Raw genomic sequence first — 57,509 nt, forward strand, 5'->3', positions numbered from 1 at the left:
CCCGCTCGGTCACCAGCTTTACTGCCTCGATCTTGAACTCGCGGCTGAACTTTCGTCTCGTCATATCCAATCTCCAATTCCATGGTCACGATCTTATCTTCGTGTCCACGAAACCGGCAGCAGGCCACAAAACCGCATCGTCGCTAAGGTCGACGCCCTCATGGCCCTATGCGACCGACTGGAGGCCGCCCTGACCGCCGCCGACACAACGCGCACCCGACTCCTTGAAGCCCTCCTCCACGAGGCGCTGGCGCCAGAGGCCAGAGTTCTGGAAGCGGCTGAATGAGCGAGGTTGTCGACTGGACGCAGGTCGCCGCCTTGCTTGACGATCTCTACACGGCTGCCGACGGTCTCGAACGGCTTTTCCCGGGGCGGAAGTTCACGCTCGACGGACATCTCGTCGGCAGTATTGGCGAGGTCACCGCCGCATACATGTTCGATCTCGACCTCAACCCCGCCTCGACCCTAAAGCATGATGCCCGAGCGCGGGATGGGCGGAACGTGGAGATCAAGCTGACCCAAGGAAGAGGCGTCGCGATCCGTCACGAGCCAGATCATCTGATCGTCCTGCATCGCCCCATGGGCGGCCCTATGAGGGTAGTTTTCAATGGACCGGGCGCAATCCCGTGGGCAGCATCAGGCAAAATGCAGAAAAACGGTCAGAGGCCGATCTCGCTATCGCGGCTCCGGCTTCTCGCAAACGACGTCCCCGAACACGATCGCTTGCCGATGTTGAGGGAGCCGCCGGTTTGAAATTGGACCGCACCTGCGTATTCCGGAACATGCGGCCACCTGTTCCGACGCATTCGGCCACCTGCGACGCGTTGCCGTGAGGCAGCGTTTTTTGGGTATCAGGTTTGAGGCATTTCGTCATCCATTTTGGCGATTGTCTTGCGCATGGACGCCCCTTCCAGCTCGATGCGATATGCGTTGTGGACGATGCAGTCGAGGATGGCGTCGGCGATCCGTGTTGACGCCACTTTCAGCGATTTCGCGCGGCATCGGGCGGCAGAAGACAGTGTAAGTTCGGCTCTCGTTCACGGGGTCGAGGCCAAGCGAGGAGACACAATTGATCTCGACGGACTCCGCTGAAATGAAGTTCGCACCGGACCAGTAAACGCCAGTGCCACGGCTACCTGCCGTCGGCCTCAGGATTTGAGAGCGCGCTCACACGATCAACGAGACGTTGCACCGCAGCTGGATCACGAGGTCGGTCTCTTCCGCTTGTCCGCACCAAATGGCGAACCCACCAGAAACCGACACAAGCGGCAACTATGGCGCACCACGGTAGAAAGACTAAAGGTAGCGTTTCTATGAACTTACGTCATCGGCCGTAGCTGGCACCAAGTCCAATTCAGCCATCATATGCGCCTGCTCGGCATACCGTCCGGCGATCTTGTCAGCCCGCTCATTGTATTGATCGCCCGCATGGCCTTTGACCCACTGCACGCGCACGCTTCGCTTCGAAACCTCGACCTCGAATAGCTTCCACAGGTCACTATTCCGTTTAATTGTCTTTCCCTTGTTCACCGCGTCATGGACGTATTGACTGTCGGTCCTCACTATCACCGACGCACCGACAGCCGTGTGGCGTAGGGCCTCGATAACAGCTTGCAGTTCCATGCGATTGTTGGTCGTAGAACGCTCATATCCTCCAAACTCTTCGTTCGTCTCATGGATGATGAATGCCCAGCCACCCGGGTGACGCTCTTTTTTGCGCTGCCGTCGTCCCGCATAAAGAGCCCCGTCCGTCGAGATGGTAGTGGTGGCTTTAGACGCCCGGAACAAGCCGGCAGGACCAAGCCGAAATGGCACGTCATCGAGCGCACGCCGCTCAATGTCGGTCAGCAGGCCGACGCCGCCCATACGGCGCCTCGACTTACGATCGGCCGTCTCCATCCGTCGAGCAAACCATGAACGAAAATGCTCGAGTTTCTCATCGACCTTGATGTCGAGACCGTCCATGGTCTCAACACTTGTCGTGTATGAGAACGACTCGCCCCACCCACGCAGAACTCGGTCGACTAAGGCGAGGCTCTGAGCGTAGCACTGGCGAGCTGCAAAACTATTTTCGGCCTTCCGCACCTCCTCGATTGCCCTCCTACCAGCAGACAGATGGCCGTCCACGGTCTCCAGAATTCCTTTTCGCGCTCGACGCGACGGCTGCCAGAGCCCGGGCCGGCAATTGTAGCCGAGGAAATCGAACCCATCTGCGACTCGGCCATACTGCGCTTTTTCGGCGGAGACTGACGCCGCGAAAGGGTCATGACATCGCATTCCATGCTCGGCGAGAAATTTCCGGGCGCTGTCGAATGCCTTTCTGACCTTCGCTTCAGACGGCCCAAGCAAAACGAAATCATCAATGAAGCGTGCACATAGAATTCCGCGATCATTGAACTTTTCATCGAATGGCTGAAGGAGAATGTTCCCAAAGAGTGGTGACAAGGGAGACCCTTGGGCTACACCCTCGCTATCTGTTGGGAATACGGATCGATCCTCTCCCAGAACCTCCTCGTTTCCGAGCGTTACCGTTGTCGCGTCATCCAACAGGTTCAAGAAACGCTCATCGTCAACATCACGAGCGATGCGCTCAAGAACTACCTTGCGAGGGACTCCATCGAAGAACCCGGAGATGTCCGAGCGCACGAAGAATGTATGATCACTTTTGAACGCATCACTTAGAAATTTTAGAGCGTGCGGGACTGAACGATCTGGAACGCCGCCAAAGCTGCTCTGCTGACGTCCTGCTTGGCGCGCCACCTCAACCTTTTCCTGTAGGGTATCGAGCAGCGCCCGTTCAACAATCCGGTTGTGGACAGATGCCATGACGATGCCGCGCTTGCCGCCGCTGCTTTTGGACTTCAGGACACCTTTTTGCGGGTCGAATTCAAACGTTCCCTCACGAAGCCGTCTCTTAATCCGAAATATGTCCCTGTTTGCAGTGCGCTCGAAGTCCTCGATCGCACTGCGGGTTTCCTCAGCTTTTGATCGGGCTCCGTTCGCGCGAATCCTGCGCCAAGCCTTATGGAGCGACTCTTGTTTGCTGCATAGTTCGAATAATTTCCCCATGAGCGCTCGTTCTCTCTGGCGGACGCATCGGTAAGCCTCGTCCTGCCTCTGAAGTTGCCTGTCGCTTCCACGGACCGCTTCCGGCATCGCTGGGATGCTCGGTCACGGCGACCGACAAGGGCTGTCGGGGCGCGAGGCCCGTCGACCCGAGGCCGCCCCCCATCGGATCGGCGCTCAGCATGAACCCGGCGATGAGAATGACGGCGNTCAGCATGAACCCGGCGATGAGAATGACGGCGTAAAGCGTCGCCGAGGAAAACTCCGCGACGACAGAGAGCCAGCCCCAGGGACCAGCAGTGTGTAGCGTGGGCGCGCGGAAGCCCGCATTCTCGCCTTGCAACGAGCATACCGGTTTTTGGCCGGTGTCAAGGGTTGCGCGCACGCCGCGCCCAGGCAGAGCCGAAACGTAATCTCAGTGACCATCCGATACTCCTGTTTCTCAAGTCCGAGGAGGGCTATGGCCGGTTCAGAGGCAGGGCTCGCCTGTCGCTTCCACGGACCAATTCCGGCATCGCTGGGATGCTCGGTCACGGCGACCGACAAGGGCTGTCGGGGCGCGAGGCCCGTCGACCCGAGGCCGCCCCCCATCGGATCGGCGCTCAGCATGAACCCGGCGATGAGAATGACGGCGAAGCGTTTTTATCATAACGCGTAAAACTATCGTGTCAACTATATATCGAACTGCCTACTACATCTTGCGGACCGCGCAAACGGCGCATGGATTTGTGGTGGCAGCTCCGCCCCGATGGACAAGATTTGATGGTCAAATGGTCATTTGAATGGTCCTGATGGCCAAGTTTTGATGGTCGCATCAAACCCCAAAAAAAAACACATCACCCGCACTTGCTGTGGCCGCACGACCCGCAGGTCATGCACCCCTCGACCATGCGCATGTCGTATTGCCCGCAGGAGGGGCAGGCCTTGCCACGTCCACCGGGCAGGTTGACCACTTGCGCTTGCGGGTCGGATTTCAGTCCCATGCCTTCGCCCGCGAGGAACCCGATGGCGATCATGTGCTGTTCGATCACACCGCCGATGGCGGCGAGGATCGACGGGATGTATTTGCCGTTCACCCAAGCGCCACCGCGCGGATCAAACACCGCCTTGAGCTCCTCGACCACGAAGGACACATCGCCGCCGCGCCGGAACACGGCCGAGATCATGCGTGTCAGCGCCACGGTCCAGGCGAAATGCTCCATGTTCTTGGAGTTGATGAACACCTCGAACGGCCTGCGATGCCCGCCGACGATGATGTCGTTGATCGTGAGGTAAATCGCGTGTTCGCTGTCGGGCCATTTCAGCTTGTAGGTCGCGCCCTCGAGCGCCTTGGGCCGATCCAGAGGCTCGGACATGTAGATCACGTCGCCATGCGGTTGCTGCGGTGCGTCTTCCGTGGTGGCGATGACTTCGGGGGCCTCCGGCTTCTTCTCCTCCGACACGCTCAACACCGATCCGGTCACGTCGTTCGGCCGGTAGGTCGTGCAGCCTTTGCAGCCGGTCTCGTAGGCTTCCATATAGACGCTTTTGAACGCCTCGAAGGAAATGTCCTCGGGGCAGTTGATGGTCTTGGAGATCGAACTGTCCACCCATTTCTGCGCCGCCGCCTGCATCTTGACGTGCTCCAGCGGCGCAAGCGTCTGGGCGTTCACGAAGAACTCCGGCAACTCCCGGTCGCCGAATTTCTCGCGCCACATCTGCACGGCATAGTCCACCACCTCTTCCTCGGTGCGGGTGCCGTCCTTCTGCAAGACCTTGCGGGTGTAGGCATAGGCAAAGACCGGCTCGATCCCCGAGGACACGTTCCCGGCATAGAGCGAGATCGTCCCCGTTGGTGCAATCGAGGTCAGCAGCGCGTTGCGGATGCCATGTTCGCGGATCGCGTCGCGCACATCCTCGTCCATCATCTGCATGGTGCCCGACGCCAGGTATTTGTCGGCATCAAACAGCGGGAACGCACCCTTTTCCTTGGCCAATTGCACCGACGCAAGGTACGCGGCGCGGGCGATCGCGTGCAACCAGTCCTCGGTCTGTCGCGCCGCCTCGTCCGATCCATAGCGCAGGCCGAGCATCAAGAGCGCATCCGCCAGCCCGGTCACACCCAGCCCGATGCGGCGCTTGGCCTTTGCCTCTTGCCGCTGCGCCTCCAGCGGGAAGCGGGAGGCATCGACGACGTTGTCCATCATCCGTACCGCAGTCGCGACCAGCTCATTCAGCGCGTCCACATCCAGCGCTGCCGCCTCTTCGAACGGGTCGCTGACCAGCCGCGCCATGTTGATCGACCCCAACAGACACGCGCCATAGGGCGGCAAGGGCTGTTCGCCGCAGGGGTTCGTCGCCGCGATGGTTTCCACATAGCTCAGGTTGTTGGCCTTGTTGATCCGGTCGATGAAGATCACGCCCGGCTCGGCATAATCATAGGTCGCCTTCATGACGCGGTTCCACAGGTCGCGCGCCTGAACGGTGCGATAGACGGTGCCGTCAAACACCAGGTCCCACGATCTGTCCGCCTTGACCGCTTCCATGAAATCGTCGGTCACCAGCACCGACAGGTTGAACATGCGCAGCCGGGCTGCATCCGCCTTGGCGCCGATGAAATCCTCGACATCCGGGTGATCGCAGCGCATCGTCGCCATCATCGCGCCGCGGCGCGATCCCGCCGACATGATGGTGCGGCACATCGCGTCCCACACATCCATGAAGGACAGCGGGCCGGAGGCATCCGCCGCCACGCCCTTGACGCTGGCCCCCTTGGGCCGGATCGTGCTGAAGTCATAGCCGATGCCTCCGCCCTGCTGCATCGTCAGCGCGGCCTCTTTCAGCATCTCGAAGATGCCGCCCATGCTGTCGGGGATCGTGCCCATGACAAAGCAGTTGAACAGCGTCACCGACCGCGCGGTGCCCGCACCTGCCGTGATCCGCCCGGCGGGCAGGTATTTGAAGTCCGACAGCGCGTCATAGAACCGGTCTTCCCAGACCTGCGGCACTGCCTCGACCTCGGCCAGCGCCCGCGCGATCCGGCGCCACGTGTCCTCGACCGTACGGTCAATGGCCGTGCCATCCGCCTCTTTCAGACGGTATTTCATATCCCAGATTTGTTCGGCGATCGGAGCGGTAAAGCGAGACATGGCGGCGATTCCCATTTTGGCAGCAGACAGACAAGATAACGTAAAAATCAACAGTTCCACAACGCCTAGATTGCGCGAGCGTTTACTCTACCATATCCTGTTGCGTCTGTGGAGCACCCTGTGTGTAAAGCTGTCAGCCACATCCGCCTCCCCAGCTAATTTCGCCCATAACGTGAATAAACATTGTATTCTCACCCGATCTGCATCATAAGGGCCATGCAAAGATTCTTCCGACGACCTTCTGTTTCCTAACGGCCTCAGGCGATCCTACGACGACACTGAGCCGGGCCATCGCATGTTGCGGGTGGCGAATAAATACTAGGAGACAACACGATGGCAAATGGCACCGTGAAATGGTTCAACGGCCAAAAAGGCTTTGGCTTCATCGCACCCGAGCATGGTTCGAAGGACATCTTCGTTCACATCTCCGCGCTCGAGCGCGCCGGCATTCATCAGCTTGATGACGGCCAGGCCGTGACCTTCGACGTGGAAAGTGGCCGTGATGGCCGCGAAAGCGCGACAAATCTTGCTCTGGCATAAGCCAAGGCGACACTGATCGAAAAGCGGGCGCGGTCCTTGGACAGCGCCCGCTTTTGCGTTTGACGACCCCCAAAACAACCGGGTACGATCCACCGTCAAGGAGATGGAATGATGGCGAAACTCACCAAAGATACCCTCTTCAAAGCCTCCCAGCCGCGGTCTGAAACCGTGATGGACAAGACCACCCGCGTCGTCCGCGAAATGCTCGACACCGAAGCCGAGCAGCGCGAGGCGAAAACCCAGCGCCTGCGCAAGACCCGGATGGAACGCGAAGCCCGGACACCGGACGATCCCAAGCCCAAGACCCGCGCCCGCAAGAAACCCGACTGACAGCACACCGCTCGCGGCTTGAAGCCCCCCCTCCGTCCGCTATGATGATACTGCAGGGGGCTCCGAACAGCATGGCAGGCACGATCCATCTCATCAAACTTTCCGTCGGTTCCGACAGCGTCGAGCAGATCGAGGACTGGCAACAGAACCGCTCGAAACAACGGGCGAACGAGCACTATTTCCACCTCACCCGCATGTGGCCAAAACGCGAGGCCGACCTGCTCAATGGCGGCTCGATCTACTGGGTCATCAAGGGGTTGTTGCAAGCCCGGCAAAAGATCATCGGGCTGGAAGAGATCATCGGTGATGACGGCATCCGCCGCTGCGGCATCGTTCTGGAGCCCGAGCTGATCCGCACCGCCACCGTGCCAAAACGCCCGTTTCAGGGCTGGCGCTACCTCAAACCCGAAGACGCGCCGCCCGATCTGGGCAAATCGCGGCTGAATGACGACACCCTGCCGCCGGAGCTTGCCGGGGCGCTGGCCGAAATCGGCGTGCTCTGACGGTTTCGCACAGCCGGTCTGCACCTCTGCACTGGTACTTCCCGCGCAGGTCCCTAGGTTGAGGTGCGACTCGCAACCAGCAGGACGCAGAACATGACCGACAGCTATACGCCCCCCAAGGTCTGGACCTGGGACAAGGAGAACGGCGGCAAGTTCGCCAGCACCAACCGCCCCATTGCCGGCGCCACCCATGACAAGGACCTGCCGGTCGGCGCACACCCGTTCCAGCTTTACAGCCTTGCAACCCCGAATGGCCAAAAGGTCACCATCCTGTTCGAGGAACTGCTGGCCGCTGGCCATACCGGTGCCGAATACGACGCGTGGCTGATCCGCATCGGCGATGGCGACCAGTTCGGCTCTGATTTCGTGGACATCAACCCGAACTCCAAGATCCCGGCGCTGATGGACCGCTCCGGTGACACGCCTGTCCGCGTCTTCGAATCCGCCGCGATCCTGATGCATCTGGCGGAAAAGTTCGACGCCTTCCTCGGTGCGCCCGAAAACCGCGCCGAAATGCTCAGCTGGCTCTTCTGGCAGATGGGCAGCGCGCCCTATCTCGGCGGTGGCTTCGGCCATTTCTACGCCTACGCGCCGGAACCGATGGAATACCCGATCAACCGCTTCGCGATGGAAACCAAGCGCCAGCTTGATGTGCTCGACCGGCAACTGGCCGAGCACGATTTCATCGCCGGGCCGGATTACACCATCGCCGATATGGCGATCTGGCCCTGGTATGGCGGGCTGGTGCTGGGGCGGCTATACAACGCGGCCGAATTCCTCGACGTCGAAAGCTACACCAACGTGCTCCGCTGGGCCAAGGCGATCGACGCCCGCCCTGCGGTCAAGCGTGGCCGCATCGTCAACCGCGTGTCGGGTGACCCCAGCGAACAGCTGCACGAACGCCACGACGCCTCGGATTTCGACACCAAGACGCAGGACAAGATCGCGGCGGCGGAATAACCCGCCCCCGATCTGACGCAGCACACGAAAAGAAGGCCCGCCCATATTGCCGAACGCAGGGGCGGGCTTACCTGATCCCGCATGAAAGACACACCCGATCCCCGCAGCCGCGCCGTTCCCACCGGGCGCACTTCGCGCGCCATGCGGATGGGGGGGCTGGCCGGTGGTCTGCTTGGCTCTGCCGCAGCTGCCGGGGCGCGTCAGCTGTTCCAGGGACAGCGCCCCTCGGCGCGGGAGATGTTCCTGACACCCTCGAACGCGCATCGCCTGACCGACCAGCTTTCGCAGATGCGCGGGGCCGCGATGAAGATGGGTCAGCTCCTGTCTCTCGAAGCGGGCGATCTTCTGACCCCCGAACTCGCCGCCGTGCTGCGCCCCCTGCAGTCACAGGCGCATTTCATGCCTCCCGCGCAGCTCAAGCAGGTGCTGACAGCGGCGTGGGGCACGGAATTTACCAAACGGTTCAAGAAATTCGACGTCCGGCCCATCGCTGCCGCCTCCATCGGGCAGGTGCACCGCGCGCAGACCCGCGAAGGGCGCGATCTGGCGATCAAGGTCCAATACCCCGGCATCCGCGACAGCATCGACAGCGACCTGCGCAACCTCGCAAGCCTGATGCGGCTTTCGGGCATGATGCCCAAGGGGCTGGACCTCAAACCGCTGCTCGAAGATGCCCGGCAGCAATTGCACGAAGAGGCCGATTACGCGCAGGAGGCGCGCAGCTTGCGCCGTTTCGGGGAGTTGTTGCAGGACGATCCCGATTTCATCGTCCCGACAAGTCACGACGACCTCTCCAGCCGCGATATCCTCGCCATGGATTTCATCCCCTCCGATCCGATCGACACGCTTGAGGACGCGGACCAGACCACGCGCAACACCATGGCCGAACGGCTCATCACCCTGATGATGCGCGAGGTGTTCGACTTTCACCTCGTCCAGTCCGACCCGAATTTCGCGAATTTCCGCTGGCAGCCCGAGACCGGCAAACTGGTGCTTCTGGATTTCGGCGCGACCCGCACCCTGTCGCCCGATCTCGTGGCGCGGTCGCGCGGCGTGCTGCAACCGGCGCTGGACAATGACCTGCCCGCGATAGAAAGCGCCCTGACCGACCTTGGCCTGCTGTCCGAAGCGCTGCCCGACAGGACCCGCGCCGAGATCCTGAACATGGTGGAAATGGCAAACGCCCCGATGCTGCACGCCGACGGGTTCGATTTCGGCAACACGTCGCTCGTTGCCAATCTTCGGGACCGCGGGCTGGCGCTTGGGCGGGACCGGTCGATCCAGCACATCCCGCCGACCGAAGTGCTGTACCTGCAACGCAAGGCCGCCGGGCTGTTCCTGCTGGCGACGCGACTGAGGGCGCAGGTGACCCTGCGGGACCTGTTCCAACGATTCGCGTAACGCGCCAAATCCGTCGACGGATTGCTCCGCGTTACACGCCCAGCCGCTCGATCAGTGCCCGGAGCACCGTCCGATCCGCGTCCGATTTCTCGGCCAGACGACTGCGGAACAGCGTCGCCTGACTTTCGAGGATCGGCGGTTCATCGAGAATTTTCAGGTGGTTCGCGCGCAATGTCTCACCGGTCGAGGTGATGTCGGCAATCGCCTCGGCCGTGAGGTTCTTGACCGTGCCTTCCGTGGCGCCCTGACTGTCGACCAGCTGGTAATCCGCCACACCGCCCCGGCGCAGGTAGTCGCGCACCAGACGGTGATACTTGGTCGCAATCCGCATTCGAAACCCGTGCCGCGCCCGGAATGCCGCCGCAGCACCGTCCAGATCGTCCAATGTGTCCACATCGACCCAGCATTGCGGCACTGCCACGATCAGGTTGGCCTGTCCAAATCCCAAGGGCACCAGCGGTTCGACCTTCTGGTCCCATTGCACCAGCTTTTCCTGGATCAGATCGTTGCCCGTGACACCGAGGTGAATGCGCCCCGCCGCCAGTTCGCGCGGGATTTCGCCCGCCGAGAGCAGCACCAGATCGACCCCCTCGACACCCTCGACCGCGCCTGCGTATTCGCGCTCCGATCCGGTGCGGGTCAGCGTCACGCCCCGCGCGCCGAACCAGTCAAAGGTCTTTTCCATCAGCCGCCCCTTGGACGGCACCCCCAGCTTGACGGTCATGACAGCCCTCCGAGGTCCAGCACAAGATCGGGCCGGATCACACCGCCCACCGCCGGAATCTCGCGCCCCTGCCCCAACCGCCGGGTCAGCGCGTCATAGCGCCCGCCGGTGGCGACAGGGGGCAGGTCGGGCCGCTGTTCGCAATAAAAGCCAAAGACGAACCCGTCGTAATACTCCATCGACGTGCGCCCGTAAGATGCCTCGAAGGGAAGCGCGTCCACATCGATCCCGCGTTGGGCCATCGCCTCGCAGCGCGCCTCGAACCGGTCGAGCGCAGGCAAAAGGCCCGGCAGGTCCACCGCGATGTCGCGCAGATGTTCCAGCGCGTTCGGGCAGGTTTCCGACACCGCCAGCACCGCGGTGATCAGCTCAACCTCTTCGTCCCGCATCGGTGCCTCGGCCGCGTCGGCGCGCAGCGCGTCGATCCGTGCGGCGATCTCGCGCTCGCCGCGCAACCCGATCATCACGCCCGCCTCGGGCAAACCCATGTCCGACCCCAACAGTGCCGCACGCGACGGCGGCACAGGCGTCAGCCCGGCAAAGCGTTTGAGCAACGCGGTAAACCGTGCCGGTCGCCAGATATGACGCATCAGCGCGACGCGCCGGTCCTCGGTCGTTTTCAATCCCGCGACCATGGCGATCAGGATGCCGATATCCCCCGTCGCCGCGCGCAGGCCCAGCGGGGCCAGCACTTCGGAAAAGCGCCCGAACACATCGGCATCCGACGCCGCCGCGTTCGATCCGCCGAACTCCTCGTAGCCGACCTGCATGTATTCGCTCCGGCGGTCGGGATGGTCTTCCTGTTTGCGGAACACTTCGCCGAAATAGGTATAGCTGGCGGGGTCTTCGTCGCTCTCCATGTGGTACTGCACCACCGGCACGGTGAAATCGGGGCGCAGCATCATCTCGCCGCGCTCCGGATCGGTCGTCACGTAAGCACGGGCGCGGATGTCTTCGCCGTAGAGATCCAGCAGCACCTCGGCGGGCAGCAGGATATCGGTCTCGAACCGGGACGCCCCTGCGGCGACGAACCCGTCGCAGATCGACTCGGCCTCGATCCGGGCGCGCGATTTATAGGGAATGCTTTGCGCCATCAGGAATAGCTTTCGAGGATCTCGCGCACCTTGGTCACAAGCTGGTCGCGCGGCACTTCGAACTGGTTGGGCCGGTCCTGCCATTCCTCGAGGCTCGCACTTTGTGCGATCTTGGTGCCAAGGATCAGGTCCTTGATCTGCACCACGCCATTGGCCTTTTCATCGCCCCCTTCGATCACCGCAACCGGCGACTGGCGCTTGTCCGCGTATTTCAGCTGGTTGCCGAAATTCTTGGGGTTGCCCAGATAGACCTCGGCCCGGATGCCCGCATTGCGCAGTTCGGCCACCATCGCCTGGTAATCACCCATGCGGTCGCGGTCCATGACGGTGACCACCACGGGTCCCGTGCTCTGGCTGCCGATCCGGCCCTTTTCGCGCAGGGCAGCCAAAAGGCGGTCCACGCCGATGCTGACCCCGGTGGCGGGGACCGGCTGGCCGGTAAAGCGTTTGACCAGATCGTCGTAGCGCCCGCCGCCCGCGACCGACCCGAACTGCCGCTTTCGGCCCTTTTCATCAAGGATTTCAAACGTAAGCTCGGCCTCGAACACGGGGCCGGTGTAATAGCCAAGACCGCGCACCACCGATGGGTCGATGACAATGCGGTCCGGCCCATAGCCGCCAGCAGCCAGCAGATCAGCGATCTGCTCAAGCTCTGCCACACCTTCTGCCCCAATCGCGCTGTCACCAACCGCCGCCTTCAGATTCTCGATCGTCTGAGCGGCAGTCTCGCCCTTGGAGGTTAAGAACGCGATAACGGGCTCGGCCTGCGCATCGCTCAGCCCCACACCGTCGATATAAGCGCCCGAGGCATCCAGCCGCCCCTTGCCCAGCAATTCGCGCACACCTGCCCCACCGACCTTGTCGAACTTGTCGATGGTGCGCAGAACCGCGTCGCGCTGGCGGTCGTCAGACAGACCCATGGACTCCAGAACGCCGTTCAGAACCTTGCGGTTGTTCACCCGCACGATGTAGTCGCCGCGCGGGATGCCGACCACTTCGAGGCAATCGGCCAGCATCGCGCAAATCTCGGCATCCGCTGCCACCGACGCGGCACCAACCGTATCCGCATCGCATTGATAAAACTGGCGAAACCGCCCCGGCCCCGGCTTTTCGTTGCGCCAGACCGGACCCATCGCATAGCGCCGGTAAGGCAGCGGCAGGTCGTTGCGGTGCTGCGCATAGACCCGCGCCAACGGGGCGGTCAGGTCATAGCGCAGGGCGAGCCAGTCGCCTTTGCCATCGTCCTCCTGCCATGCGAACACACCCGCGTTGGGGCGGTCCACGTCCGGCAGGAACTTGCCCAGCGCCTCGACCGTTTCCACGGCCGAGCTCTCCAACGCGTCGAACCCGTAGCGATGATAGACCCCGGCGATCTGCGCCAGCATCTCGGCGCGTTCGGTCACATCGGTGCCGAAATAGTCGCGGAAGCCCTTGGGCGTCTGCGCCTTGGGCTTGGGGGCTTTTTTGTCAGTCGCCATGGTCAATTCCCGCCTGGGCTTGAGTGTCGCGCCTCCTCTAAACGCTGGAACCCGAGGGAGCAAGCAGAGGTGCGGGTGCCATGTGACAGAGGGTGATGACAAACCGGTAAAGGTTTCTGCCGCGCGCATGTCCCCCCTTGCCATCGGCGCGTGACGCGCGCATCTCTGGGGCATGGATACCACCGCCCTGGAAGAGCGCATCGCGCACCTGATACGCGTCACCGACGACCTGTCCGATACCGTGGCCAGACAGGCGCGCGAGATCGACCGCCTGACCGCGCGGGTCGAGATGCTGATGATGCGGGAAGCCGAACGCGAGTCCGAAGGATCGGGCGGCATCGTTCTGGGTGACGAACGCCCGCCGCACTACTAGGCCTATCCGGTCAGTTGCTGCGGATATCGGTCTCGACCACGGCACCGTCATGCAGCAGGATCGTTTTCCATTCCGGGTTCGACCCGAAGGTTTCATAGACGCTGACAAAGGCCGTGTTGCGCGACAGCCGTGACAGCGCCGATCCGCAGGGCTTGCTCTTGCCCACGCGGCAGATGCGCGATTTCAGGGTCTCGTAGGCGGCATCGGTGGACGAATAGGGCTGCACCTTTGACGGCAGGCCATAGCGCAGCTGTTCGTGGGTTTCGGGACTGCCGAACAGCGCCAGCGCAGCGGTGAACTGCCGCGCGCAGCCATCGTCGAAACCGGTGACGAAAAACGTATGCGGCGCGGTGGTGCCGGGCTGGGAATCGTACAGCGTGTAGGCGCTGCCATTGTCGGGATACCGCGCGACCCTCCTGCCAAGCCGGCGCGCGTTCACATCGCAGACGCGCGCCAGCACGCCGTAGGGCAACACGGTTCCCAACGCCACGACCTGGTCATCCGGCGCGCCGGGGTTCGGGCCTCTTGGCGGCGCGACCTGTGCCACCGGGCTTGCATCGCTTTGCGTGCGCGGCGGTATGGCGGCAACGCGAGTGCCGTCCTCGGCCTGTGCCGACTGCGCGGCACGGTTCAGGAATCCCAGCAGCCCGCGGCGTGGGGTCACTTCGGTGGCGGGAGGCGCGGTCTCGGGTCCGCCGACAGGCAGCTCCCCCGCATCCTCGCGCAGCGCCGCCTGCATTTCGGTGTCGGTCACCTCGGCGTCGGACAGGCGCGGCACGCTGCGCAAGGGATCACCCGCACATCCGGCCAACAGGCCAGCCGCGATCAGGATCGCAAGAAAACGGATCATGTGTCCCCCTCTTTCGCTGAGGCACCCTAGCGAGGCGTCCGGACCCCGTCCAGCACACCGCATGCAGCGGTCCGCCCTGAGCGGATCACAGCTCTTCGACCTCCAGCACCCCGGACAGCGACTTGATCGCGCCCTTGATCTCCGGAGTGATCGGAAAGTCGCGCGCCAAGGCCACATCGACCTCGCCGGGCAGACCCGGCGCGTTGAGACAACAAATGCGGATCGGCCCTTTGCCCGCCCTGGGCAACTGCTCTGCCGCGCGGGACAGCACGGAGGCCACATGCGCGACAACCTCAACCTCATCGACAAAGATGCGCAGACCAAGGCTCACCGCATCGGCCACGGCAATGTCCACCGGCGCCACCGACCGGCCCAGCAGCTTGAGCTGATCGGACTCGAGCGTCGCCTCGACCGTGACCAGCACCTTCGACCCGGTTTCGAGGTGATCGCGCGCCGCCTCGAGCGTGTCGGAAAACAGCGTGACCTCGTAGGCGCCGGTCGGATCGCTGAGCTGGGCAAAGGCAAACCGGTTGCCACGTGCCGATTTGCGCTCCTGCCGACCCGCGACAACCCCCGCCATCTTGACCACGCAGGGGCCGTTCTGGACCTTGGCCAACACGTCATCCAGCGTCATCGCACCCTTGCGTTTCAGCGCCGTCATGTAGTCGTCCAGCGGGTGACCGGACAGGTAAAATCCCACCGCCTTGAATTCCTCGGACAGGCGCTCGGCGGGCAACCAGTCGGTGACAGGCGACAGGCGCGGTTCGGGCAGGTCGTCCCCTGCTTCGCCGAACAGCGACACCTGCGCAGAGGCGCGCTGATCGTGGATCGCTGCGGAATAGCCCACCATCGCATCGAGGCTTTCGAACACGCGGCGGCGGTTGCGATCAAGCTGATCGAACGCGCCAGAGCGGGCCAGCATTTCCAGCGGCCGCTTGCCAACGCGTTTCAGATCAACCCTGCGCGCCACGTCGAAAAGGTTGACGAAAGGTTTCTCACCCCGCGCGTCGACGATGAGTTTCATCGCCTCGACGCCGACATTCTTGAGCGCGCCCAGCGCGTAAACCAACGCCCCGTCCTGCACGTCGAACATCGCCTGCGACCGGTTCACACACGGCGGCACCCAGGGTAGACCAAGCCCCTTCTTCACTTCTTCGAAGAACACGCCCAGCTTGTCTGTCAGGTGAATATCGCAGTTCATGACGCCTGCCATGAATTCGACCGGGTGGTTCGCCTTGAGCCATCCCGTCTGATAGCTGACCACCGCGTAGGCTGCGGCGTGGGATTTGTTGAAGCCGTAATTGGCGAATTTCTCCAGCAGGTCGAACACCTCGCTGGCCTTCTTCGCCTCGACGCCATTCTCGGCAGCCCCCTTTTCGAACTTGGGGCGTTCGGCGTCCATCGCCTCCTTGATCTTCTTGCCCATCGCACGGCGCAAGAGATCCGCACCGCCAAGGCTGTAGCCCGCCATGACCTGCGCGATCTGCATCACCTGTTCCTGGTAGACGATGATGCCCTGCGTTTCCTCAAGGATATGGTCGATCAGCGGATGCACGGATTCGCGCTCTTTCAGCCCGTTCTTGACCTCGCAATAGGTCGGGATGTTTTCCATCGGGCCGGGACGATACAGCGCCACCAGCGCCACGATGTCCTCGATGCAGGTGGGCTTCATGCGCTTGAGCGCGTCCATCATGCCCGAGCTTTCCACCTGGAACACCGCCACGGTCTTTGCGGCGGCGTACAGCTTGTAGGTGGCCTCGTCCTCCAGCGGGATATGCCCGATATCGTTCTCGGCCCCCGCAGCAGGCTGGTAAAGCTCGGTGCCATCTGCGGCGATGTGCAGGTCGCGCCCGGTCTTGAAGATCATGTCCAGCGCGTACTGGATCACCGTCAGCGTCTTGAGGCCCAGGAAGTCGAACTTGACCAGACCGGCCTGTTCCACCCATTTCATGTTGAACTGGGTCGCGGGCATGTCGGATCGCGGATCCTGGTAGAGCGGCACCAGTTCGTCCAGCGGACGGTCCCCGATCACCACACCCGCGGCATGGGTGGAGGCGTTGCGCAAGAGCCCTTCGACCTGCTGGCCATAGGTCAGAAGCCGGTCGACAACCTCTTCCTCGCGGGCCATCTCGCGCAGGCGCGGCTCGTCGATCAGCGCCTTCTGGATGCTGACAGGCTTTACCCCCTCGACCGGGATCATCTTGGACAGGCGGTCCACTTGCCCGTAGGGCATCTGCAACACGCGCCCCACATCGCGCACAGCGGCCTTGGACAGAAGCGCACCGAAGGTGATGATCTGGCCCACCCGGTCCTTGCCGTACTTGTCCTGCACGTAGCGGATCACCTCTTCGCGGCGGTCCATGCAGAAGTCGATGTCGAAGTCGGGCATCGACACCCGTTCGGGGTTCAGAAACCGCTCAAACAGAAGCTGATAGCGAAGCGGATCAAGGTCGGTGATGGTCAGCGCATAGGCCACGAGGCTGCCTGCACCCGACCCCCGCCCCGGCCCCACCGGGATGTCCTGATCCTTGGCCCATTTGATGAAGTCGGCCACGATCAGGAAGTATCCCGGAAACCCCATGCCCTCGATGATGCCCAACTCGAATTCGAGCCGGTCTTCGTACTCCTTGACCTCTGCCGCATGCGGGATCACCGCGAGGCGGTCCTTCAACCCCGCTCGCGCCTGCCGCTTGAGTTCCTCGACCTCGTCATCCGCGAATTTCGGCAGGATCGGATCGCGCCGGTAGGCCATGAAGGCGCAGCGACGCGCGATTTCGACCGTGTTCTGGGTGGCCTCGGGCAGGTCGGCAAACAGCGTCACCATCTCCTGCGGCGACTTGAAATAATGCTGCGGCGTCAGGCGGCGGCGCGGTTCCTGCTGATCGACATAAGCCCCGTCGGCAATGCAGATCAGCGCGTCATGCGCCTCGTACATGTCGGATTTCGGAAAATAGACATCGTTCGTCGCGACCAGAGGCAGGCCCATCGCATAGGCCATTTCGACAAAGGGCCGTTCGGTCAGGCGTTCGTTCTCCGGCAGGCCGTTCTCGCCCGGATGACGCTGCAACTCGACATAAAGCCGGTCGCCAAAGACACCCGCCAGCCGCTGCATCACCGCCTCTGCCGCCCCGCGATTGCCCTGCTGCAGGATGCGCCCGATGGCCCCGTCCGGCCCGCCGGTCAGGCAGATCACGCCGTCGCTGTGGCGCTCCAATTCGTCCAGCGTGACGTGGGGCAATTCACCGTCACGGCGCAGGTACAGGCAGGAATTGAGCTTCATCAAATGCTCGTACCCGATCTCGCTCTGCGCCAGCAGAACCACCGGCGCGGTCGGCTTTGCCCGCTCACCCGGTGCCGGGTCGGCCACCCGGAGATCGACCTGGCAGCCGATGATCGGCTGCACACCCGCATCCGCTGCACCCACCGAAAATTCGAGCGCTGCGAACAGGTTGTTCGTGTCGGTCAGCGCAACAGCGGGCATGTCCTTGGACAGGCACAGATCGGGCAGCTTCTTGAGCCGCACCGCCCCTTCCAGAAGCGAATACTCGGAATGGACGCGCAGGTGAATGAATCGGGGATCAGCCATTTCGCTACATTATGCAGGGGATGCCGGACTGAAAAGCCCAAGACTTCGTTTGGATGGCCGCTTGAGCCTTGGTTCTTCGCCTTTGAAACAGGCAAACTTCGTCGCCGGACAACGGTGACATGACGAAAGCCCTTGCCAAACCTGCATTGGCTTGCCTAGCTTTACAGGACGACAGGGAACACCCCGCGCATCTTCTACGCCGCATCGAGGGCGCGCAAACAACGGGGCATGATGGTAAGGCGGCAGGTTTTTCACATGGATATCACCTTTCTTCTGAACGGAGAGAGCGTGGAGCTGCGAAACGTGTCCCCCACGGCGACGCTGCTCGACTGGTTGCGCGACACGCGCGGCCTCACCGGCACAAAGGAAGGCTGCAACGAAGGCGACTGCGGAGCCTGCACCGTCATGGTGACGGACGCGCGCGGCGCCCGCGCCCTCAACGCCTGCATCCTTTTCCTGCCCCAGCTTGACGGCTGCGCCGTCCGCACCGTCGAGGGCATCAGCGCCCCCGATGGCACGCTTCATCCGGTGCAACAGGCGATGATCGACCATCACGGCTCGCAATGCGGCTTCTGCACACCCGGTTTCGTCGTTTCGATGGCGGTGGCGCACCTGAACGGCGACACGGGCCATGACGACGCGCTGGCGGGCAACCTTTGCCGCTGCACCGGCTACGCCCCGATCATCCGCGCAGCGCAAGCCGCCACCGATCAGCCAGTGCCCGCCTGGATCAAGGACACACCCCCTGCTTCTCTGGTTCAAAAATACCCTTCGGGGGGTCTGGGGGGCAGACAGCCCCCCAGCGGTGCCGCACCCGAAACGCTGGACGACCTCGCAACCGCCTACGCCGCGCGTCCCGACGCGACGCTGATCGCAGGGGCGACCGATGTGGGCCTCTGGGTAACCAAGTCGCTGCTCGATCTGGACGACGTGATCTTCCTCAATCGTTGCACCGAGCTGCAACAGATCGAAGAGAGCGACGACACGCTCCGCATCGGCGCGGGCGTGACGATGGACCGGGTCTTGCATGCGGTGAAGGACCTGCACCCCTCCTACGCCGAGATGATCCGCCGCTACGGCTCTGCACAGGTCCGCGCGGCGGCCACGATCGGCGGCAACATCGCCAACGGCTCGCCCATCGGAGACAACCCGCCTGCGCTCATCGCACTGGGGGCCACGCTGCACCTGCGGGCGGGCGATCACCGCCGCGACATGGCCCTCGAGGAGTTCTTCATCGCCTATGGCCGGCAGGACCGCGCCAAGGGTGAATTCGTCGAGGCGGTCACGATCCCGCGCCACGCACCGGGGCTGAAGGTCTACAAGCTGTCCAAACGCTTCGATCAGGACATCTCGGCCGTCTGCGGCGCGTTCAACATCAGCGTCGAAAACGGCACCGTCGCAAACGCCCGCATCGCCTTCGGCGGCATGGCGGCCACACCGAAACGGGCAACGGCGGTCGAGACGGCCCTGACCGGCGCGGAATGGAGCGAAAAGACCGTGCGCGGCGCGATGGCCCAGATGGCAGGGGATTTTACGCCCCTGTCGGACATGCGCGCCTCAGCCGACTACCGCCTGCGCGCGGCGCAGAACATGCTCCTGCGCTATTGGCACGAGGATCAGGGCACCCCGTCGAACGTGCTGGAGGTGTCGGCATGAGTGTCTCGAAACCGCTGCCCCATGACGCCGCCCGGCTGCATGTCACCGGACAGGCGCGCTATGTCGATGACATCCCGATGCCGCAGAACACGCTGCATCTGGCCTTCGGGCTCAGCACCATCGCCGCCGGGCGGATCAGTTCGATCAACCTCGACGATGTGCGCGCCGCCCCCGGCGTGGTGCGTGTGTGGGAGGCCAAGGACCTGCCCAGCGACTGCGATTGTTCGCCCTCGAACCATGACGAGCCGATGCTGTCGGGCGCGACGATCCAGTATCTCGGTCAGCCCGTGTTTCTTGTTGCCGCGACCAGCCATCTCGCCGCGCGCAAGGCGGCCCGACTGGCCCAGATCACCTATGGCGAACGCGATGCGATCCTGACCATCGACGATGCCATGGCCGCCAACAGCCGTTTTGAAGACGGGCCGCGCGTCTGGGAAAAGGGCGACGCAGGCGAGGCTATCGACACCGCCCCCCGCCGGATCAGCGGTGTGATCGAAATGGGCGGGCAAGAACATTTCTACCTCGAAGGCCAATCCGCGATGGCGCTGCCGCAGGAAGGCGGCGACGTGGTGGTGCATTCCTCGACCCAGCACCCGACCGAGATCCAGCACAAGGTCGCCCATGCGCTGCACCTGCCGATGCACGGCGTCCGCGTCGAGACCCGGCGCATGGGTGGCGGCTTTGGTGGCAAGGAAAGCCAGGGCAACGCGCTGGCCATCGCCTGCGCCGTGGTGGCGTCCGCCACCGGCAGGCCCGCCAAGATGCGCTATGACCGCGACGATGATTTCATGATCACCGGCAAGCGGCATGATTTCCGCATCGAATACCGTGTGGGTTTTGACGATCAGGGCGTGATTTCCGGCATCGAGTTCGAGCATTACACCCGCTGCGGCTGGGCACAGGATCTGTCGCTCCCCGTGGCCGACCGCGCGATGCTGCACGCCGACAACGCCTATCACCTGCCCCATGTGCGGATCGAAAGCCACCGGCTCAAGACCAACACCCAGAGTGCCACCGCCTTTCGCGGCTTTGGCGGCCCGCAGGGGATGCTGGGCATGGAACGGGTGATGGACCATATCGCGCATGATCTGGGCCTCGACCCGGTCGCGGTGCGGCGGGCGAATTACTATTCGGCAGAGGTCGAGGGGGGCGCTGCCCCCGTCGCCTCCGGCGACTCCCCCGGAGGTATTTCGGACAAGAAGAAGCAGGGGGAAGATCTCACCTCGCGCGGGGCGCAACAGGTAACCGCCGCGGGGGCACCGGTCGTGGCGGATGCCGAACAGACCACGCCCTACGGGCAGGTCGTCGAGGATTTCATCCTGCACGAGATGACCGATCGCGTGCTGGAAGGCGCCGATTACGAGGCGCGCCGCGCGGCGGTGGCCGACTGGAACGCGGGCAATGCCGTCATCAAGAAGGGCCTCGCCTTTACACCGGTCAAGTTCGGGATTTCCTTTACGCTGACGCATCTCAACCAGGCGGGCGCATTGGTGCATGTGTATCAGGACGGCTCGATCCACATGAACCATGGCGGCACCGAAATGGGACAGGGCCTGTTCCAGAAGGTGGCACAGGTGGCGGCCGACCGGTTTGGGGTGCCTCTGGAGAGGGTCAAGATCACCGCGACCGACACCGCCAAGGTGCCCAACACCTCGGCCACGGCTGCCTCCAGCGGTTCTGACCTCAACGGGATGGCGGTAAAAGCCGCCTGCGACACGATCCGCGACCGGATGGCCAATCATCTGGCGAGCCTGCACCAATGCAACACCCGCGACGTGGTGTTCGCCGATGGCACTGTCACCGTGCAGGGCGAGACCTACAGCTTTGCCAAGGTCGCGCAGCTGACCTACGAGGCGCGCATCAGCCTGTCGGCCACGGGGTTCTACCGCACGCCGAAACTCAGCTGGGACCGGATCAAGGGTCAGGGCCGCCCGTTCCTCTATTTCGCCTATGGCGCGGCGATCAGCGAAGTGGCGGTGGACACACTGACCGGCGAGTACCGCATCCTGCGCACCGACATCCTGCACGATGCGGGATCGTCGCTGAACCCGGCGCTCGACATCGGGCAGGTCGAAGGCGGGTTCGTGCAGGGCGCGGGCTGGCTGACAACCGAGGAACTGGTCTGGGATCAGTCAGGCCGTTTGCGCACCCACGCGCCCTCGACCTACAAGATCCCCGCCTGTTCGGACCGGCCTGATGTGTTCAACGTGGCGCTCTGGGAGGGGGCCAACCGCGAGGACACGATCTACCGCTCCAAGGCGGTGGGCGAGCCCCCCTTCATGCTGGGCATGTCGGTGTTCCTCGCGTTGTCCGACGCGGTGGCGGCTTGTGGTTCGGGCTATCCGGCGCTCGACGCGCCCGCCACGCCGGAGCGGGTGCTGGCGGCCATCGAAAGGGTGCGCGATGGCGTTTGACCTTGAAAGCCTGCGCGCGGCGGTGACAGCACATGGCCGGGTCGCCCGCGTGGTGATCGCCGAGGTGCAGGGATCTTCCCCGCGCGAGGTGGGCGCTGCGATGCTGGTCTGGGAGGGCGGGCAATCCGGCACGATCGGCGGCGGTGCGTTGGAGTATCAGGCAGCCCAGCAAGCGTTCCAGCGCGCAGGCTTCAGCAAACACCCGCTTGGCCCCGAACTGGGCCAGTGCTGCGGTGGCGCGGTCACTCTGCTGACCGAAACCTTCGACGCCGACCGCGTGCGCGAACTGGAGGGCGAGAGCATCATCGCCCGCGGTCCGGGGGACATGCCGCTGGCCGTCAAACGACTCACCGCCTGCGCGCGCAACCAGGGCGTCGATCTGCGCCCACGCAGGGTGCAGGGCTGGTTCGTCGAGCCTCTGGCCCGTTCGACGCAGGCGCTCTGGATCTGGGGCGCGGGCCATGTCGGGCGGGCCCTCGTGGATGTGCTGCACCCGATCCCCGAGCTTGGCATCACCTGGGTCGACACCGCGCCAAGCCGCTTTCCCGACACCGTTCCCGACGCGGTGAACGCCCTGCCCGCCAGTGATCCGCTGCGCGTCGTTCAACACGCCCCCAAGGATGCCGCGCATCTGATCCTGACCTATTCCCACGCGCTTGACCTGAGCCTGTGCGACGCGCTGCTGCATCACGGGTTCGGCTTTGCGGGGCTGATCGGATCGGGTACGAAATGGGCGCGCTTTGCCTCGCGTTTGCGCAAGATGGGGCACACAGACGCCCAAATATCTCGCATCTGCTGCCCGATTGGGCAAAAATCACTTGGCAAACATCCGCAAGCGATTGCCGTCGGGGTTGCCGCACAGCTATTGAGCCTTTCAACGACCAACGCAGGTGTTCAGTGTCCTCCAACACGACAGACAACCTCCTTCGCCTCTCGGGCCTGACCAAGGCCTATCCCGGTGTTGTCGCCAATGACGATGTGTCCTTCGACATCCGCGAGGGAGAGATCCACGCCTTGCTGGGTGAAAACGGCGCGGGCAAGTCCACGCTGGTCAAGATGATCTACGGGCTGGTGAAACCGGACAAGGGCAGGATGACCCTGCACGGCGCGCCCTATGCGCCGTCCGAGCCAAGTGCGGCGCGCAAGGCGGGTGTGGCGATGGTGTTCCAGCACTTCTCGCTCTTCGATGCGCTGGACGTGGCGGAAAACGTGGCGCTTGGCATGGAGAACCCACCGCCGCGCCGCGATCTGGCCCGGCAGATCCGCGAGGTGTCGGAAACCTACGGCCTGCCGCTCGATCCGTCGCGCACCGTGGGCACGCTGTCGGCGGGCGAACGGCAGCGGGTCGAGATCATCCGCTGCCTGCTTCAGGATCCGCGCCTTCTCATCATGGACGAGCCAACCTCGGTGCTGACGCCACAGGAAGTCGGGATCCTGTTCGAGACCCTGCGCAAGCTGAAGACCGAAGGCACCGCGATCCTCTATATCAGCCACAAGCTCGAAGAGATCCGCACGCTCTGCGACCACGCGACGATCCTGCGGCTGGGCAAGAAGGTGGCGACCTGTACACCCTCCGAGACCACCGCGCGGGCGATGGCGGAAATGATGATCGGGTCGAGCTTTGTCTCACCCACCGCGAAACACGCGATCCCCGGTGAGGTGCTCTTGCGGGTCGACAACCTGACGATGCCCCCCCCCGGCGCCTTCGGCACACCCCTGCGCGGCATCAGTTTCGAACTGCGCGCGGGCGAGGTGCTGGGCTTTGGCGGGGTCGCGGGCAACGGGCAGGATGAACTGCTGCTGGCGCTGTCGGGAGAACGCCTGACCGAGCGTGGCACGATCTGGATCAAGGGCGCGGATGCCAGCCGTGACGGGCCCGTGCTGCGCCGTGCCGCTGGTTGCCTGACCGCCCCCGAGGAACGACTGGGTCACGCGGCGGCGCCCAATATGAGCCTGACGGAAAACGCCGTGCTGACGGCGGGGCGTCGGCAAAGGCTGGTGCGAAACGGCTTTATCGACTGGAAACGCGCCGAAGGATTTGCCGCGGATGTGATCCAACGCTTCGACGTGCGCACTCCCGGCACCCATGTGGCGGCGCGGGCCCTGTCCGGTGGCAATTTGCAGAAATTCGTCATCGGGCGCGAGGTGGCGCAGAACCCGGACATCCTTGTGGTGAACCAGCCCACATGGGGCGTAGATGCCGCCGCCGCCGCCGCGATCCGGCAGGCCCTGCTGGATCTCGCCTCCAAGGGCGCCGCGATCCTGGTGATCAGTCAGGACCTGGACGAGCTTCTGGAAATCGCCGACCGCTTTGGGGCGTTGAACGAGGGGCGGCTGTCGCCGCTCAAGCCGGTGGCGGATCTGAGCATCGACGAGATCGGCCTGATGATGGGCGGCGCGCATGACATGGAGGTGGCCCATGTGGAGGCGTGACGCATCAGCCAACCGCTCCCTCAGATTGGTGGCGTTTCATTTGCATATTTTTGAAAAGAAGAAGCAGGGGCAGTGCGCGCCACTCCCTTGTTCTTCTTTTTCCAAATATGCACACGCCACCTGCCACCCGGCACATACGGAGGGGTTGCGGTGATCCGGCTCGAAAAGCGCCCGCAGCCGTCAAGGGCATGGACAGTGGCGACACCGATCCTGGCGGTGATCCTGACGATGATCTTCGGCGGCATCATGTTCAGCCTGATCGGCACCTCGCCGTTCGAGGCGATCCGCACGATCTTCTGGGATCCGCTGTTTCATCCGCAATTCGCGGCGTTCTCGCGCCCGCAACTGCTGGTCAAGGCGGGGCCGCTGATCCTCATCGCCATCGGCCTGTCGATCGGCTTCCGCGCGGGCATCTGGAACATCGGGGCCGAGGGGCAATACATCATCGGCGCGATCTGCGGCGCGGCGGCGGGTCTGGCGCTTTACCCGATGGAGTCGGCGCTGATCCTGCCGCTGATGATCGTGGCGGGGGCCTTGGGCGGCTGGGCCTGGGCGATGATCCCGGCACTTCTGAAGGTGCGCTTCGGCACCAACGAAATCCTCGTCTCGCTGATGCTGGTCTACGTGGCCGAGAACCTCTTGGCGTCGGTGTCGTCGGGCATCCTGCGCAATCCCGAAGGCATGGGCTTTCCCGGCTCGCGCAACCTGTCGCAATGGTCGTCGTCGCAGAACCTCGAACTGATCCCGAACACCGGCATGCACCTCGGCGTGCTGACCGCCTTCATCGCGGTGATCCTCGCCTATGTGCTGCTGACGCGGCATATCCAGGGCTACAACATCCGCCTGACCGGCGAGGCTCCGCGCGCGGCGAAATTCGCAGGCGTGTCGCCCGCACGCACGATCCTGTTCTGTCTGGGCACTGCCGGCGTGCTGGCGGGCATGGCGGGGCTGTTCGAGGTCACAGGACCGGCGGGGCAAGTCAGCATCGACTTCGGGTCGGGCTATGGCTTTACCGCGATCATCGTGGCCTTCCTGGGTCGGTTGCACCCGGTGGGCATCCTGCTGGCGGGGCTGCTCATGGCGCTGACCTACATTGGTGGCGAGTTGGCGCAGCTGATGCTGGGCGTGCCCGGCGCGTCGATCCAGCTTTTTCAGGGCATGCTGCTGTTCTTCCTGTTGGGGGTGGATGTATTGACAAATTACCGCGTCCGCTTCGGCGCAAGCGAGGTGGCGTGATGGATCTCGGCAACATCAACCCGGTCCTGCTGGTCGCATCGCTCATGATCTCGGCCACACCGATCCTGCTGGCCGCCATCGGCGAGATGGTGGTCGAGAAATCGGGCGTTCTCAACCTCGGGGTCGAGGGCATGATGATCACCGGGGCCGTCATCGGCTTTATCGTGGCCATCAACACCGGATCGCCGCTTCTGGGCTTTGTCATCGCCGCCGTTGCGGGCGCGGCCCTGTCGCTCTCCTTCGGCGTGCTCACGCAGATTTTCCTGTCGAACCAGGTGGCGACCGGGCTGGGCCTCACGCTGGTCGGGCTGGGCCTGTCCTCGCTTCTGGGCAAACCCTACGAGGGTCAGAAGACCGCAACGCTGCCCAAGCTCGACATCCCCATCCTCGGCGACCTGCCGGTGGTGGGTCGGATGCTCTTTTCCCACGACATCATGGTCTATGTCAGCCTCTGCCTCATTCTCGCGGTCTGGGCGTTCCTCAAGTTCACCCGCGCCGGGCTGATCCTGCGCGCGGTCGGCGAAAGCCATGACAGCGCCCATGCTTTGGGATACAAGGTGGTGCGCGTGCGCCTGCTTGCCATCATGTTCGGTGGCGCCTGTGCGGGCCTCGGCGGTGCCTATCTGAGCCTTGTCCGTGTACCGCAATGGACCGAGGGCATGACGGCGGGCGCGGGCTGGATCGCGCTGGCCATCGTGGTCTTCGCCAGCTGGCGCGCGGGCCGGGTGCTGATCGGTGCCTATCTTTTCGGCGGCATCAGCGTTCTGCAACTCAATCTGCAGGCTGCCGGGATGACGTGGGGGGTGCAATACTTGTCGATGTCACCATATCTGATAACCATCCTCGTGCTTGTTTTCATCTCGTCCAACCGCAGCCGCAGCAGCCATGATGCGCCCGCGAACCTTGGACAGACCTTTCATGCGACCCGCTGACAAACAGGGGCGCTGCAACACCAACGGGGCGCCAACCGCCCCACCAACCGGGAGTACCCACATGATCCGCAGAACACTACTCGCGACAGCCGCCGCCGGCCTGACGCTGGCCTTCGGCGCACCCGCCATTGCGCAAGACACCACCAAGGCGTGTTTCGTCTATGTCGGCCCCATCGGCGACGGTGGCTGGACCTACCAGCACCACCAGGGCGCGCTGGCGCTCAAGGAAGAATACGGCGACAAGGTCGAGATCGCGTATCAGGAAAGCGTGCCCGAAGGTGCCGATGCCGAGCGTGTCATCACCCAGATGGCGCTGTCGGGCTGCAACATCATCTTCACCACCTCGTTCGGCTACATGGACCCGACCAATAACGTCGCGGCCAAGTTCCCGGACGTGAAGTTCGAGCACGCCACCGGCTACAAGCGCGAGCATCCGAACGTGTCCACCTACAACGCGCGCTTCTACGAAGGCCGTGCCGTTGTGGGCCACATCGCGGGCAAGATGACCCAGACCAACAAGATCGGCTATATCGGGTCCTTCCCGATCCCCGAAGTGATCATGGGCATCAACAGCTACTATCACCACGCCAAGCTGGCGAACCCGGAAGTCGAACTCGTCGTGACATGGGCCTATACATGGTTCGACCCGGCGAAAGAGGCCGACGCCGCCCGCGCGATGCTCGATCAGGGCGTCGACGTGATCACCGCGCATACCGACTCGACTGCACCACTGGCCGAGATCGCCAAGGAAGGCGGCTCTGCATGGGGCTTTGGTCAGGCGTCCGACATGGCAGCCTTCACCACCAATGATGACGGTACCCCCGGACCGCGCATCGCGTCGATCATCGACGAATGGTCGCCCTATTACATCAAGCGCGTGGGCGCGCTGATGGACGGCACCTACGAGCAGATCGACAGCTGGGCGGGCATGCCCGAGGGCGAAGTCGTCATCGGCACGATGAACGACGCCATCCCCGACGACGTGAAGGCCGAAGCACAGGCGATGATCGACGCCATCACGGCGGGCGAGTACCACCCGTTCACCGGCCCGATGAACAAGCAGGACGGAAGCGCATGGCTGGCCGAGGGCGAGACCGCCGACGACGGCACCCTTCTGGGCATGGACTTCTACGTCGAAGGCATCACCGGCGACATCCCGAACTGATCGGGGTCCGGCGTCTGCCGGAGAGTTGCGATAGACAGGAAACGCCCGGGGGAGACTTCGGGCGTTTTTTATATGGTCGCTGGCGCAGAGCATGCCTTTTCGATCCCGCGCTTTGTTCCAAATGACAAAGCTGCGGCATCTTCATAACCTGCAGCCATGACGCCACAGATTCTCACAACACTTCCCGGATACACCCGTGCGCTGTTCCTGCGTGACGTCGTTGCGGGGGTAACCGTGGCGATGGTTGCACTTCCCCTGAGCCTTGCCATCGCGATTGCGTCGGGTGCTGACCCGGCCAAGGGTCTGATAACGGCGATCGTTGCGGGGTTCCTGATTTCGCTTCTGGGCGGAAGCCGGGTTCAGATCGGTGGACCAACAGGCGCTTTCATCGTCGTGGTGTTCGGCGTGATTGCCGATCATGGCTATGACGGGTTGCTGATCGCCACCTTGATGGCAGGTCTGATCCTGTTGATCGCGGGATATTTCCGCGCCGGAAACCTGATCCGCCTGATCCCCGAGCCGGTGATCAATGGATTTACCATCGGCATCGCCATCATCATTGCGACCAGCCAGTTGAAGGATCTGTTCGGGCTGAGTGTCACGGACGTGCCAGCGGAATTCCTGGCCAAGATCGAGGTCCTCTGGGACGCGCGCCCCAGCTTTTCGACCGTTTCGGCCCTTGTGGGACTGGGCACGATGGTGCTGATCACGGTGTTTCGTCGCGCCGCACCCGCCTTGCCCGGACTGATCGTTGCGGTCGCCATCACCTCTGCCATCGTGGCAGTTCTCGACCTGCCGGTGGACACGATCGGGTCGCGCTTCGGGGCGCTTCCCAGCACCCTTCCCTGGCCCTCGCTTCCCGACATCACCGTTGGACGATTGGTCGAGCTGCTGCCCTCTGCCCTCATCATCGCCTTTCTGGCCGGGGTTGAATCTCTGCTGTCGGCCATGGTGGCGGACCGCATGATCGCAGGTCAGCATCGCCCGAATGCGGAATTGCTGGCGCAGGGGGCCGCGAACATCGGCGCGGCGCTGTTTGGTGGCCTGCCGGCGACCGGCGCAATCGCGCGGACGGCCACCAATATCCGCGCCGGGGGGCAGACACCCGTGGCGGGGCTTGTGCACGCGGTGACGATCCTTCTTGTCATGCTGGTGGCGTCGGGACTTGTCGGCTACATGGCGATGCCCGCCTTGGCGGGGCTGTTGATCCTGACTGCCTGGAACATGAGCGAGCCGCACAAATGGCGGGATCACCTGGTCCAGCGCAAGGCCGATGTTTTGCTGCTTGGGCTGACGATGGTTCTCACGGTCCTTGCTGACCTGACCGTGGCCATCGGGGTTGGGGTCGCCCTGGGGCTGGCGCTGCGACTGCAACGCCGCAACGCCCCTGACTCGGACTGGTCCGAACCGGACCGCTGATCGGGGATCGCATGTCTTGCCCTTGGTCGAGCGGCATGTGCATTCTCGGCCGAGCGCGACTCTTTTCTCGCATCATTCCGCCACGCCAAGACCCAAGGAACTGCCCATGCACCCCTTCCATCAAGAGCTGAAATCCCGACTGGTGCGCTATTGCGCCATCGACAGCCAGTCGGACATGGACAGCCCCGGCGCGCCCTCGACGGCGTGTCAGCATGACATGCTCGACCTGCTGGTCACCGAACTGACCGAGATCGGCGCGGCGGATGTCACGAAAACCCCCTATGGCACCGTGATCGCCACGATCCCCGGCACCGTGTCCGGTCCGACCATCGGGTTTCTCGCCCATGTGGACACCGCGCCGCAGTTCAATGCCACCGGCGTCAAGCCCCGTGTGATCGAAGGCTACAATGGCGGTGCGATCACCTATCCCGACGATCCCGACCTCGTGCTGTCGCCCGACGCCTTTCCCTATCTCGCGGGCAAGGTCGGGGAGGACATCGTCACTGCCTCGGGGCTGACGCTCTTGGGGGCGGATGACAAGGCGGGCGTTGCCATCGTCATGACCGCCGCCCGGCATCTGCTGGAGACCCCGGAGATAAAGCGCCCCACGATCCGCGTCGCCTTTACCCCCGACGAGGAAATCGGCCGCGGTGTCGATCCGAACCTGCCCGCCGATCTGGGCGTCGATTTCGCCTATACGTTCGACGGCGGCGAACTGGGAGAGATCACCTACGAGACCTTCTCGGCGGATTTCGCCGTGGTCACAGTGACCGGCGTGTCGATCCATCCCGGCACCGCAAAGGACAAGCTGGTCAACGCCATCCACCTTGCATCCAAGATCGTCGACACCCTGCCCCAGGTCACCCTGACGCCCGAGACCACCGATGGCACCGAAGGTTTCATCCACGCGGTCGACATGAAGGGCAGCGCCGACCAGATGGAGCTTCGTTTCATCCTGCGTGATTTCGAACTGGAGGGGTTGAAGGCCAAGGGCGCGCTTCTTCGGCAGGTCTGCGACACCATCGCGGCGACCGAACCGCGCGCGCGGATCACCTGCACCATCACCCCGCAATACCGCAACATGCGCTACTGGCTGGAAAACGACATGACGCCCGTGGAACTGGCCCGCACCGCGCTGGCCGATCTGGGGATACCAGAGCAGTCCGTGCCGATCCGGGGCGGCACCGACGGGTCGCGCCTGACGGAAATGGGCGTGCCCTGCCCCAACCTGTTCACCGGCATGCAGAACGTGCACGGCCCGCTGGAATGGGTGTCGGTGCAGGACATGACCCGCGCGACGGACCTGTGCCTGCGGATCGCGGAACGCGCGGCACAGCCCGGTTAAGAGCGCCTATTCGTCGTCCGACCAGCGCTTCATGTAATCGGTCTGGTAGACCCCGCCGCCCGCCTGTTGCGTCAGCGGCTTGCGCACCACGTAGTGCAGGATCACGGGTGAATCCGACGGCAGTTGCCCCCGAATGCGCGGCCTGACGCCAGTTTCGTTCGGGTTCGTCGTGCGCGCCGTCTTGCGCGCATGGGCCGGGCGGATGGGTTGCAGCAAAAGGTCCAGCACCTCGTAGCCCATCGCCTTTTGCCAGAACCCGTACACCATTTCGGGGGTGATCTGGTAGAAGCCGTGATTGATCCAGTTGTTGCAGGGCGAATGCCCGATCAGCACAGCGCCGGGTTTCAGCATCCGGTCGATGTTGCGATAGGCGGTGGGCAGTTCGAACACATGCTCGCAAGTGCCGCCGTCATAGATCACGTCGAACCGCGCGGTCAGGTCTTCGCCAACGGGCTGCGTCAGGTCGTGGATGATGCTGGCGTTCTCGAACTCCGAAAAATCGAGTGAATCGACGCTGTCGAACCCAAGCTTTTCAAAGAAGGTCTCGCTATAGGCGTTGTCGGGGTTGCGCAGATCGTCCTCGGTCAGGCCGGGAAGATGCGTCGCGATGGCGGCCGCGAAATCCTGCGCCGCAACACCCCGCCTGCTGCCGACAAAGCCCTGTCGACCCAGCATGAGGAACGCCCCGCCAAGCTGATGACCTTTGGTTGTCTCGATCAGCAAGGTGCCCAGAACGTCCGGTATCGACATGGAATTTTCTCACTGTTCACGCATCCGGGAAAGCATCCTCCGGCAGGGACTCCAATGCAAGCCACACGCCTTCGGCCCGCTCTGAAAGCGATGCGCGAAAACATCATGCGGCTGCCCCGTCAGCCCTTCAGTCGGCACCTTGAAGCGATTGCAGATAGCCCACCAGATCGGCGATCGGTTCGGCCACAATCAACGGCTGTCCGCTTGGCAGCTTCATCGGCGTGTTGGCGACCCCTTCGAAATAAGGACCGAACACCGGCATGGGGGATCCGTGACTGACCATCGGATCGGTTCCGTCGATGCGGCTCAGCACCCGCTCCAGCGGAAAGCTGCGCTCGTTGCGCGCCGACAGCGTCGTCAGGTCCGACGGCTGCAAGACCAGCGCGGCCGCTAGTGGACCCTGCCCCTTGGCATCGGCCCCGTGGCAGGTGGCGCAGTGGGTCTGGAACAGGGCCCGCCCGTGATCGACATCCTGCGCAAGTAGCGGCACAGCAGTCAGTGCCAGACAGGCAAGGCTGGCAAGGGCATGTCTCATGGATGATCCTCCATCTGACCAAAGATACAGCAACCCTGCAGGAATCCCGCCCATCGCGCGTTGATCCGGATCAATCCTTTTGAGGTCTCATGCAGATGTCCTAGCTTACGCCAAGTCAGCCAAGAGGATTTGCCATGTACCGCCTGTTCCTGATCGTGATGATGACCCTTGCCGCCCCCGCCTTTGCGCAGGACACCGATCTGGAACTGGTGCTGCTGGCCGATGCCTCCGGCTCCATCGACCAGCGCGAGATCGACTTTCAGCGCCAAGGCTACGCGCAGGCGATCACCGATCCCGAGGTGCTGGCCGCGATTGCCAACACGGCCTATGGCAGCATCGCCGTCACCTACGTGGAATGGGCCACCAATCAGGCGGTGGTGGCTGACTGGACCCTGATCGACGGGCCAGACAGTGCCACGCTTTTTGCCGCCGAGTTGTTGAACAAGCCGCGTCAGGCCTATGGGCGCAACGCCATTGGTGCAGCGCTGCTCGAAGGGTTGCGACTGATGGACACCAATGACTTCGATGGCTGGCGGCGGGTCATCGACTTTTCGGGTGACTCCGTGCGCAGCTATTCCGGCCCGTCGATTGCCGAGGCGCGCGACACGGTGGTTGCGGCGGGTGTGACGATCAACGCCCTGCCCATCCTGCGCCCTGACGATCCCGGTCGCGCGCAAGGCGGTCTCGAGGCGCAATACGAGGCACAGATCATCGGCGGGCTGGGGGCGTTTGTCGTGACCGCCGAGAACCGTGCGTCCTTTGCCGAGGCGGTGAAGCGCAAGCTGATTCTGGAAATCTCGGGCCAGATGCCGACGCGGAACGTGGCGGAGGCGCGGAACGCTGCGAGACCGTCCTCGCGCTGAGCGGGCAAGCCCCGTCCGCGGGGCTTGGGACGCAATGTCGAAATTGCGTGGAAAAGCGGTTTTGAAACCGCTTACCGGCGCTACTCGTCCAGCGATCCGTGCACGGCCAAGAGCGCCATGTCCGCCTCTTGCGGTTCGATCACCCGGAAGCTTTCGCGCACGCCGGACTCGGTCAACTCGCGGCTCACCGTCAAAAGCGTGTTCGGCGCGTGCTCGTCGCAAAGCTCGGCCATATGGGCAATCTCCGCCTCGGCCACCGGGCGCGCGGCCTCGACCGACGGCGCGCCGTAGAGATCGACGAAATGCTGCGCCAAACCCTGCACCAATGCGGCATGTTCCGCCGGTTCGATCTGCGTCACCGCGACGAAACTCACCCGGCCAAAGGTCTCGGCCCCCAGCCAGCCATTGCTGAACGCCTGTTTCGCACGGCCCTCGAGATCCCCCTCGGACCAGTTGGAAAACTCGAACCCGCCCGAGATGCACCATTCGCCGGTGCGGGCCGGAGAATGAAAGACGCGCTGGTCGCTTTCGTCGAAATGGATGGCACGGGCAAGGTTCATGAACGGATCTCCAGAAGGTCGGTCACAGGCAGGAGCATGGTCTGCCCGTCGGCGCGAAGCAAGAGGCCAAGCTTTTCGTCCAGACCCAGAAAATGGCCATTCTTTCCGAGGAAGGTGCCGTCCTTCCCCATGCCATAAGCAAGGCCCGCCCATTCGGTATGAAGCGGCCCCATGCCCTCGTCCTCCCACCGGCTGATCCAGTTGAGCAGATGCCGCGACCAGCTTTCCAGCAGATCGACCGGCGTCAGGTCACCGCAGCCCTCGCTCATCAGGTCGGTCTCGTCCGGGGTCTCGCCACCGGCAAGGTTGCCTCGCGCAAAGACCAACTCGAACCCGGTGACAAGCCAGCCGGGTTCCGCGTCCGCATCCTGCGTGTCGGTCGCACCGCGCACTGCGCCACACAGCCCGCCATTGACGCGGATCGGCCCGTCCCAACACAGATGCACCGGCATCTCCGACGGCCCCAGCGCCCCCAGCGCGTTCTGCAGCGCGACGCCCGTGAGCGGCACCATCGCCGCCGCGTCGGACAGCGCCACTTCAGGGGCCAGCACGATGGCTGCGCGCAACCGTTCGGGTGACGCATCATACAGGATCGTGCCCGCGTCGCAGCCCTGTGCCGCCTCGGAACAGGCCGCCTCGAACGGGTCCGCCCCCGCCGTATTGATGCCCTGCATCAGCGGCGGGAACGAGGGTCCGGTGCTCATGCCTTTCCGGCGGCGATCAGCGTGCGGGCCAGATCGCGGAACGACTGGGCCTGTGCGCTGTCGGGTTTCGACACGACGATGGGCGCGCCGCCATCGGCGGCCTTGCGGATGTCGAGATGCAGCGGGATTTCCGCCAGAAGCGGCACCCCGATCTTGGCCGCCTCCGCCGCAACACCGCCATGACCGAAGATGTGTTCCTCGTGCCCGCAGTTCGAACAGATATGCGTCGACATGTTCTCGATCAGACCGATGATCGGCACGTTCATCTGGTTGAACATGTCGATCCCCTTGCGCGCATCCAGAAGCGCCACGTCCTGCGGCGTGGAGACCACGATGGCCCCGTCCACATACGCCTTCTGGGACAGGGTCATCTGCACGTCACCTGTGCCCGGCGGCAGGTCCACCAGCAGAACATCCAGCGCGCCCCATTGCACCTGCATCAGCATCTGCTGCAACGCACCCATGAGCATCGGACCGCGCCAGACCACAGCCTGACCTTCGTTGACCATCAGGCCCATCGACATCATCGTCACGCCAAAATTGCGCATCGGCAGGATGATCTTGCCATCCGGGCTGGCGGGACGCCCCGACACGCCCAGCATGCGCGGCTGGCTCGGCCCGTAGACATCGGCATCGAGCAGACCGACCCGACGGCCCTCGGCGGCCAGAGCACAGGCGAGGTTCGCAGAGACCGTGGATTTGCCCACGCCGCCCTTGCCCGAGGCGATGGCCAGAATGCGGTCCACACCGGGGATTTTCTCGGGGCCGGCCGGTTTCGGCTTGGCACCGCCCTTGAGGTCCGGCGGCGGTTTCGGCGTTGAATGCGCGGTCATGACAGCCGAGACGGAAGACGCGCCCAGCGCCTTCACCGCGTCCTCGGCAGCCTGCCGCACGGGGCTGTAGATGGTGGCCTGATCAGCCGCCACCTCGACCACAAAGCGCACCGCATCGCCGTCGACGTTGAGCGCCCGCACGATGCCTGCGGCCACGATATCCTGTCCCGAAGCCGGATCGGTCACGGCTTTCAGCGCGGCCAGAACCGCGTCACGAGTCAGCGCCACGGTCAGTCCTGTCCCTTGATCGAGCCGGTGACGACATGTTCGAGGTCAAGCCCGTCAATCGTCAGAACCACCTTGGCGTCAAAAATCTTGCCGCTGGTGTCGGCATCGCGCATCGCCTCTTCGATGGCCTGCTGGGACGTGACCCCAACCTGCTTGAGAAACTTGCGCATGGACATGTTGAAATCATCGCTCATCGGTTTTCTCCCCTTGGGCCTCCGCCCGGTCTGGCCGAGGTGAAGCGTTGACGGGTGTAAGCCAGCGCCTTTAGGCTTTCAAGCGAGGAGGCGCTTCATAATGACAGTGACAGGAAAACAACTCGGCCTCGCCTGCGCCACCATCATGGCGCTCACCGTCGGCACCACCGCCCAAGCCCAGGACAAGGCCTTCACGCTGGCCGCGCCCGAGGCCCTGGTGGACTCGGGTCTGCTCGGCTACATCCTGCCGCGCTTTTCGCTCAAGACACAGGTGCGGATCACGCTGACCGAACCCGGGGCTGCGGCGGATGCGGAGTTCGGCACGACCGGGGTTGTGGCCTTTCAGGGCCCCGACACGGTCTGGCATCTGACCACGGGCGAGGATGCGGATGCCCGGCGCTTTGCCGACTGGCTTCAATCCGAGGTGGGCCGCAGCACGGTGGACAGCTATCAGGTCGATGGCGCGGCACCCTTTGTCACGCAGGTCGAGGTGGCGCAGGTGGTGGCCCCGACGATCTACGAGGGCGATGCCAAGCGCGGCGAAGAGGTCTCGCTGTCCCATTGCGGGCGCTGCCACGTGGTGAACGACACGAACCGCATGAACTCCATCGGCTCGACCCCGTCCTTTGCGGTCCTGCGCACGCTGCGCGACTGGGAGGACCGGTTCCAGACCTTCTACGTGCTCAACCCGCACCCGGCATTTACACAGATCGCTGATGTGACAGAACCGTTCAGGGCCAACCGCCCCTCGCCCATCCGCGCGGTCGAGATGACGCTGGACGATCTCGACAACATCATGGCCTTCGTGCAGGGCATTCCCCCCGCCGATCTGGGCGCACCGGTGCAATCGATGGACCAGTAAAAGCTCCCCATCGAAGCACACCAGATAACAATTTGGAAAATAGAACAAAGCACTGAAGTAGTGTCGCCGTTTCAGCATTCAGTTGCAGGAATCGGAAAAATTCGACACGATGAGCCTACAAATTTTAACGTTCTTTTTTTTCACAGTTATTGATGAGCGCGAAAGCCATGATTCCATTAGAATTTCAATGCATTGACAACATCACACCGCAGATTTTCACGACCCGGGTGATTGAACCGGTCTTGTGCCACTTGTCAGAGATCGCGTTTTCGAAAGCGGCTTCACAGCTGCTGCTTGGCACAGCATTGCATGAAAGCATGGGTCTGAAGCATCGCCGACAAGTCGGCGGTGGACCTGCCCGCAGTCTCTTTCAGATGGAGCCAGCTACGCATGACGATATCTGGACCAATTTCCTTGCTTACAGAGACGCTCTTAAAGGGCAGATCGAGGGCCTTTTGAGTTCACCCACGGCAAACAAGCACCTCGAGTTGGAATTCAATGACAATTATGCAGCGGGTATGGCCCGGGTCCACTATTTTCGAGCCCCGGACGCCCTTCCAAAAAGCAACGACCTGATTTCACAGTCGAACTATTGGAAAAAGCACTACAATACCGCATTGGGCGCCGGCACGCCCACAAAATACCAAAACGATTGGAAAGCGCATGGCGGCCCAGACGTCTTGTTCCGTATCGACTGCAGCATATAGGCCAGCAACATGAAGAACTGCATTTACTTACTGAGCGGCATCTTTTTTCTGATTTTCGCCCAATCGCCCGTCCAAGCCGAGATCACCGTCAACACAACAAACGGCAAAGAGTATCACCATGTTTTGCTGACACTTACTGAGCAAGATTTACTGCCCAATCCAGAAGGCAGGAGTGATGACCTTGCATATACTCTTGCTGATGGGGGTATGTTTGAAATCTACATTCCTTCTGGCAGGCTGTCCGATGTGGCTTCTCCTGGTTGCGAAGCCCTCATTGTGCGTATGCCTTGGACCAGCCCCGACCTCGATCCGGAATTCGTCTTGGAAAAATCCCAACTGCTCGAAGACATTAACAACGTTCGGGACGGAAGAACGGGCACGGTTACCATCGCCGTTGAACTCGACCCGTATCTTGATACGTCGGACGACACATTCACGCTCACGCGCTGCAATGTCTTCCTTCGCACCGCCTACGGGCGTTATGTTCCCAACGTGGACCCCCTGCAAAAGTAATCGACGTCGCGTAGTCCCATCGGATCGAAGTGTCCAACGGGACTACGGTAGAATGGGTCGATCCGGTTCATTCACCTGCGCTCAATGGTCCTTGCGTTTCGAGTACGGCCCGTCGCCCAGGTAATCATCCGTGGTGCGCGGGATGCGCGGCTCGCCCAGCGCAAACGGATTGTTCTTCGAATGGTACTGCGCCTGAATCCGGCAATTGTCGCACATCTGGATCATCTTGGCCGCGTCGCTGGTGGCGAACATGGAATGCTTGCCCGCCAGTTTCTCGGTGATCTTCTCGATGGTCGATTTCACCCCGAACAAAGACCCGCATTCGATGCAGGCAAAGGGTTCCTCCTCGTTCAGAACCACCTGGCTGAAGGCCGCATCGGTGAGGTTCATGCGCGGCTCCAGCGTGATCGCCGTTTCGGGGCAAATCGTGGCGCAGATCCCGCATTGCAGGCAGGCATCCTCCTGGAACAGCAGCTGCGGCAGGTCGGGATTGTCGCCCAGCGCGCCGGACGGACAGAGCGACACGCAACTGAGACACAGCGTGCAGGCGTCCTTGTCCACCAGCACCGCACCGTAGGGGGCGTTTTGCGGCAGCGGCAGGATCTCGGCCTCGGGGGCCATCGCCTTGGCCGCGACCCGTGCCACCTGACGCCGTGTGCCGATGGGCAGGCTGGGCGTGGCGACGGGCTTGGGCACCGCACCGCCATAGAGGTGATCGCTCAGCGCGTCGGGATCGGTCAGGTCAAGCACCTGCACCCGACCGCCGCCTGACAGCGCATTGGCCAGCACCGCCTCGTGTTCCGGCGTGTCGCGTTCGGTGCGCGGGGCCAGCAGGACATCGACAGACGCAAATCCACAGCTCAGCGCCGCCATCATCTCGGCATGACCAAAGGCAGCCAAACTGTCCATCGCAAACGGGATCACATCGGCGGGCAAGCCCCGGCCAAACCGTGCGGCAAGGCTGATCATCTCGGTGCCATGGTCGGCATCATGCACCAGAAGGCGCGGCGCTGTGCCCCCGGCTTTGCGATAGGTGGACGACAACGTGTCCAGCCGCCGGAACACCGCCGACACCGGCGGCGCGTCATAAGCGATGGCCCCCGACGGGCAAAGTGCTGCGCAGGCGCCGCAGCCCGCGCAGATCATCGGATCGATGGCAACGTGATCGCCATCGGGCGTGATGGCACCGGTGGGACAGATGTCGAGGCACTTCGAACAGCCCGTCTGTTCGGCACGGCTGTGCGCACACAAAGCAGGCTCCAGCGCGATATAGAGCGGCTTCTCGAACGTGCCGACCATCTGCGCCGCCTCGGCCAGCACGGACGCCACAGTCGCGGGCTGGCGCGGATCGGCGCGCAGGTAGCCTTCGCGCTTGTGCGGCGCGGGCACCATCGCAGGCTCGCCGGTCAGGTCGATCACCACGTCACATTCCGACACGGCCCCGTCCTTGGGATCGCTGAACGCAAACGCGCCGCGCCCGCCGGGCAGCAGTTGCGAGAACCCGTTGATCCGGACCTCGAACTGGCCCAAAGCGCCGTTCAGGTTGCGCACCTGTCCGCGCACCACGTCAAAGCGGCGGTCGACCGGCACATCAGACGCGTCGGTCTGCAGCACGGTCACCGCCAGCGTGTCGCACAGCTGTGCCGCCGCCGCGAAGACCGCATCGCCCGCTCCGACGATCAGGCAGGTGCCTTCGCTGACAACGTCGATCACCTTGGCCGATGGCAGGTTCAGGACTGATTCCGCAGCCAGAGCCGCCTGCTTCGGTCCGGCCTGCCTGGCGTCATCGCTCCAGCCCGCGCGGTCGCGTATGTCGACAAAGGCGGGCGTATCGACACCCAGTTCCTCGGCCAGCATCTCGAAGAACGCGCTTTCCTGCGCACAGGCGACGATCACATCGCCGCCACCAATGGCCTTGGCCGCGCTTTCGGCCTGCGTGCCGCAGAGGTTGGTATAGACCCGCGAGGGATCGAGCGATGTCGCCTCACCGATGCGTGCGGCGTCGACATTTTGACTGCCAAGGCAATCGCAGAGTAGAAGAGTGGTTCCCATTTCGGTCCTTTCGCGGCGCCTGCCTGCGTGATCTCTTGTCTTTGGCTGGAGATTTGGACTTAACCAAGGGCTATGCTACGCAGATGTCAACCGCGCCCGTGAGGCCGGACGACGGAGGAGACAGATTTGACCCAGACCGACAGCCGATCGATCGACATGCCCGTGGGTGTCGTGATTCAGCGCCGTCCCGGCGTGACACGCTGGCAGAAATGGGCCTACGCGCCCACGGCTTTGTTGCCCGGCGCGGGGCCTGCGCACTGGAAATTGTTGCGCGAAGAAGGCGACATTTCCGAATACCATGTCGGCACCGCGACCCTGACCCTGTGGCGCACCGATGCCGAGGCCTACCGCATCGGTCTCGCGGAACCCGTGGTTTCCGCCTACGTGGTGCTGCAACCGGGTGCTGACGAATTTCCCTACAAGATCAAGCTGATCACCGCCAACCCGCACGAGGCGATGCAATATACCGATGGCGGCGAGGACGTGGTGGAAAAGGTGCCGATGCCCCCTGCCCTTGTCGCCTGGGTGCAGGACTGGACCGACCAGCATTTCGTCGAGGAACCCTTCGTGAAGCGCAAGCGCAAGCGCTACCACGAGGACAAGGTCGAAGACGGCAAGGGGGATCCGCGCATCGCGCAGGTCAGCGATGTGTACCGCGCGCCCACGACCTCGCGAAAGGCGCGCCCGTAATGAGCCGCGGATCGGATTTCTGGTCCCGCCGCAAGGCAAAGGTCGAGGCCGAGCAGGCGGAAGAGACCCGCAAGGTCGAAGAAGCCGAGATCGAGGCGACGCAAAAGCAGCTTGAAGAAAAGACCGACGCCGAGATCCTCGAAGAGTTCGGATTGCCCGATCCGGACACTCTGGAGCCTGGACAGAACATCGCCGGTTTCATGAACAAGGCGGTGCCGGAACGTCTGCGCCGCCGGGCGATGCGGCAGCTGTGGCGGCTCAACCCGGTGCTCGCCAATCTTGACGGGCTGAACGATTACGACGGCGATTTCACCAATGCGGCCACCGATGCGCCGGGGGTCAAGACGGCCTACCAGGTGGGCAAGGGAATGCTGCGCCACGTGCAGGCGCTCGAAGAACAGGAGCGCGCCAAGCTGGCGGCGCAGAACGGCGAACACATTGATACCCCAGAGAATCTGTCGGAAATCGCCCTGCCTGTCGCATCCGATGAAGAATTTCCGCCAACCCCGGAAATTCCGGAAAATCTGCAGGATAATGCAAGTGCTGCACCTGCATCTACGACCATGGTCGTGGGTGAAGGCGGCGAGGATCAATATGACGTCGGCACACCATTGGATACTGTAAACGAGGAACCTGTGCGTCCCAGACGGATGCGCTTCAGACTTGAAAGTGAGACTTGATGACAATGAGCGCGGCTCAGCCCACGCCATCGGTGTCAGACGAGGACCGTCTTCGGGCGGATCTTTACAATTATCTGGGCCTGATCCTGTCGGCACCGCCGGACGAGCTTTTGCTCGCACAGACCGCGGGCCTCACCGGCGATGACACGGACCTTGGGCAGGCGATCACCCGGCTTGCCGAGTGCGCCCGCACAACCACGCCGCAGCAGGCCGAACGCGAGTTCAACAAGCTGTTCATCGGTCTGGGTCGCGGCGAGCTACTGCCCTATGCCAGTTTCTACCTGACAGGATTTCTGCATGAAAAGCCGCTCGCGGTTCTGCGCACCGATCTCTCGGCGCGCCGCATCGAACGTGCGGCCAATGTCTATGAACCCGAAGACAACATCGCCACGCTGATGGAAGTGATGGGCGGGTTGATCGTCGGGCGCTTTGCAGCGCCATCGACGCTCGAGGATCAGAAGACATTTTTCAACCGCCATGTCGCGCCATGGGCGGGGCATTTCTATGCCGATCTGGAAACCGCCAAGACCGCGATGCTCTACAGCGCGGTCGGGTCGGTCGGAAAGGCATTCATGAAGATTGAACGCGAAGCGTTCAGACTGACCCCGGCCTGAAGGCAGGCAAGGGTCAAAAGCACCAGGCGGGCAACCGTCACCTTGCGGCCCACGGGTCGCACCAATCAGAAAGAAGGGAGGAACCTTCCATGACTGAGAAACCCGAGGCGTCCGCAAGCCGCCGTGCTTTTCTGAAACTGGCAGGCACCGCAGCCCCGGCTGCCGTGGCGGCTGTCGCCGTATCCGGCACCGAGGCCGAAGCGGCGGAAACGCCCAAGGCGAATGGCCGGATGCAGGACACGGCGCATACCCGCGCCTACCTGGCCAGCACCCGCTTCTAAGAGCTCACACATCACCCCTTCTGCACCCGGTATGGCCGGATGCAGACCGCAACCCAGCCAACGGCGTCAGACGCCCCAGGTAGCTTGAGAGGGACACCATGCTAAGAAAGAAAACCGGAGGGCTGACACGGCGCGCTGCGCGGACCGGCCTGATTTCGGAAATCTCCAACAAATCCGTCGACAGACGCTCGTTCCTGCGCGGATCGGGCCTTGCCATCGGTGGTCTTGCCGCGATCAGCGCCACCGGCGGCGCGGTCACGCAGGCCAGCGCGCAATCCGCCGTCAACGGCGCGGTCCAGACCGTCAAGTCGGTCTGCACGCATTGCTCGGTCGGCTGTACCGTCGTTGCCGAAGTCAGCAACGGCGTCTGGATCGGCCAGGAACCCGGCTGGGACAGCCCGTTCAACCTTGGTGCGCACTGCGCCAAGGGTGCCGCCGTCCGCGAGCACGCCCATGGTGAACGCCGCCTCAAGTACCCGATGAAGAAAGAGGGTGGTGAGTGGAAGCGCATCTCGTGGGAACAGGCGATCTCCGAGATCGGTGACAAGATGCTTCAGGTCCGCGACGAAAGCGGTCCGGATTCGGTCTACTGGCTGGGGTCCGCCAAGCACAACAACGAACAGGCGTACCTGATGCGCAAGTTCGCGGCCTACTGGGGCACGAACAACGTCGACCACCAGGCGCGGATCTGTCACTCGACCACCGTGGCCGGCGTGGCGAACACATGGGGCTACGGCGCCATGACCAACAGCTACAACGACATGCACAACAGCCGCGCAATCTTCCTGATCGGCGGCAACCCTGCCGAAGCGCACCCGGTGTCCCTGCTCCACATCCTCAAGGCGAAGGAACAGAACAACGCCCCCGTGATCGTCTGCGATCCGCGCTTCACGCGCACCGCGGCCCATGCGGATGAATATGTCCGCTTCCGTCCCGGTTCGGACGTGGCGCTGGTCTGGGGTATCCTCTGGCACATCTTCGAGAACGGCTGGGAGGACAAGGAGTTCATCCGCACCCGTGTCTGGGGCATGGACCAGATCAAGGAAGAAGTCGCCCGCTGGACTCCGGAAGAGGTGGAGCGCGTCACCGGCGCCCCCGGTTCGCAGCTTGAACGCGTGGCCCGTACGCTGGCCAACAACCGTCCCGGCACCGTGATCTGGTGCATGGGCGGCACCCAGCACACCAACGGCAACAACAACACCCGCGCCTATTGCGTGCTCCAGCTTGCCCTTGGCAACATGGGAACCGAAGGCGGCGGCACCAACATCTTCCGCGGCCACGACAACGTGCAGGGTGCCACCGATTTTGGCGTGGTTGCCGATTCGCTGCCCGGCTATTACGGTCTTGCGCCGGGATCGTGGGCCCATTGGGCGCGCGTCTGGAACGAGGATCTTGACTGGCTGAAGGCACAGTTCTCGCAGGAAATGGTCGGGGATACCCCGATGATGAACCTGACGGGCATCCCGGTGTCCCGCTGGATCGACGGTGTTCTGGAAGACAAGGAAAACATTGACCAGCCGGACAACACCCGCGTCATGGTTCTGTGGGGCCACGCGCCCAACTCGCAGACCCGACTGCCGGAAATGAAGACGGCGATGGAAAAGCTCGACACGCTTGTCGTGATCGACCCCTTCCCAACAGTCTCTGCCGTCCTGCATGACCGCACCGATGGTGTCTACCTGCTGCCGGCAACGACACAGTTCGAAACCCGTGGCTCCGTCACCGCATCGAACCGGTCTCTCCAGTGGCGCGATCAGATCATGGCCCCGATGTTCGAGTCGAAGGTGGACCACGAGATCATCGCCCTGTTTGCGCAGAAGTTCGGGTTCCACGACCGCCTGTTCCGCAACATCGCACTGGAAGACGACGGTCTGACCCCGGTGATCGAAGATGTCACCCGCGAGTTCAACCGCGGCATGTGGACGATCGGCTATACCGGCCAGTCGCCCGAGCGGCTCAAGATGCACATGGCCAACCAGCATACCTTTGACCGCACGACGCTGCGGGCCAATGGCGGCCCGGCCGATGGCGACTTCTACGGGTTGCCGTGGCCCTGCTGGGGCACACCCGAGATGAACCATCCCGGAACGGCGAACCTTTATGACATGTCGTTGCCGGTCTCCAAGGGTGGCCTCACATTCCGCGCCCGCTTTGGCGTGGAAAAGGATGGCGACAACCTTCTGGCCGAGGGCGTCTATTCGCAGAACTCGGAAATCCAGGACGGTTACCCCGAATTCACCATGCAGATGCTGGTCGATCTGGGCTGGGACGGCGATCTGACCCCGTATGAACGGGCGATGATCGAATATGTCTCGGGTCTGCGCGGTGCAGTGCCAGGTCAGAGCGAACTTGGAGAGACAAGCCAGCAGGGCGAGATCCCGTCCGACTACACGGCAAAGGTCGGTGGCGTGAACTGGAAGACCGACCTCTCGGGCGGCATCCAGCGCGTTGCGATCAAGCACGAATGCGCGCCCTTCGGCAACGCCAAGGCCCGTGCGGTCGTGTGGACCTTCCCCGATCCGGTTCCCGTTCACCGCGAACCGCTCTACACAAACCGCTATGACCTTGTGGCCGATTACCCGACCTACGAGGACAAGAAGTTCTGGCGCGTGCCGACAATGTACAAGTCGATCCAGGCCAACGACTTCTCCAAGGACTTCCCGATCATCCTCACCTCCGGCCGTCTGGTCGAATACGAGGGCGGTGGCGACGAGACACGGTCGAACCCGTGGCTGGCCGAACTGCAGCAGGACATGTTCATCGAGATCAACCCGCGCGACGCCAACGATCTGGGTGTGCGGGACGGTGCGCAGGTCTGGGTCGAAGGTCCTGAAGGCGGCAAGGTCAAGGTCATGGCCATGCTGACCGAAAGGGTCGCTCCGGGTGTCGCGTTCATGCCCTTCCACTTCGGCGGGCATTACCAGGGCGAGGACCAGCGGTCCAAGTACCCGGAAGGCGCGGACCCTTACGTCTTGGGTGAATCGACAAACACCGCACAGACCTACGGATACGACTCGGTGACCCAGATGCAGGAAACCAAGGCAACCCTTTGCAAGATCATGGCAGCTTAAGGAGTTCATGAGACATGGCACGAGCTAAATTTCTTGTCGACGCCGAACGCTGCATCGAATGCAACGCCTGCGTCACGGCCTGTAAGAACGAGCACGAAGTTCCGTGGGGCATCAACCGCCGCAAGGTGGTGACCATCAATGATGGCAAGCCCGGCGAACGGTCGATCTCCGTGGCCTGCATGCACTGTTCGGACGCGCCCTGCATGGCCGTCTGCCCGGTGGATTGCTTCTACCAGAACGAAGAAGGCGTGGTCCTGCACTCCAAGGACCTGTGCATCGGCTGCGGCTACTGCTTCTACGCCTGCCCCTTCGGCGCACCGCAATACCCGCAAGCGGGCAATTTCGGCAGCCGTGGCAAGATGGACAAGTGCACCTTCTGCGCCGGTGGCCCGGAAGAGAACCACTCCGCAGCCGAGTTCGCCAAGTATGGCCGCAACCGGATCGACGAAGGCAAGCTGCCGATCTGCGCCGAGATGTGCGCAACCAAGGCATTGCTGGCCGGGGATGGCGACGTTGTCGCCTCGATCTACCGCGAGCGTGTCGTGGCCCGTGGCTTCGGCTCCGGCGCCTGGGGCTGGGGCACCGCCTACGACATGAAGGACGGCTGATCGTCTTACGGGCCGTTGAACAAACAAAAGCCCCGGAGGTCGCTCCGGGGCTTTTTCGTTTGAGGTGGGTGGGTGGGCGTGCCGGGCTGAAGCCCGGTCTACGCGTTTGGGTCCGGTCGGGACTGATCCCGCCGGTCTTTTCATCGTGGGCCGGGTATCTGCCCGGCTTCGCATCCATGTCTTTCAAGAAAGAAGCGGCGCCGCCCTGTTGGGCCTGACGGTTCTCTCAAATCCCCGATTTAACGGGCGACCTGTACTCCGGGGGTGCCGGAGCCTGTGAAGACCGGTCTCTCAAGGTCAGCCTTCCGGCATGTGAGAGAAATGTCAGTGTCGTGTCGCGGCATGGGAGTGACCCTTCCCGCTCAAAGCGCTTTGTGTGGGGGAAGGTGCCTCCGGAGCGTTAAGGTTTTGCGAACGCTGCGCGCGGTGAGGCTAAGTGCTCACGCCTCAATGTCCATCCACACCGGCAGGTGGTCGGACGCGCGCCGCGCCTCGCCCTCTGCGAACACCCCTGCCCCGGCCACCCGCAAGCCGCGCCCGACCGCGAACCGATCCAGCGGGGCAACCGGGCGCGAGGCGTGAAAGCTCCGGCCCGGGCTGACGACATCGAAGGCATGTTCCAGAATGTCGAACCCGATGCGCGGCGACCATTCGTTGAAATCGCCGGCAATCACGGCGCGGTCGGTCTTCGCGGTCAGCTCTTCCAGCAGATGCGCCAGTTGCAATTGCCGACAGCCGCGCCGCAGACCCAGATGTGTGCCCACGAGGGTCAGGCTGGTTCCCGGCCCTTCCAGATCGGCGAGCAACGCCCCGCGCGGCTCGATCCCCGGCAGGCTGAGCCGTTCGGTCGCACTCACCCGCCAACCCTCCCGCACCAGGAGCGCATTGCCATGCCAGCCCGAGCTTGGCCCGTTGGTCACCCGCAGCACGCGCAGCCCTGTCTGATCGAACAGCGCATCAGGGGGCAGCACTGAAGGGCGCGCGCCCAGACGTTTGTCCGCCTCCTGCAACGCCACCACATCGGCATCGAGCGCGGCCAGAACCCGGATGATCCGCAGCGGATCACGCCGCCAGTCCAGACCCACCGCCTTGCGGATGTTGTAGCTCGCGATCCGCATCACAGCACCGGCGCGAACAGGCGGGCGACGCGGGCGACCATGCCGGTGAGGAAGGGGCGGTCCGACAGGTCCGTATCGACGCGGGTGGCGTTGTCGAAATCCGCGGTCAGCATCTTTTCCACCGCATCAGCGGCGCTCTTGCCCTCGAAAAGCACGGTCAGTTCGAAGTTCAACAGCCCCGACCGGATGTCGAGGTTGATCGACCCGACGGACACGATGTCGTCATCCACCAGCGCCACTTTCTGGTGTGTGAAGGCAGGATCATAGGTCCAGACCTCGCCGCCGACTGCACGCAGGTCGTCGAAATAGGCCATGGCCGCGAAATAGGTGAGGTAATGATCAGCACGCCCCGGCACGAGAATCCTGAGATCGACGCCGCGCAGGGCGGCAAAGCGCAGCGCGGTCAGCACGTCGCGGTCGGGAACGAAATAGGGCGACGCGATCCAGAGGCGGTGCTGCGCGACATGGGCCAGCGCGATGAAATAGAGATTGCCCGCCGCGGTCTCCTCGGCCGGGGACGGGGCAAGCGAAACCGCCTTGAGCGGTCCAACCTCGTCGGGGGTGCAGGCGGCAATCTCGCTGAGGTCTTCGCCGGTCGCCCATCTCCAATCCGACGCGAAGTGCAGCGCCAGCTGTTCCACGATCGGGCCACGAACGCGGATGAACGTGTCGCGCCACGCCCCCATCGAGGGGTCCCGTCCGAGATAGGTGCGCGACATGTTGAGCCCGCCGGTAAAGGCCAGTTCATTGTCGACCACCACAAGCTTGCGGTGGTTGCGGTAATTGAACTGAAACCGCCCCAGCAGGCGTTTCGGCCCGCTGGGGCGCGCCATATGGATACCGGCATCCTGCAACGCGCGCTTGAAACTGCGGGGCAGGCCGATGAACGGCAATTCGTCGTGCAGCAGCCAGACGGACACCCCTGCCCGCGCCCTTTCGATCAGCGCATCGCGCAATTCGCGCCCGACCTCGTCATCCTTGATCGTGTAGTACTGGACAAAGAGTGTCTTCTGCGAGGTTCCGATCGCGCCGAACACCGCGTCATAGGTCGCCTCACCGTCGATCAGAAGCTCCATGTCATTGCCCTCGGTGACGGGCAGGCGCGCGATGCGGGCAAACGTATCAAGCCGGGAGGGTGTATCGGCGACACGCGCCTCCGAGGCCATGTCGAAAATGTCTTCGTCCGATTGACGGCGTTCGCGTTCGAAACTCTTGTAGTCGGCATAGCCGAACACGAGGTACAACACCGTGCCCAGCAGCGGCAAAAGCAGGATCAGCAGGATCCACGCCGTCGCCCCCTGCGGCGTCCGGGACGTCAGCACCGCGCGATAGGACACCACCAGCGCAAGCCCCCCGAGACCCACCGCGATGGCCACATTGGAAATGGTCAGGACATCAGCCATCAGACGACGCCTTGAAACCCTGAAAAATGGCGGAATTGCTTGCTGTTGGCATCATCTTGAGTATCCTGTCAAAGGTACATGAAGCGCCCATGTTTCGCGGGTCGCCATTGCCATCGGACATGGTCAAACTTGGCCCCAAAACACTGAATTTCGCAAGGCTGGGCGCATCTTTCGCCCGTTAGGGAGGACGCAGGGACATGCGTGACATTCGACACTTCATCCTTGGTTGCATTGTGGCCGCTCTGGCTTTCATCGGTCTGGTGTCGTCGTTGACACCGGGCATGGTCAACGCACAAGAGGCCGGTTCCGTTGCACCGCAAACCGAGATCGACCGCTCTGCCACCGGCGGCGCGCCAACACTCGAGGACATCATGCGCCGGCAACAGGGCCTGCCGGTCGATAATTCCGAACGTGCGGCAAATGTCGGCGACCCCTCGGGGGCGGCGAACCTCTCGGACCAGCTTGGCACATTGGGCGGTGCGTCCGACCCGGACCTGTGGCGCGGCATGCGGTTCAACGAAGCGGATGTGACGACGCAGGTGCGTGGACCGGCGGCCGAAGTGCTGATCCAGGATCGCGGCATGTGGTGGCTGCAGTTCCGCGAAGGCCCGTTGCTGACCTATGGCGGCTACCTTCTGCTGGGCACGATCGGCCTGCTGGCGCTGTTCTTCCTCATCCGGGGACGGGTCAAGATCGACGGCGAAAAGACCGGACGGCGGATCGAGCGGTTCAAGAATTTCGAACGCTTCGGCCATTGGCTTTTGGCCGGGTCCTTCATCGTGTTGGGGATCACGGGTCTGGTGTCCCTCATGGGGCGCAAGTTCATGATCCCTGTGATGGGACATGAAAGCTATGCGCTGATTGCAGGGGCTTCGAAATGGGTCCACAACAACGTCTCCTGGGCGTTCATGCTGGCGCTGGTGATGATCTTCGTGATGTGGGTCGTGCACAACTTTCCCGACAAGACCGACCTCAAGTGGCTGGCCATGGGCGGCGGGCTGTTTGGTGGCGGGCACCCGCCGGCCAAGAAGTTCAACGCCGGTCAGAAACTGATCTTCTGGTCCACGATCGTTCTGGGCGCGTCGATCTCTGTTTCGGGGATTTCGCTGCTGTTCCCCTTCGAATTGCCGCTTTTTGCCAAAACGTTCGCCATCCTGAACAGCACCGGCCTGCCCGAGATGTTCGGCTTCGGCATCCTGCAGGAAACCATGACACCGCATGAAGAAATGCAATATGCCCAACTCTGGCACGCCATCGTCAGCTTCGTGCTGATGTCGATCATCCTTGCGCATATCTATATCGGGTCGCTCGGCATGGAGGGTGCCTATGACGCGATGGGATCCGGCATGGTCGAAGAACAATGGGCCAAGGAACACCACAGCCTGTGGGTCGAAGAGGTCAAGGAACGCGAAGGCAAGGCTCCAAGCGGTGCCACCCCTGCCGAATGACATGCGCCGCGCTCTGATCACCTCTGCCGCCCTGTTCTGTGCGACGACCGGGGCAGCGGACGAGTTCTTTACGCTACAAGGTCACGGCGGTCCCATCATGGGGATCGCCGTGTCCGAGACCGACCAGATCGCAACGGTGAGTTTCGACAATGCCGTCGGGCTTTGGTCGGGGTCCGATCCTCTTTGGTTCGACGGCCACGAGGCAGCGGTGAATGCCGTGCTGTTCGCTCCGGATGGCACGGTCTATTCGGCGGGCGATGATTTTACCTTGCGGGTCTGGGCGGCGGACGGCACCGCGCAGGCGGTCCGGGACGGGCACAGGGGCAAGGTCGTGTCTTTGGCGCTTTCCCCGGATGGTACATTGGTCGCGTCGGCCAGTTGGGATGGCAGCATCGGGCTCTGGCCCGTGGATGGCTCAGAGCCGCGCTTCCTGACGGGACATGGCGGGCCGGTGAATGACGTGGCCTTTTCCCAGGACGGGCGGGGGCTTTATTCCGCCTCTGCCGATGGCAGCATCCGGTTGTGGGATCTGGAAACCGGCAGCGAACGCCAGCGGGTGATCGAGCACGGGTTCGGCGTCAACGAGCTGGAACTGAACGAAGACGCGGGCTGGCTGGCCTATGGCGCGGTGGATGGCGGCACCCGTGTGCTTGATCTGGCAAGCGGTGACACGCTGGCCGACCTGACGCTGGAACGCCGCCCGATCCTGGCGATGGCGACAAGCCCGGATGGCGACCTGCTCGCTGTCGGGGATGGCGAAGGCTACATCATGGTGGTGGAGACGCCCGAGTGGCGCATCGCCCGCGATTTCCGCGCAACCGAACGCGGGCCGGTCTGGGCGCTTGCGTTCTCGCGGGATGGCGGCAACATCCATGCAGGCGGGCTTGATCCGCGCCTGTATTCCTGGCCCATCGCCGCGATGGACGAAGCCGACCCGATGGCCACCGGATCCCCCGGCTTTCTGGCGGCGGCGGACACCATGCCCAACGGCGAACGGCAGTTCATGCGCAAGTGTTCGATCTGCCACACGTTGACACCCGGCAGCGCGCGCCGCGCCGGGCCAAGCCTGTATGACCTGTTCGGCCGCAGGGCGGGCACGGTCGAGGATTACAGCTATTCCGACGCCCTTGATGGATCGACCATCATTTGGGACGAGGACACGATTGATGCTCTTTTCGACATCGGACCAGAGCATTACATACCCGGCACCAAGATGCCGATGCAGCGGATCACGGGCGCGCAGGACCGTGCCGATCTCGTGACCTACCTGCGCACAGAAACCGCTCCTGAGGAGAGTTCGCAGTGAAAGCCATGCTCGTTGGATTTGTCGCCATCGCCGTGATCGCCGTTGGCGCCGATTACACCCTCGACCAGATGGGGTGGAGCGCCGCCGAACAGGGCGCGTCCTCCTCATCTGTCCGGTTGGGGAACTGAACCGTCAGGTTCCGACCTGAAGCACCGACGTTTTCTGACGCAGCATCGCAATGACGCTGAGCGCGGTGATTTTTCCTGTTGCGGGGTTTTCCTCGGTCGGGCGGTTCTGGATCGTCATGGTGAAGTCTGACGAGTCCGACACCACGCGGACGGTGTGCTGGTTCTTTTCCAGTGCCGGATCGGCCCAGACTTCCATGCGGGTCTTGTCGGTGCCGTAGCCCGCAAGGCTGACCGCGACGGCGACGTTCACGTTTGCCGGGAACACCTTGGCGACATCCGTAACCGCCCCGCCAAGCACCAGTTTCGCTTCCGTCAGGTTGCTGAGGTCGATGTTGTTGTCGATCACGTAAGGCGCCTTGGCCAGACCGGCGACGGGTTTGCGGGTTTCGATCACCACGGAGACCAGATTACCGACAGCGGCCCCCTTGATCGCATCAAGTCCGAGGATCGCGCCGGAGGGGATGAGGATTTTCGCACCGGTCTGCGCCGCCTTGTCCAGCAGCGCCTGCTGGCCCATGAGCTGGCTGGCCGACAGGACCACAAGTTCCTTGCCCGCGTCGATGACCGGCACAGCCAGATCCATGAAAAGCTGCGGCGGCAGGGTTTCGATGATGATGTCGCAATGATCCGCGATCTCGTTCAGCGCATAGACCGGCACCGGTGTGGCCAGGGTGGCGTTCGCCTCTGCCGCGCGGTCTGCATTGCGCGCGCTGATGCCCGCAAGTTCGCAGCCGGGAATGCCGCCCCGGTCCAGTTCCTGTGCGACGTGCAGCCCGATCGCGCCCAGTCCTGCAATTCCGATTTTCATGCCTGATACCTTTTGACCATTTCGACAATCCTGTGTGCGGCCGCGACAGATGCCGCGTGATCCTGTGAGAAATTCAGCCGGATGCTGGAGGTGGTGTGGGGCGAAAACTCGGACCCCGGCGTGACGGTGACACCAGCCTGAAGGCGCAAGAGGCGCGCGAAATCCTCGGGCGAGACGACCAGTTCGGGAAGCTCCGGAAAGAGATAACTGCCCGCCTGCGGACAGGCGGTGGGCAGGCCAGCGGCGCGGAAGACCTTGAGCAGGTCGTCGCGGATCGCCTCGTGCTGGGCGATGCGGGTGTCCATCCAGCCGTCGGGTTCGTGGAACCATGTGCCGAGGGCGGCTTGGGAATAGCCCGCAGCGCGCAGGGACACGATGGCCTGCAATTTCTCCATCCGGTCGATCAGCGGGGCCGAACCGAAGGCCACGCCAAGGCGGAAACCGCTGAGCGACTCGGTTTTCGAGGGGCCCATGATCGTGATGAGGTTATCCGGCCGGGTCGCGCAGGCGCGCATGTGGGTGTAGCCTTGCCCGCTGTAGAGCAGGCGGGAATAGAGCTGATCGACGATCACGGTCACGTTGTGCTCTGCCGCAAGACGGGCGATTTCGGTGATCGCGTCCTGCTGGGTGACAACGCCCGTGGGGTTGTTGGGGGTCGAGAAGACCAGCACTTCGGCACCGTCCTTGAACGCGGCTTCCAACTGCGCGAGGTCCGGGCCGCGCTGCGGGGCGTCTTCATGGTAGTGCAACGCGACGGGCAGGATCTCACCGCCGAAAAAGGCGACCAGTTTGCGGTTGGCAAAGTAATCCGGCTCCATGATCGCGACCTTGGTGCCTCGGTCAACGACAGCGCCAAGCGCGAGGAACAGCGCGCCCTGGGTGCCGGGTGTGATGATCAACTCGTCCACCGGATCGACCGGCGCGCCGGTGAAGGCGGCAAGGCTGGCGGCCACGTCCTGGCGGATGGTGGCCGCACCGCGATATTCGGTATAGGCTTGGGACGCGCCGGCCTCGAACCCCTTTTCCCACGCGTTGCGGGCACCGGGGGTGGGCTCGAACGCGTCAACGTCGCCATGCGAGAAATCCACCGGGACACCGGGGATCATGTCTCCGCGCATCACCGATTTCAGATCATCCGCGTTCTGGCGGACCTCCTGCCCCGGCGCGTTGTCCGCGCCAAGACGTGCGAATTTCGCATCAAGACTGCTCATCTTCACCTCCCTGTTGGTGATCCTGTCTAGCCCGGCTTTCCGTCTTGCGCCAGTTCCACGACGCGCTCAGACTGCTTGCGCCGCTGTTAGCGCTGACGTAATGCTGCGGCATGTTTTTGGGCATCGACATAGGCACATCCGCGGTCAAGGTGATCTGCACCGATGGCACGGCGATCCACGCATCGGCGAGTGCCGATCTGACGGTTCAATCCCCGCAGTCCGGCTGGTCCGAGCAAGATCCGCATGCCTGGTGGGCGGCGACCTGCACGGCGCTGGCCGAGATCGGTCAGACGCGGTCTTTGTCCGAGGTCACGGCGATTGGGCTGTCGGGGCAGATGCATGGCGCTGTGCTTCTGGACAGCGCGCATCAGGTGTTGCGCCCGGCGATCCTGTGGAATGACAGCCGGTCGATCGAGGAATGCGCGCGATTGCAAGAGGCGCTGCCTGAAATCGGGACGATTGCGGGCGTGCTGCCCCTGCCCGGCTTTACCGCGCCCAAGCTGATGTGGGTCGCGCGGCAGGAGCCGGAGGTGCATGCGCGGATCGCGCATGTCCTGTTACCCAAGGATTACATCGGATTGCGCTTGCACGGCGGGCTTGCCACGGATCGGTCGGACGCGGCGGGGACACTGTGGCTGGATCAGGCCGCGCGAGAGTGGAGCGGTGCGGTTGCCGAAGCCAGTGACACGTATTTAGGCTGGCTGCCGCGTCTGGCGGATGGGCATGAGGTGGTTGGTCAGCTCACGGCTACCGCCGCAACCGCAACCGGGTTGCCCGCAGATGTTCCGGTTGTCGCTGGGGGCGGCGATGCGGCCACGGGGGCTGTGTCCCTGGGGGCGACGGAACCGGGGCGCGGGTTCATCTCGCTTGGCACTTCGGGGCAGTTGTTCGTGGCGGGCGATGCGTATCATCCGAACCCGGCCAAGTTCGTGCACGCCTTTGCGCATACGGTGCCCGGGCGTTGGTACCAGATGGCGGCGATGCTGAACGGCGCGCGGCCCATCGCGTGGCTGGCCGGGCAATTGGGGATCAGCGCGGGTGAGGTTGTGGCGCTGGCCGAACGTGCCGATGCAGCGCGGGTGCCGATCTTCCTGCCTTACCTTACCGGCGAACGCAGTCCGCATGGTGATCCGCATATTCGCGCTGGGTTCTTTGGGCTGGAGGACAGCACGGAGCGCGCGGACCTCTGTCGCGCGGTGGTCGAAGCGGTGGCGTTCACCTTTGCCGACGCGGTCGAGAGTTTCGGCGACTCCATCACCGGGTTGCCGCATCTGGCGGCCATCGGCGGGGGCAGCAGGTCACCCTTTCTGTTGCAGTTGATCGCCAACGCAACCGGCCAGCGCATCGGGCGCACGGTTGGGTCGGATGCAGGACCTGCGCTGGGGGCGGCGCGGCTGGCGGCTTGCGGCGCGGGCGCGATGAGCCTGTCGGATCTGGCTCAAGAGCCGGATATCGCGGATTGGTTCGAGCCGAAGCGCGTGCCGGAACTGGAGGATCGTTTGCGGCGGTACCGCGCGCTCTATCAGGCGCTGAAAACGCTGCGCTGACCCACACGGACGGTGGGACTGCCGCTTTTTCCAGCCAAGACCGCCACGGCGGACACAAACTTTACGTGCAATATTGATTTTTTGCGCGCGATAAGAAAGTGTCACACAAAACCCAGTGACGACAGTTGCACAGACAGGGGCCGGCCATGGCGCACTCCGAGATCCGGAACATGGAAGAATTCGCCGCCATCAGCGGAATCTCCCGGCCCACCGTGTCGAAATATTTTCACGATCCCAGCAGCGTGCGCAAATCCACGCGGATGCGGATCGAGGCGGCTTTGGAGAAGTACGACTACCGGCCCAACATCTACGCGATGAACCAGAACCGGAAGCTGACCAAGAATATCGGCATCGTGGTGCCCTATCTGGCCGACCCGTTTTTCGGCGAGATCGTGCGCATGATCGAAGGACGCTGCATCGAGGCAGGATTCACGCCGTCGCTGTTCAGCGCACATGGCGATCAGGCCCATGAGAATGCCATTCTGGACAGTTTGCGGTCGATGAAACCAGCGGGTGTGCTGTTGGCGCCATTGGGGCGGCAGTCGGACAAATCGGCCATCGAGACCTTCTGCAAACACGTTCCCACGGTGCTTTTTGACAGCAATATCGACGGGATGGGCGAGGCGTTTGTCGGATCGGACAACCACAGTTTCGTATCGCAGACGGTGGAATACCTGAGCCGCACCGGCGAGGCGCCGTGTTTTTTCGAGATGCGGACGCCCGCCAACCCGAACGCCAACAAGCGGCGGATCGCGTATCTGTCGATGATGGAGCGGTTGGGTCTGGAGCCGCATGTCGTCAAGGTGGACGGCACCGGTTGGGGGTTCGAGGAGATCGGGCGCAGGGGTGGCTTGAAGCTGCTGTCGGAAAAGTCGCTGCCGACCAACACGGTGCTGTGCAGCAATGACCGTCTGGCGATCGGGCTTCTGGCGGCCTGTTACGAAAGCGGTGTGCGGGTCGGGCGCGGAGCGGATTGCGCCTTGCGAGTCGCGTCGCATGACGATCATCCGTTCTCGCGGTTTACCTGCCCGTCGCTGACCACGGCGGCGCATGATTACAGCGCGGTGTCCGACAACGCGGTCGAGACCCTGTTCCGCCTGATCGAGAGCGGCGGACGGCTGGAGAGCCGAACCGAAAGCCTGTTTCCGGCGCGGTTGATCATGCGGGACTCGGCCTGATAAAATTTACGCGGGTAAAAATTTTATTGACGCGGGTAAATGATTTGTTGTTGAGTGCCCCAAGGTAATCCAAAGATCAGGGAGGATTCGGATGCACCTTCGAAACGCACTTCGTGCGGCGACAGCACTGTCGCTGATTTCGGTCGGAGCCGCACAGGCAGAGACCATCACCATCGCAACAGTCAACAACGGCGACATGATCCGCATGCAGGGTTATACCGACGATTTCACGGCCAAGACCGGCCACGAGGTCGAATGGGTGACGCTCGAGGAAAACGTGCTGCGCCAGCGTGTGACCACGGACATCACCACAAAGGGTGGCCAGTTCGACATCATGACCATCGGCATGTACGAAACGCCGATCTGGGGTGCCAATGGCTGGCTTGTGCCGTTGGACGACCTTTCGGAGGAATACGATGTCGCTGACATCCTGCCCGCCATGCGCGAGGGCTTGTCCCATGACGGCACGCTTTATGCGGCACCGTTCTATGGTGAATCGTCCATGGTCATGTACCGCACGGATCTGATGGAAAAGGCCGGGCTCGAGATGCCGGAAGCGCCGACATGGCAATTCATCCGCGAAGCAGCGGCGGCAATGGATGATCCCGAGAACGACATCAACGGCATCTGTCTGCGCGGCAAGGCCGGTTGGGGCGAAGGCGGCGCGTTCATCACCGTCACCGGCAATTCGTTCGGCGCGCGCTGGTTCGACGAGGAATGGACCCCGCAATTCGATCAGCCCGAGTGGAAAGCCGCGCTCGAGTTTTACGTCAACCTGATGAACGACTACGGCCCCGAAGGCTATGCCACCAACGGGTTCAACGAGAACCTGTCGCTGTTCCAGCAGGGCAAATGCGGCATGTGGATCGACGCGACGGTTGCGGCGTCGTTCGTGACCAACCCAAGCGATTCCACCGTGGCCGACCATGTCGGCTTCGCGCTTGCTCCGAACGCGGAAGGTGTCGACAAGCGGTCGAACTGGCTTTGGGCCTGGGCGCTGGCGATCCCCGCGGGCACCCAGAAGGAAGAGGCCGCCAAGGCGTTTATCGAATGGGCCACCTCGAAAGAGTATATCGAGCTGGTCGCGGAAAATGAAGGCTGGGCCAACGTGCCTCCGGGTGCGCGGACATCGCTTTACGAGACACCCGAATATCTGGAGGTCCCGTTCGCCAAGATGACGCTTGATTCCATCAACGCGGCAGATCCGACCAATCCGACTGTGGAGCCGGTGCCCTATGTCGGCATCCAGTTCGTTGCGATCCCGGAATTCGCGGGCATGGCGACCGAAGTCAGCCAGGAGTTCTCGGCCGCCTATGCGGGGCAGCAGACCGTCGACGAGGCGCTGGCCAAGGCGCAGGCGATTGCCACCGAGGTGATGGAAGCCGCTGGCTACCGTTAAGCCCTTGGGTTGATCTTCAGAGGGCGGTCTGCGCATCGCCCTCTGACCCCAAACACCTCAACGCACTCACTTTGAACGTGGCCCAATTCTGACAGCGCGATACCCTGCGCGGGTTGGCAACGGAGGAGACGTATCCCATGGCGACGAAAGCATCCCGATCAGCGGCCCGACTGATGATGGCCCCGGCGGTTGTCCTGCTTCTGGGCTGGATGCTGGTCCCGCTGATCATGACGCTCTGGTTTTCGTTCCGCACCTACCTGCCCTTGCGCGGTGGTGATCTGGGCTGGACCGGGTTCGACAATTACGTGCGGTTTGTCAGTTCGAGCGCTTTCTGGCCTGCGGTGCAGACAACGCTGGTTCTGGTTCTTGGGGTTCTGGTGATCACCGTGTGTCTGGGTATCCTGCTGGCGATCCTTCTGGATCAGCCGATGTGGGGACAGGGCATTGTCCGTATTCTGGTGATCGCGCCCTTCTTCGTGATGCCGACCGTGTCGGCGCTGGTCTGGAAGAACATGTTCATGGATCCGGTGAACGGGCTTTTCGCGCATCTGTGGCGGTTCTTCGGGGCTGATCCGGTGAGTTGGC

At 63.1% G+C, this 57,509-nt stretch carries 52 protein-coding genes and 1 pseudogene (1 of these 53 running past the window's edge); 34 read left to right on the forward strand and 19 right to left on the reverse strand.

The window, feature by feature from the left end:
- Both IEV82_RS23760 and IEV82_RS20700 read left to right on the forward strand, forming a co-directional pair.
- The coding region (locus IEV82_RS23760) for a hypothetical protein (protein ID WP_229747952.1) at positions 1–286 on the forward strand (286 nt) is incomplete at its 5' end.
- Positions 283–753, forward strand: coding sequence for a DUF6998 domain-containing protein (locus IEV82_RS20700; RefSeq protein ID WP_188483992.1), 471 nt, complete (start codon positions 283–285; stop codon positions 751–753). The genes IEV82_RS23760 and IEV82_RS20700, both read left to right, overlap by 4 nt.
- A gap of 98 nt (positions 754–851) precedes the next feature.
- Here the strand turns inward: IEV82_RS20700 and IEV82_RS24080 are convergent.
- The 3 genes and pseudogenes from IEV82_RS24080 to IEV82_RS20710 all read right to left on the reverse strand — a co-directional run.
- A pseudogene (locus IEV82_RS24080) lies at positions 852–965 on the reverse strand (AAA family ATPase); the annotation flags it as partial.
- Positions 966–1,311: 346 nt separating this feature from the next.
- Positions 1,312–3,069, reverse strand: coding sequence for an RNase H family protein (locus tag IEV82_RS20705; protein WP_188483993.1), 1,758 nt, complete (start codon positions 3,067–3,069; stop codon positions 1,312–1,314).
- Between the two features lie 833 nt (positions 3,070–3,902).
- A complete protein-coding gene (locus IEV82_RS20710; protein WP_188483994.1) occupies positions 3,903–6,194 on the reverse strand; it encodes an adenosylcobalamin-dependent ribonucleoside-diphosphate reductase in 2,292 nt (763 codons plus the stop codon).
- 333 nt (positions 6,195–6,527) lie between these two features.
- Here IEV82_RS20710 and IEV82_RS20715 point away from each other — a divergent pair, with 333 nt between their 5' ends.
- The 5 genes from IEV82_RS20715 (at position 6,528) to IEV82_RS20735 (ending at position 9,928) form a co-directional block, all read left to right on the forward strand.
- Positions 6,528–6,734, forward strand: coding sequence for a cold-shock protein (locus tag IEV82_RS20715; RefSeq protein WP_188483995.1), 207 nt, complete (start codon positions 6,528–6,530; stop codon positions 6,732–6,734).
- A 111-nt stretch (positions 6,735–6,845) separates the two neighbouring features.
- Positions 6,846–7,064: a hypothetical protein gene (locus tag IEV82_RS20720; RefSeq protein WP_188483996.1), complete on the forward strand. Its 219-nt coding sequence runs from the start codon at positions 6,846–6,848 to the stop codon at positions 7,062–7,064.
- Between the two features lie 71 nt (positions 7,065–7,135).
- Positions 7,136–7,567: a DUF1489 family protein gene (locus tag IEV82_RS20725; RefSeq protein WP_188483997.1), complete on the forward strand. Its 432-nt coding sequence runs from the start codon at positions 7,136–7,138 to the stop codon at positions 7,565–7,567.
- A gap of 93 nt (positions 7,568–7,660) precedes the next feature.
- Positions 7,661–8,527, forward strand: a complete 867-nt coding sequence (gene yghU / locus IEV82_RS20730; protein ID WP_188483998.1) for a glutathione-dependent disulfide-bond oxidoreductase — start codon at positions 7,661–7,663, stop codon at positions 8,525–8,527.
- A gap of 81 nt (positions 8,528–8,608) precedes the next feature.
- Positions 8,609–9,928, forward strand: a complete 1,320-nt coding sequence (locus IEV82_RS20735) for an ABC1 kinase family protein (RefSeq protein ID WP_188483999.1) — start codon at positions 8,609–8,611, stop codon at positions 9,926–9,928.
- A gap of 31 nt (positions 9,929–9,959) precedes the next feature.
- Here IEV82_RS20735 and hisG read toward each other — a convergent pair whose 3' ends face one another.
- Genes hisG through hisS form a run of 3 tightly spaced genes read right to left on the reverse strand, consistent with a single transcriptional unit; the run spans position 9,960 to position 13,224 of the window.
- Positions 9,960–10,652 carry an ATP phosphoribosyltransferase gene (gene hisG, locus IEV82_RS20740; RefSeq protein WP_188484000.1) on the reverse strand — a complete coding sequence of 231 codons (693 nt, stop codon included), beginning with the start codon at positions 10,650–10,652 and terminating at the stop codon, positions 9,960–9,962.
- On the reverse strand, positions 10,649–11,746 hold the full coding sequence (locus IEV82_RS20745; RefSeq protein WP_188484001.1) for an ATP phosphoribosyltransferase regulatory subunit: 1,098 nt from the start codon (positions 11,744–11,746) through the stop codon (positions 10,649–10,651). The genes hisG and IEV82_RS20745 overlap by 4 nt, the downstream gene beginning before the upstream one ends.
- A complete protein-coding gene (gene hisS / locus IEV82_RS20750; RefSeq protein ID WP_188484002.1) occupies positions 11,746–13,224 on the reverse strand; it encodes a histidine--tRNA ligase in 1,479 nt (492 codons plus the stop codon). Before hisS ends, IEV82_RS20745 begins: the two co-directional genes overlap by 1 nt.
- Before the next feature lie 172 nt (positions 13,225–13,396).
- Here hisS and IEV82_RS20755 point away from each other — a divergent pair, with 172 nt between their 5' ends.
- Entirely contained in the window at positions 13,397–13,597 is a 201-nt protein-coding gene (locus IEV82_RS20755) for a SlyX family protein (protein ID WP_188484003.1), read from the forward strand.
- Positions 13,598–13,607: 10 nt separating this feature from the next.
- Here the strand turns inward: IEV82_RS20755 and IEV82_RS20760 are convergent, their stop codons facing one another.
- Positions 13,608–14,447 carry a hypothetical protein gene (locus IEV82_RS20760; RefSeq protein ID WP_188484004.1) on the reverse strand — a complete coding sequence of 280 codons (840 nt, stop codon included), beginning with the start codon at positions 14,445–14,447 and terminating at the stop codon, positions 13,608–13,610.
- Positions 14,448–14,532: 85 nt separating this feature from the next.
- Positions 14,533–18,033, reverse strand: coding sequence for a DNA polymerase III subunit alpha (dnaE, locus tag IEV82_RS20765; protein WP_188484005.1), 3,501 nt, complete (start codon positions 18,031–18,033; stop codon positions 14,533–14,535).
- Positions 18,034–18,288: 255 nt separating this feature from the next.
- Between dnaE and xdhA the strand changes: the two genes are divergently transcribed.
- From xdhA to pepT, 9 genes are all read left to right on the forward strand, one after another.
- On the forward strand, positions 18,289–19,689 hold the full coding sequence (xdhA, locus tag IEV82_RS20770) for a xanthine dehydrogenase small subunit (RefSeq protein ID WP_188484006.1): 1,401 nt from the start codon (positions 18,289–18,291) through the stop codon (positions 19,687–19,689).
- Positions 19,686–22,103: a xanthine dehydrogenase molybdopterin binding subunit gene (gene xdhB / locus IEV82_RS20775; protein WP_188484007.1), complete on the forward strand. Its 2,418-nt coding sequence runs from the start codon at positions 19,686–19,688 to the stop codon at positions 22,101–22,103. The genes xdhA and xdhB overlap by 4 nt, the downstream gene beginning before the upstream one ends.
- The gene (gene xdhC / locus IEV82_RS20780) at positions 22,093–23,046 is read left to right on the forward strand and encodes a xanthine dehydrogenase accessory protein XdhC (protein WP_188484008.1); all 954 of its coding nucleotides are present in this window, start codon (positions 22,093–22,095) and stop codon (positions 23,044–23,046) included. The genes xdhB and xdhC overlap by 11 nt, the downstream gene beginning before the upstream one ends.
- A complete protein-coding gene (locus IEV82_RS20785; RefSeq protein ID WP_188484009.1) occupies positions 23,001–24,536 on the forward strand; it encodes an ABC transporter ATP-binding protein in 1,536 nt (511 codons plus the stop codon). Before xdhC ends, IEV82_RS20785 begins: the two co-directional genes overlap by 46 nt.
- Positions 24,537–24,686: 150 nt before the next feature.
- Entirely contained in the window at positions 24,687–25,772 is a 1,086-nt protein-coding gene (locus tag IEV82_RS20790; RefSeq protein WP_188484010.1) for an ABC transporter permease, read from the forward strand.
- Positions 25,772–26,704, forward strand: coding sequence for an ABC transporter permease (locus IEV82_RS20795; protein ID WP_188484011.1), 933 nt, complete (start codon positions 25,772–25,774; stop codon positions 26,702–26,704). The genes IEV82_RS20790 and IEV82_RS20795 overlap by 1 nt, the downstream gene beginning before the upstream one ends.
- Positions 26,705–26,765: 61 nt before the next feature.
- On the forward strand, positions 26,766–27,869 hold the full coding sequence (locus tag IEV82_RS20800; RefSeq protein ID WP_188484012.1) for a BMP family ABC transporter substrate-binding protein: 1,104 nt from the start codon (positions 26,766–26,768) through the stop codon (positions 27,867–27,869).
- 156 nt (positions 27,870–28,025) lie between these two features.
- Positions 28,026–29,288, forward strand: a complete 1,263-nt coding sequence (locus IEV82_RS20805) for a SulP family inorganic anion transporter (RefSeq protein ID WP_188484013.1) — start codon at positions 28,026–28,028, stop codon at positions 29,286–29,288.
- Positions 29,289–29,394: 106 nt separating this feature from the next.
- Complete coding sequence (gene pepT / locus IEV82_RS20810) at positions 29,395–30,633, forward strand: peptidase T (RefSeq protein WP_188484014.1); 1,239 nt, start codon at positions 29,395–29,397, stop codon at positions 30,631–30,633.
- Between the two features lie 6 nt (positions 30,634–30,639).
- Here pepT and IEV82_RS20815 read toward each other — a convergent pair whose 3' ends face one another.
- Positions 30,640–31,383: a class I SAM-dependent methyltransferase gene (locus tag IEV82_RS20815; protein ID WP_188484015.1), complete on the reverse strand. Its 744-nt coding sequence runs from the start codon at positions 31,381–31,383 to the stop codon at positions 30,640–30,642.
- A gap of 127 nt (positions 31,384–31,510) precedes the next feature.
- On the reverse strand, positions 31,511–31,918 hold the full coding sequence (locus tag IEV82_RS20820) for a c-type cytochrome (protein WP_188484016.1): 408 nt from the start codon (positions 31,916–31,918) through the stop codon (positions 31,511–31,513).
- A gap of 134 nt (positions 31,919–32,052) precedes the next feature.
- Between IEV82_RS20820 and IEV82_RS20825 the strand changes: the two genes are divergently transcribed.
- Entirely contained in the window at positions 32,053–32,781 is a 729-nt protein-coding gene (locus tag IEV82_RS20825; protein WP_188484017.1) for a DUF1194 domain-containing protein, read from the forward strand.
- 80 nt (positions 32,782–32,861) lie between these two features.
- Here the strand turns inward: IEV82_RS20825 and IEV82_RS20830 are convergent, their stop codons facing one another.
- The 4 genes from IEV82_RS20830 to IEV82_RS20845 are packed head-to-tail and all read right to left on the reverse strand — an operon-like array spanning position 32,862 to position 35,300.
- On the reverse strand, positions 32,862–33,341 hold the full coding sequence (locus IEV82_RS20830) for a DUF6505 family protein (RefSeq protein ID WP_188484018.1): 480 nt from the start codon (positions 33,339–33,341) through the stop codon (positions 32,862–32,864).
- The gene (locus tag IEV82_RS20835; protein ID WP_188484019.1) at positions 33,338–34,045 is read right to left on the reverse strand and encodes a biotin/lipoate--protein ligase family protein; all 708 of its coding nucleotides are present in this window, start codon (positions 34,043–34,045) and stop codon (positions 33,338–33,340) included. Before IEV82_RS20835 ends, IEV82_RS20830 begins: the two co-directional genes overlap by 4 nt.
- Positions 34,042–35,106 (reverse strand): Mrp/NBP35 family ATP-binding protein, encoded by a 1,065-nt coding sequence (locus tag IEV82_RS20840; protein ID WP_188484020.1) that lies wholly within the window; start codon positions 35,104–35,106, stop codon positions 34,042–34,044. Before IEV82_RS20840 ends, IEV82_RS20835 begins: the two co-directional genes overlap by 4 nt.
- A gap of 2 nt (positions 35,107–35,108) precedes the next feature.
- Positions 35,109–35,300, reverse strand: coding sequence for a DUF6494 family protein (locus IEV82_RS20845; RefSeq protein ID WP_188484021.1), 192 nt, complete (start codon positions 35,298–35,300; stop codon positions 35,109–35,111).
- Between the two features lie 100 nt (positions 35,301–35,400).
- Between IEV82_RS20845 and IEV82_RS20850 the strand changes: the two genes are divergently transcribed.
- The 3 genes from IEV82_RS20850 (at position 35,401) to IEV82_RS20860 (ending at position 37,382) form a co-directional block, all read left to right on the forward strand.
- Positions 35,401–36,162, forward strand: coding sequence for a hypothetical protein (locus tag IEV82_RS20850; RefSeq protein ID WP_229747953.1), 762 nt, complete (start codon positions 35,401–35,403; stop codon positions 36,160–36,162).
- Between the two features lie 152 nt (positions 36,163–36,314).
- Entirely contained in the window at positions 36,315–36,869 is a 555-nt protein-coding gene (locus IEV82_RS20855; protein ID WP_188484022.1) for a hypothetical protein, read from the forward strand.
- Positions 36,870–36,878: 9 nt separating this feature from the next.
- Positions 36,879–37,382, forward strand: a complete 504-nt coding sequence (locus tag IEV82_RS20860) for a hypothetical protein (protein ID WP_188484023.1) — start codon at positions 36,879–36,881, stop codon at positions 37,380–37,382.
- A gap of 81 nt (positions 37,383–37,463) precedes the next feature.
- On the opposite strand, the gene IEV82_RS20865 is transcribed toward IEV82_RS20860, so the two are convergent.
- Entirely contained in the window at positions 37,464–39,434 is a 1,971-nt protein-coding gene (locus tag IEV82_RS20865) for a 4Fe-4S binding protein (RefSeq protein ID WP_188484024.1), read from the reverse strand.
- A 126-nt stretch (positions 39,435–39,560) separates the two neighbouring features.
- Between IEV82_RS20865 and IEV82_RS20870 the strand changes: the two genes are divergently transcribed.
- The 6 genes from IEV82_RS20870 (at position 39,561) to fdh3B (ending at position 45,378) form a co-directional block, all read left to right on the forward strand.
- On the forward strand, positions 39,561–40,124 hold the full coding sequence (locus IEV82_RS20870; RefSeq protein ID WP_308420466.1) for a DUF3305 domain-containing protein: 564 nt from the start codon (positions 39,561–39,563) through the stop codon (positions 40,122–40,124).
- Positions 40,124–40,804 carry a DUF3306 domain-containing protein gene (locus tag IEV82_RS20875; RefSeq protein ID WP_188484025.1) on the forward strand — a complete coding sequence of 227 codons (681 nt, stop codon included), beginning with the start codon at positions 40,124–40,126 and terminating at the stop codon, positions 40,802–40,804. Before IEV82_RS20870 ends, IEV82_RS20875 begins: the two co-directional genes overlap by 1 nt.
- Positions 40,804–41,418 (forward strand): TorD/DmsD family molecular chaperone, encoded by a 615-nt coding sequence (locus IEV82_RS20880; RefSeq protein WP_229747954.1) that lies wholly within the window; start codon positions 40,804–40,806, stop codon positions 41,416–41,418. The genes IEV82_RS20875 and IEV82_RS20880 overlap by 1 nt, the downstream gene beginning before the upstream one ends.
- 89 nt (positions 41,419–41,507) lie before the next feature.
- On the forward strand, positions 41,508–41,699 hold the full coding sequence (locus tag IEV82_RS20885; RefSeq protein WP_188484026.1) for a twin-arginine translocation signal domain-containing protein: 192 nt from the start codon (positions 41,508–41,510) through the stop codon (positions 41,697–41,699).
- Positions 41,700–41,797: 98 nt separating this feature from the next.
- Positions 41,798–44,770 carry a formate dehydrogenase subunit alpha gene (locus IEV82_RS20890; protein WP_188484027.1) on the forward strand — a complete coding sequence of 991 codons (2,973 nt, stop codon included), beginning with the start codon at positions 41,798–41,800 and terminating at the stop codon, positions 44,768–44,770.
- Positions 44,771–44,784: 14 nt separating this feature from the next.
- Complete coding sequence (fdh3B, locus tag IEV82_RS20895; RefSeq protein WP_188484028.1) at positions 44,785–45,378, forward strand: formate dehydrogenase FDH3 subunit beta; 594 nt, start codon at positions 44,785–44,787, stop codon at positions 45,376–45,378.
- A gap of 440 nt (positions 45,379–45,818) precedes the next feature.
- On the opposite strand, the gene IEV82_RS20900 is transcribed toward fdh3B, so the two are convergent.
- Positions 45,819–46,496: an endonuclease/exonuclease/phosphatase family protein gene (locus tag IEV82_RS20900; protein ID WP_188484029.1), complete on the reverse strand. Its 678-nt coding sequence runs from the start codon at positions 46,494–46,496 to the stop codon at positions 45,819–45,821.
- Positions 46,496–47,899 carry a cardiolipin synthase gene (gene cls / locus IEV82_RS20905; RefSeq protein WP_188484030.1) on the reverse strand — a complete coding sequence of 468 codons (1,404 nt, stop codon included), beginning with the start codon at positions 47,897–47,899 and terminating at the stop codon, positions 46,496–46,498. Before cls ends, IEV82_RS20900 begins: the two co-directional genes overlap by 1 nt.
- A 281-nt stretch (positions 47,900–48,180) precedes the next feature.
- On the opposite strand from cls, the gene IEV82_RS20910 reads away from it, so the two are divergent.
- Genes IEV82_RS20910 through IEV82_RS23945 form a run of 3 tightly spaced genes read left to right on the forward strand, consistent with a single transcriptional unit; the run spans position 48,181 to position 50,781 of the window.
- A complete protein-coding gene (locus tag IEV82_RS20910; protein WP_188484045.1) occupies positions 48,181–49,347 on the forward strand; it encodes a formate dehydrogenase subunit gamma in 1,167 nt (388 codons plus the stop codon).
- 1 nt (position 49,348) lies between these two features.
- Positions 49,349–50,653, forward strand: a complete 1,305-nt coding sequence (locus tag IEV82_RS20915) for a c-type cytochrome (RefSeq protein WP_188484031.1) — start codon at positions 49,349–49,351, stop codon at positions 50,651–50,653.
- Positions 50,650–50,781, forward strand: coding sequence for a hypothetical protein (locus IEV82_RS23945; protein WP_268236141.1), 132 nt, complete (start codon positions 50,650–50,652; stop codon positions 50,779–50,781). Before IEV82_RS20915 ends, IEV82_RS23945 begins: the two co-directional genes overlap by 4 nt.
- A 4-nt stretch (positions 50,782–50,785) precedes the next feature.
- On the opposite strand, the gene IEV82_RS20920 is transcribed toward IEV82_RS23945, so the two are convergent.
- Positions 50,786–51,589: an aspartate dehydrogenase gene (locus IEV82_RS20920; protein ID WP_188484032.1), complete on the reverse strand. Its 804-nt coding sequence runs from the start codon at positions 51,587–51,589 to the stop codon at positions 50,786–50,788.
- Positions 51,586–52,800 (reverse strand): pyridoxal phosphate-dependent aminotransferase, encoded by a 1,215-nt coding sequence (locus IEV82_RS20925; protein ID WP_188484033.1) that lies wholly within the window; start codon positions 52,798–52,800, stop codon positions 51,586–51,588. The genes IEV82_RS20920 and IEV82_RS20925 overlap by 4 nt, the downstream gene beginning before the upstream one ends.
- Before the next feature lie 110 nt (positions 52,801–52,910).
- On the opposite strand from IEV82_RS20925, the gene xylB reads away from it, so the two are divergent.
- The 4 genes from xylB to IEV82_RS20945 all read left to right on the forward strand — a co-directional run.
- Positions 52,911–54,347, forward strand: coding sequence for a xylulokinase (xylB, locus tag IEV82_RS20930; RefSeq protein WP_188484034.1), 1,437 nt, complete (start codon positions 52,911–52,913; stop codon positions 54,345–54,347).
- A 146-nt stretch (positions 54,348–54,493) separates the two neighbouring features.
- Positions 54,494–55,525 carry a LacI family DNA-binding transcriptional regulator gene (locus IEV82_RS20935; protein ID WP_188484035.1) on the forward strand — a complete coding sequence of 344 codons (1,032 nt, stop codon included), beginning with the start codon at positions 54,494–54,496 and terminating at the stop codon, positions 55,523–55,525.
- A 91-nt stretch (positions 55,526–55,616) separates the two neighbouring features.
- Positions 55,617–56,924 carry an ABC transporter substrate-binding protein gene (locus IEV82_RS20940; RefSeq protein WP_188484036.1) on the forward strand — a complete coding sequence of 436 codons (1,308 nt, stop codon included), beginning with the start codon at positions 55,617–55,619 and terminating at the stop codon, positions 56,922–56,924.
- A gap of 137 nt (positions 56,925–57,061) precedes the next feature.
- Positions 57,062–57,509 carry the 5' portion of a carbohydrate ABC transporter permease gene (locus IEV82_RS20945; protein ID WP_188484037.1) on the forward strand. It continues 419 nt past the right edge of the window, so the window shows 448 of its 867 coding nt (coding positions 1–448); it begins with the start codon at positions 57,062–57,064; its stop codon lies beyond the right edge, outside the window.

Source organism: Marivita lacus (assembly GCF_014637725.1).
Classification (GTDB): Bacteria; Pseudomonadota; Alphaproteobacteria; order Rhodobacterales; family Rhodobacteraceae; genus Marivita; species Marivita lacus.

Bases quoted from the DNA above. Each gene is read 5' to 3' on its own strand.
- IEV82_RS20875 (WP_188484025.1), top strand. From the start codon at position 40,124: ATGAGCCGCGGATCGGATTTCTGGTCCCGCCGCAAGGCAAAGGTCGAG.
- IEV82_RS20700 (WP_188483992.1), top strand. From the start codon at position 283: ATGAGCGAGGTTGTCGACTGGACGCAGGTCGCCGCCTTGCTTGACGAT.
- IEV82_RS20855 (WP_188484022.1), top strand. From the start codon at position 36,315: ATGAGCGCGAAAGCCATGATTCCATTAGAATTTCAATGCATTGACAAC.
- IEV82_RS20865 (WP_188484024.1), bottom strand. From the start codon at position 39,434: ATGGGAACCACTCTTCTACTCTGCGATTGCCTTGGCAGTCAAAATGTC.
- IEV82_RS20725 (WP_188483997.1), top strand. From the start codon at position 7,136: ATGGCAGGCACGATCCATCTCATCAAACTTTCCGTCGGTTCCGACAGC.
- xdhA (WP_188484006.1), top strand. From the start codon at position 18,289: ATGGATATCACCTTTCTTCTGAACGGAGAGAGCGTGGAGCTGCGAAAC.
- IEV82_RS20900 (WP_188484029.1), bottom strand. From the start codon at position 46,496: ATGCGGATCGCGAGCTACAACATCCGCAAGGCGGTGGGTCTGGACTGG.
- xdhB (WP_188484007.1), top strand. From the start codon at position 19,686: ATGAGTGTCTCGAAACCGCTGCCCCATGACGCCGCCCGGCTGCATGTC.
- IEV82_RS20935 (WP_188484035.1), top strand. From the start codon at position 54,494: ATGGCGCACTCCGAGATCCGGAACATGGAAGAATTCGCCGCCATCAGC.
- IEV82_RS20800 (WP_188484012.1), top strand. From the start codon at position 26,766: ATGATCCGCAGAACACTACTCGCGACAGCCGCCGCCGGCCTGACGCTG.
- IEV82_RS20925 (WP_188484033.1), bottom strand. From the start codon at position 52,800: ATGAGCAGTCTTGATGCGAAATTCGCACGTCTTGGCGCGGACAACGCG.
- IEV82_RS20850 (WP_229747953.1), top strand. From the start codon at position 35,401: ATGACAGTGACAGGAAAACAACTCGGCCTCGCCTGCGCCACCATCATG.
- IEV82_RS20705 (WP_188483993.1), bottom strand. From the start codon at position 3,069: ATGGGGAAATTATTCGAACTATGCAGCAAACAAGAGTCGCTCCATAAG.
- fdh3B (WP_188484028.1), top strand. From the start codon at position 44,785: ATGGCACGAGCTAAATTTCTTGTCGACGCCGAACGCTGCATCGAATGC.
- IEV82_RS20715 (WP_188483995.1), top strand. From the start codon at position 6,528: ATGGCAAATGGCACCGTGAAATGGTTCAACGGCCAAAAAGGCTTTGGC.
- IEV82_RS20880 (WP_229747954.1), top strand. From the start codon at position 40,804: ATGACAATGAGCGCGGCTCAGCCCACGCCATCGGTGTCAGACGAGGAC.
- IEV82_RS20890 (WP_188484027.1), top strand. From the start codon at position 41,798: ATGCTAAGAAAGAAAACCGGAGGGCTGACACGGCGCGCTGCGCGGACC.
- IEV82_RS20885 (WP_188484026.1), top strand. From the start codon at position 41,508: ATGACTGAGAAACCCGAGGCGTCCGCAAGCCGCCGTGCTTTTCTGAAA.
- IEV82_RS20755 (WP_188484003.1), top strand. From the start codon at position 13,397: ATGGATACCACCGCCCTGGAAGAGCGCATCGCGCACCTGATACGCGTC.
- cls (WP_188484030.1), bottom strand. From the start codon at position 47,899: ATGGCTGATGTCCTGACCATTTCCAATGTGGCCATCGCGGTGGGTCTC.
- IEV82_RS20745 (WP_188484001.1), bottom strand. From the start codon at position 11,746: ATGGCGCAAAGCATTCCCTATAAATCGCGCGCCCGGATCGAGGCCGAG.
- xylB (WP_188484034.1), top strand. From the start codon at position 52,911: ATGTTTTTGGGCATCGACATAGGCACATCCGCGGTCAAGGTGATCTGC.
- IEV82_RS20720 (WP_188483996.1), top strand. From the start codon at position 6,846: ATGGCGAAACTCACCAAAGATACCCTCTTCAAAGCCTCCCAGCCGCGG.
- IEV82_RS20820 (WP_188484016.1), bottom strand. From the start codon at position 31,918: ATGAGACATGCCCTTGCCAGCCTTGCCTGTCTGGCACTGACTGCTGTG.
- IEV82_RS20710 (WP_188483994.1), bottom strand. From the start codon at position 6,194: ATGTCTCGCTTTACCGCTCCGATCGCCGAACAAATCTGGGATATGAAA.
- IEV82_RS20920 (WP_188484032.1), bottom strand. From the start codon at position 51,589: ATGAAAATCGGAATTGCAGGACTGGGCGCGATCGGGCTGCACGTCGCA.
- IEV82_RS20940 (WP_188484036.1), top strand. From the start codon at position 55,617: ATGCACCTTCGAAACGCACTTCGTGCGGCGACAGCACTGTCGCTGATT.
- IEV82_RS20735 (WP_188483999.1), top strand. From the start codon at position 8,609: ATGAAAGACACACCCGATCCCCGCAGCCGCGCCGTTCCCACCGGGCGC.
- yghU (WP_188483998.1), top strand. From the start codon at position 7,661: ATGACCGACAGCTATACGCCCCCCAAGGTCTGGACCTGGGACAAGGAG.
- pepT (WP_188484014.1), top strand. From the start codon at position 29,395: ATGCACCCCTTCCATCAAGAGCTGAAATCCCGACTGGTGCGCTATTGC.
- IEV82_RS20845 (WP_188484021.1), bottom strand. From the start codon at position 35,300: ATGAGCGATGATTTCAACATGTCCATGCGCAAGTTTCTCAAGCAGGTT.
- IEV82_RS20835 (WP_188484019.1), bottom strand. From the start codon at position 34,045: ATGAGCACCGGACCCTCGTTCCCGCCGCTGATGCAGGGCATCAATACG.
- hisS (WP_188484002.1), bottom strand. From the start codon at position 13,224: ATGGCGACTGACAAAAAAGCCCCCAAGCCCAAGGCGCAGACGCCCAAG.
- IEV82_RS20795 (WP_188484011.1), top strand. From the start codon at position 25,772: ATGGATCTCGGCAACATCAACCCGGTCCTGCTGGTCGCATCGCTCATG.
- xdhC (WP_188484008.1), top strand. From the start codon at position 22,093: ATGGCGTTTGACCTTGAAAGCCTGCGCGCGGCGGTGACAGCACATGGC.
- IEV82_RS20910 (WP_188484045.1), top strand. From the start codon at position 48,181: ATGGTCAACGCACAAGAGGCCGGTTCCGTTGCACCGCAAACCGAGATC.
- IEV82_RS20805 (WP_188484013.1), top strand. From the start codon at position 28,026: ATGACGCCACAGATTCTCACAACACTTCCCGGATACACCCGTGCGCTG.
- IEV82_RS20825 (WP_188484017.1), top strand. From the start codon at position 32,053: ATGTACCGCCTGTTCCTGATCGTGATGATGACCCTTGCCGCCCCCGCC.
- hisG (WP_188484000.1), bottom strand. From the start codon at position 10,652: ATGACCGTCAAGCTGGGGGTGCCGTCCAAGGGGCGGCTGATGGAAAAG.
- IEV82_RS20815 (WP_188484015.1), bottom strand. From the start codon at position 31,383: ATGTCGATACCGGACGTTCTGGGCACCTTGCTGATCGAGACAACCAAA.
- IEV82_RS20915 (WP_188484031.1), top strand. From the start codon at position 49,349: ATGCGCCGCGCTCTGATCACCTCTGCCGCCCTGTTCTGTGCGACGACC.
- dnaE (WP_188484005.1), bottom strand. From the start codon at position 18,033: ATGGCTGATCCCCGATTCATTCACCTGCGCGTCCATTCCGAGTATTCG.
- IEV82_RS20860 (WP_188484023.1), top strand. From the start codon at position 36,879: ATGAAGAACTGCATTTACTTACTGAGCGGCATCTTTTTTCTGATTTTC.
- IEV82_RS20830 (WP_188484018.1), bottom strand. From the start codon at position 33,341: ATGAACCTTGCCCGTGCCATCCATTTCGACGAAAGCGACCAGCGCGTC.
- IEV82_RS20760 (WP_188484004.1), bottom strand. From the start codon at position 14,447: ATGATCCGTTTTCTTGCGATCCTGATCGCGGCTGGCCTGTTGGCCGGA.